The 53945-nt window shown below is 71.9% G+C and carries 63 protein-coding genes, 1 tRNA gene and 2 riboswitches (1 of these 66 only partly in view); of the genes, 39 read left to right on the top strand and 25 right to left on the bottom strand.

The genetic code is table 11. From position 1 onward, the window contains the following. The 4 genes from D0T12_RS29765 to D0T12_RS29750 all read left to right on the top strand — a co-directional run. On the top strand, window positions 1–738 hold the 3' portion of the coding sequence (locus D0T12_RS29765) for a 3-hydroxyacyl-CoA dehydrogenase family protein (RefSeq protein WP_117403760.1). The gene continues 834 nt to the left of window position 1, outside the view; 738 of the gene's 1572 nt are visible here — the last part of the coding sequence; its start codon lies beyond the left edge, outside the window; the stop codon is at window positions 736–738. A gap of 13 nt (window positions 739–751) precedes the next feature. Continuing rightward, complete coding sequence (locus tag D0T12_RS29760; protein ID WP_117403758.1) at window positions 752–1066, top strand: ATP/GTP-binding protein; 315 nt, start codon at window positions 752–754, stop codon at window positions 1064–1066. A gap of 10 nt (window positions 1067–1076) precedes the next feature. Further along, complete coding sequence (locus D0T12_RS29755; RefSeq protein ID WP_117403756.1) at window positions 1077–1799, top strand: alpha/beta hydrolase; 723 nt, start codon at window positions 1077–1079, stop codon at window positions 1797–1799. Window positions 1800–1926: 127 nt separating this feature from the next. After that, on the top strand, window positions 1927–2718 hold the full coding sequence (locus tag D0T12_RS29750; RefSeq protein ID WP_117403754.1) for an alpha/beta fold hydrolase: 792 nt from the start codon (window positions 1927–1929) through the stop codon (window positions 2716–2718). Window positions 2719–2752: 34 nt separating this feature from the next. Here D0T12_RS29750 and D0T12_RS29745 read toward each other — a convergent pair whose 3' ends face one another. The 3 genes from D0T12_RS29745 to mce form a co-directional block, all read right to left on the bottom strand. Next, window positions 2753–4306, bottom strand: coding sequence for an AI-2E family transporter (locus tag D0T12_RS29745; RefSeq protein ID WP_117403752.1), 1554 nt, complete (start codon window positions 4304–4306; stop codon window positions 2753–2755). Between the two features lie 157 nt (window positions 4307–4463). Continuing rightward, window positions 4464–5801: a DivIVA domain-containing protein gene (locus D0T12_RS29740; RefSeq protein WP_117403750.1), complete on the bottom strand. Its 1338-nt coding sequence runs from the start codon at window positions 5799–5801 to the stop codon at window positions 4464–4466. 362 nt (window positions 5802–6163) lie between these two features. Further along, a complete protein-coding gene (mce, locus tag D0T12_RS29735; RefSeq protein ID WP_117403748.1) occupies window positions 6164–6598 on the bottom strand; it encodes a methylmalonyl-CoA epimerase in 435 nt (144 codons plus the stop codon). 108 nt (window positions 6599–6706) lie between these two features. Here mce and D0T12_RS29730 point away from each other — a divergent pair, with 108 nt between their 5' ends. Next, a complete protein-coding gene (locus D0T12_RS29730) occupies window positions 6707–7894 on the top strand; it encodes an acetyl-CoA C-acetyltransferase (protein WP_199487791.1) in 1188 nt (395 codons plus the stop codon). A gap of 44 nt (window positions 7895–7938) precedes the next feature. Here the strand turns inward: D0T12_RS29730 and D0T12_RS29725 are convergent, their stop codons facing one another. Beyond that, window positions 7939–8610 carry a DUF4230 domain-containing protein gene (locus D0T12_RS29725; protein ID WP_117403745.1) on the bottom strand — a complete coding sequence of 224 codons (672 nt, stop codon included), beginning with the start codon at window positions 8608–8610 and terminating at the stop codon, window positions 7939–7941. Window positions 8611–8730: 120 nt separating this feature from the next. On the opposite strand from D0T12_RS29725, the gene D0T12_RS29720 reads away from it, so the two are divergent. After that, the gene (locus tag D0T12_RS29720; RefSeq protein ID WP_117403937.1) at window positions 8731–9027 is read left to right on the top strand and encodes a DUF3817 domain-containing protein; all 297 of its coding nucleotides are present in this window, start codon (window positions 8731–8733) and stop codon (window positions 9025–9027) included. Here the strand turns inward: D0T12_RS29720 and D0T12_RS29715 are convergent. Beyond that, window positions 8988–10277 (bottom strand): hypothetical protein, encoded by a 1290-nt coding sequence (locus D0T12_RS29715; protein WP_117403744.1) that lies wholly within the window; start codon window positions 10275–10277, stop codon window positions 8988–8990. The genes D0T12_RS29720 and D0T12_RS29715 overlap by 40 nt on opposite strands. Beyond that, entirely contained in the window at window positions 10270–11232 is a 963-nt protein-coding gene (locus D0T12_RS29710) for an ATP-binding cassette domain-containing protein (RefSeq protein ID WP_233526357.1), read from the bottom strand. The genes D0T12_RS29715 and D0T12_RS29710 overlap by 8 nt, the downstream gene beginning before the upstream one ends. Window positions 11233–11655: 423 nt before the next feature. Here D0T12_RS29710 and D0T12_RS29705 point away from each other — a divergent pair, with 423 nt between their 5' ends. From D0T12_RS29705 to D0T12_RS29695, 3 genes are all read left to right on the top strand, one after another. Then, window positions 11656–12606 carry a tetratricopeptide repeat protein gene (locus D0T12_RS29705; protein ID WP_117403742.1) on the top strand — a complete coding sequence of 317 codons (951 nt, stop codon included), beginning with the start codon at window positions 11656–11658 and terminating at the stop codon, window positions 12604–12606. A gap of 128 nt (window positions 12607–12734) precedes the next feature. Further along, on the top strand, window positions 12735–12929 hold the full coding sequence (locus D0T12_RS29700; protein ID WP_117403741.1) for a hypothetical protein: 195 nt from the start codon (window positions 12735–12737) through the stop codon (window positions 12927–12929). Window positions 12930–12947: 18 nt separating this feature from the next. Further along, window positions 12948–14375: an NAD-dependent malic enzyme gene (locus D0T12_RS29695; RefSeq protein WP_117403740.1), complete on the top strand. Its 1428-nt coding sequence runs from the start codon at window positions 12948–12950 to the stop codon at window positions 14373–14375. A 60-nt stretch (window positions 14376–14435) separates the two neighbouring features. On the opposite strand, the gene D0T12_RS29690 is transcribed toward D0T12_RS29695, so the two are convergent. After that, window positions 14436–15062: a hypothetical protein gene (locus D0T12_RS29690; RefSeq protein WP_117403739.1), complete on the bottom strand. Its 627-nt coding sequence runs from the start codon at window positions 15060–15062 to the stop codon at window positions 14436–14438. A gap of 173 nt (window positions 15063–15235) precedes the next feature. Here D0T12_RS29690 and D0T12_RS29685 point away from each other — a divergent pair, with 173 nt between their 5' ends. The 5 genes from D0T12_RS29685 (at window position 15236) to D0T12_RS29665 (ending at window position 20397) form a co-directional block, all read left to right on the top strand. After that, a complete protein-coding gene (locus D0T12_RS29685) occupies window positions 15236–15811 on the top strand; it encodes a YqgE/AlgH family protein (protein ID WP_117403936.1) in 576 nt (191 codons plus the stop codon). A gap of 10 nt (window positions 15812–15821) precedes the next feature. Further along, window positions 15822–16085, top strand: coding sequence for a DUF3039 domain-containing protein (locus tag D0T12_RS29680; protein WP_199487775.1), 264 nt, complete (start codon window positions 15822–15824; stop codon window positions 16083–16085). 201 nt (window positions 16086–16286) lie between these two features. Continuing rightward, window positions 16287–17159, top strand: coding sequence for a zinc metalloprotease (locus D0T12_RS29675; RefSeq protein ID WP_233526356.1), 873 nt, complete (start codon window positions 16287–16289; stop codon window positions 17157–17159). Between the two features lie 130 nt (window positions 17160–17289). Beyond that, window positions 17290–19035 (top strand): DEAD/DEAH box helicase, encoded by a 1746-nt coding sequence (locus D0T12_RS29670; protein ID WP_199487789.1) that lies wholly within the window; start codon window positions 17290–17292, stop codon window positions 19033–19035. Window positions 19036–19191: 156 nt separating this feature from the next. Then, a complete protein-coding gene (locus tag D0T12_RS29665) occupies window positions 19192–20397 on the top strand; it encodes a hypothetical protein (protein ID WP_117403734.1) in 1206 nt (401 codons plus the stop codon). Window positions 20398–20400: 3 nt separating this feature from the next. Here the strand turns inward: D0T12_RS29665 and D0T12_RS29660 are convergent, their stop codons facing one another. The 3 genes from D0T12_RS29660 to D0T12_RS29650 are packed head-to-tail and all read right to left on the bottom strand — an operon-like array spanning window position 20401 to window position 22881. After that, complete coding sequence (locus tag D0T12_RS29660) at window positions 20401–20916, bottom strand: gluconokinase (protein ID WP_117403934.1); 516 nt, start codon at window positions 20914–20916, stop codon at window positions 20401–20403. A 13-nt stretch (window positions 20917–20929) separates the two neighbouring features. Further along, entirely contained in the window at window positions 20930–21511 is a 582-nt protein-coding gene (locus D0T12_RS29655) for an isochorismatase family protein (protein ID WP_117403732.1), read from the bottom strand. A gap of 50 nt (window positions 21512–21561) precedes the next feature. Continuing rightward, on the bottom strand, window positions 21562–22881 hold the full coding sequence (locus D0T12_RS29650; protein ID WP_407642126.1) for a nicotinate phosphoribosyltransferase: 1320 nt from the start codon (window positions 22879–22881) through the stop codon (window positions 21562–21564). A gap of 145 nt (window positions 22882–23026) precedes the next feature. Here D0T12_RS29650 and clpS point away from each other — a divergent pair, with 145 nt between their 5' ends. From clpS to rdgB, 11 genes are all read left to right on the top strand, one after another. Then, window positions 23027–23323, top strand: coding sequence for an ATP-dependent Clp protease adapter ClpS (clpS, locus tag D0T12_RS29645; protein WP_117403933.1), 297 nt, complete (start codon window positions 23027–23029; stop codon window positions 23321–23323). Between the two features lie 4 nt (window positions 23324–23327). Beyond that, the gene (locus D0T12_RS29640) at window positions 23328–23855 is read left to right on the top strand and encodes a DUF2017 domain-containing protein (RefSeq protein ID WP_117403730.1); all 528 of its coding nucleotides are present in this window, start codon (window positions 23328–23330) and stop codon (window positions 23853–23855) included. Between the two features lie 122 nt (window positions 23856–23977). Further along, window positions 23978–24406 carry a Mov34/MPN/PAD-1 family protein gene (locus tag D0T12_RS29635; protein WP_117403729.1) on the top strand — a complete coding sequence of 143 codons (429 nt, stop codon included), beginning with the start codon at window positions 23978–23980 and terminating at the stop codon, window positions 24404–24406. A 15-nt stretch (window positions 24407–24421) separates the two neighbouring features. Continuing rightward, on the top strand, window positions 24422–24583 hold the full coding sequence (locus tag D0T12_RS35630) for a hypothetical protein (protein WP_158581677.1): 162 nt from the start codon (window positions 24422–24424) through the stop codon (window positions 24581–24583). 114 nt (window positions 24584–24697) lie between these two features. Next, window positions 24698–24970, top strand: a complete 273-nt coding sequence (locus D0T12_RS29630; protein WP_117403728.1) for a MoaD/ThiS family protein — start codon at window positions 24698–24700, stop codon at window positions 24968–24970. A 21-nt stretch (window positions 24971–24991) separates the two neighbouring features. Beyond that, window positions 24992–25939, top strand: a complete 948-nt coding sequence (locus D0T12_RS29625; RefSeq protein ID WP_117403727.1) for a PLP-dependent cysteine synthase family protein — start codon at window positions 24992–24994, stop codon at window positions 25937–25939. 58 nt (window positions 25940–25997) lie between these two features. Beyond that, a complete protein-coding gene (locus tag D0T12_RS29620) occupies window positions 25998–26792 on the top strand; it encodes a thioesterase family protein (RefSeq protein ID WP_117403726.1) in 795 nt (264 codons plus the stop codon). Between the two features lie 237 nt (window positions 26793–27029). Beyond that, window positions 27030–27179 (top strand): hypothetical protein, encoded by a 150-nt coding sequence (locus D0T12_RS36810; protein WP_233526355.1) that lies wholly within the window; start codon window positions 27030–27032, stop codon window positions 27177–27179. 31 nt (window positions 27180–27210) lie between these two features. Then, the gene (locus tag D0T12_RS29610) at window positions 27211–27960 is read left to right on the top strand and encodes an MBL fold metallo-hydrolase (protein WP_117403725.1); all 750 of its coding nucleotides are present in this window, start codon (window positions 27211–27213) and stop codon (window positions 27958–27960) included. A 20-nt stretch (window positions 27961–27980) separates the two neighbouring features. Next, on the top strand, window positions 27981–28700 hold the full coding sequence (gene rph, locus D0T12_RS29605) for a ribonuclease PH (protein ID WP_117403723.1): 720 nt from the start codon (window positions 27981–27983) through the stop codon (window positions 28698–28700). After that, the gene (gene rdgB / locus D0T12_RS29600; protein ID WP_117403721.1) at window positions 28697–29302 is read left to right on the top strand and encodes an RdgB/HAM1 family non-canonical purine NTP pyrophosphatase; all 606 of its coding nucleotides are present in this window, start codon (window positions 28697–28699) and stop codon (window positions 29300–29302) included. The genes rph and rdgB overlap by 4 nt, the downstream gene beginning before the upstream one ends. 9 nt (window positions 29303–29311) lie before the next feature. Here the strand turns inward: rdgB and D0T12_RS29595 are convergent, their stop codons facing one another. The 3 genes from D0T12_RS29595 to D0T12_RS29585 form a co-directional block, all read right to left on the bottom strand. After that, the gene (locus D0T12_RS29595) at window positions 29312–30235 is read right to left on the bottom strand and encodes a sensor histidine kinase (RefSeq protein ID WP_117403719.1); all 924 of its coding nucleotides are present in this window, start codon (window positions 30233–30235) and stop codon (window positions 29312–29314) included. Continuing rightward, window positions 30235–31152, bottom strand: coding sequence for an MEDS domain-containing protein (locus D0T12_RS29590; protein WP_117403717.1), 918 nt, complete (start codon window positions 31150–31152; stop codon window positions 30235–30237). The genes D0T12_RS29595 and D0T12_RS29590 overlap by 1 nt, the downstream gene beginning before the upstream one ends. A gap of 77 nt (window positions 31153–31229) precedes the next feature. Further along, window positions 31230–32231 (bottom strand): sensor histidine kinase, encoded by a 1002-nt coding sequence (locus D0T12_RS29585; protein ID WP_117403715.1) that lies wholly within the window; start codon window positions 32229–32231, stop codon window positions 31230–31232. Between the two features lie 212 nt (window positions 32232–32443). On the opposite strand from D0T12_RS29585, the gene D0T12_RS29580 reads away from it, so the two are divergent. Continuing rightward, window positions 32444–32528, top strand: a tRNA-Leu gene (locus tag D0T12_RS29580). 14 nt (window positions 32529–32542) lie between these two features. Here D0T12_RS29580 and bcp read toward each other — a convergent pair. Further along, on the bottom strand, window positions 32543–33010 hold the full coding sequence (gene bcp / locus D0T12_RS29575; RefSeq protein WP_117403713.1) for a thioredoxin-dependent thiol peroxidase: 468 nt from the start codon (window positions 33008–33010) through the stop codon (window positions 32543–32545). Window positions 33011–33172: 162 nt separating this feature from the next. Here bcp and D0T12_RS29570 point away from each other — a divergent pair, with 162 nt between their 5' ends. Beyond that, a complete protein-coding gene (locus D0T12_RS29570; RefSeq protein ID WP_117403711.1) occupies window positions 33173–33493 on the top strand; it encodes a DUF3618 domain-containing protein in 321 nt (106 codons plus the stop codon). Here the strand turns inward: D0T12_RS29570 and D0T12_RS29565 are convergent. The 3 genes from D0T12_RS29565 to D0T12_RS29555 form a co-directional block, all read right to left on the bottom strand. Continuing rightward, complete coding sequence (locus D0T12_RS29565; RefSeq protein ID WP_117403708.1) at window positions 33444–33719, bottom strand: anti-sigma factor family protein; 276 nt, start codon at window positions 33717–33719, stop codon at window positions 33444–33446. The two genes, D0T12_RS29570 and D0T12_RS29565, sit on opposite strands and share 50 nt — an antisense overlap. Before the next feature lie 24 nt (window positions 33720–33743). Beyond that, window positions 33744–34415, bottom strand: coding sequence for an SIMPL domain-containing protein (locus D0T12_RS29560; RefSeq protein WP_117403706.1), 672 nt, complete (start codon window positions 34413–34415; stop codon window positions 33744–33746). A 258-nt stretch (window positions 34416–34673) separates the two neighbouring features. Next, window positions 34674–35867 (bottom strand): amino acid deaminase/aldolase, encoded by a 1194-nt coding sequence (locus D0T12_RS29555; protein WP_117403704.1) that lies wholly within the window; start codon window positions 35865–35867, stop codon window positions 34674–34676. 152 nt (window positions 35868–36019) lie between these two features. On the opposite strand from D0T12_RS29555, the gene purU reads away from it, so the two are divergent. From purU to D0T12_RS29510, 10 genes are all read left to right on the top strand, one after another. Next, entirely contained in the window at window positions 36020–36883 is an 864-nt protein-coding gene (purU, locus tag D0T12_RS29550; protein ID WP_117403702.1) for a formyltetrahydrofolate deformylase, read from the top strand. 140 nt (window positions 36884–37023) lie between these two features. After that, window positions 37024–37638, top strand: coding sequence for a DUF6286 domain-containing protein (locus tag D0T12_RS29545; RefSeq protein ID WP_117403700.1), 615 nt, complete (start codon window positions 37024–37026; stop codon window positions 37636–37638). Between the two features lie 2 nt (window positions 37639–37640). Next, entirely contained in the window at window positions 37641–38234 is a 594-nt protein-coding gene (locus D0T12_RS29540) for a hypothetical protein (protein ID WP_117403698.1), read from the top strand. A 476-nt stretch (window positions 38235–38710) separates the two neighbouring features. Then, complete coding sequence (locus D0T12_RS29535; RefSeq protein WP_233526354.1) at window positions 38711–40312, top strand: sensor histidine kinase; 1602 nt, start codon at window positions 38711–38713, stop codon at window positions 40310–40312. Next, window positions 40309–40980, top strand: coding sequence for a response regulator (locus tag D0T12_RS29530; protein WP_117403694.1), 672 nt, complete (start codon window positions 40309–40311; stop codon window positions 40978–40980). The genes D0T12_RS29535 and D0T12_RS29530 overlap by 4 nt, the downstream gene beginning before the upstream one ends. Window positions 40981–41027: 47 nt before the next feature. Continuing rightward, window positions 41028–41165, top strand: coding sequence for a hypothetical protein (locus D0T12_RS35625; RefSeq protein WP_158581676.1), 138 nt, complete (start codon window positions 41028–41030; stop codon window positions 41163–41165). Window positions 41166–41403: 238 nt separating this feature from the next. Continuing rightward, window positions 41404–41661, top strand: coding sequence for an Asp23/Gls24 family envelope stress response protein (locus D0T12_RS35620; RefSeq protein ID WP_158581675.1), 258 nt, complete (start codon window positions 41404–41406; stop codon window positions 41659–41661). Further along, window positions 41658–41966 (top strand): Asp23/Gls24 family envelope stress response protein, encoded by a 309-nt coding sequence (locus D0T12_RS29520; RefSeq protein WP_233526353.1) that lies wholly within the window; start codon window positions 41658–41660, stop codon window positions 41964–41966. The genes D0T12_RS35620 and D0T12_RS29520 overlap by 4 nt, the downstream gene beginning before the upstream one ends. Before the next feature lie 379 nt (window positions 41967–42345). Then, window positions 42346–43587: a thiolase family protein gene (locus D0T12_RS29515; protein WP_117403692.1), complete on the top strand. Its 1242-nt coding sequence runs from the start codon at window positions 42346–42348 to the stop codon at window positions 43585–43587. A 20-nt stretch (window positions 43588–43607) separates the two neighbouring features. Further along, a complete protein-coding gene (locus D0T12_RS29510) occupies window positions 43608–44054 on the top strand; it encodes a winged helix-turn-helix transcriptional regulator (RefSeq protein ID WP_117403691.1) in 447 nt (148 codons plus the stop codon). A 137-nt stretch (window positions 44055–44191) separates the two neighbouring features. Here D0T12_RS29510 and D0T12_RS29500 read toward each other — a convergent pair whose 3' ends face one another. From D0T12_RS29500 to gcvT, 7 genes are all read right to left on the bottom strand, one after another. After that, on the bottom strand, window positions 44192–44818 hold the full coding sequence (locus D0T12_RS29500) for a LysE family translocator (RefSeq protein WP_117403690.1): 627 nt from the start codon (window positions 44816–44818) through the stop codon (window positions 44192–44194). Window positions 44819–45027: 209 nt separating this feature from the next. Then, complete coding sequence (locus tag D0T12_RS29495; RefSeq protein WP_117403689.1) at window positions 45028–45408, bottom strand: type II toxin-antitoxin system death-on-curing family toxin; 381 nt, start codon at window positions 45406–45408, stop codon at window positions 45028–45030. Continuing rightward, complete coding sequence (locus D0T12_RS29490) at window positions 45405–45608, bottom strand: hypothetical protein (protein WP_117403688.1); 204 nt, start codon at window positions 45606–45608, stop codon at window positions 45405–45407. Before D0T12_RS29490 ends, D0T12_RS29495 begins: the two co-directional genes overlap by 4 nt. Window positions 45609–45659: 51 nt before the next feature. Then, the gene (locus tag D0T12_RS29485; protein WP_117403687.1) at window positions 45660–47033 is read right to left on the bottom strand and encodes an L-serine ammonia-lyase; all 1374 of its coding nucleotides are present in this window, start codon (window positions 47031–47033) and stop codon (window positions 45660–45662) included. A 52-nt stretch (window positions 47034–47085) separates the two neighbouring features. Then, window positions 47086–48342 (bottom strand): serine hydroxymethyltransferase, encoded by a 1257-nt coding sequence (locus D0T12_RS29480; RefSeq protein ID WP_117403685.1) that lies wholly within the window; start codon window positions 48340–48342, stop codon window positions 47086–47088. Between the two features lie 3 nt (window positions 48343–48345). Beyond that, complete coding sequence (gene gcvH / locus D0T12_RS29475; RefSeq protein WP_117403931.1) at window positions 48346–48735, bottom strand: glycine cleavage system protein GcvH; 390 nt, start codon at window positions 48733–48735, stop codon at window positions 48346–48348. A gap of 56 nt (window positions 48736–48791) precedes the next feature. Then, window positions 48792–49895 carry a glycine cleavage system aminomethyltransferase GcvT gene (gcvT, locus tag D0T12_RS29470; RefSeq protein WP_117403684.1) on the bottom strand — a complete coding sequence of 368 codons (1104 nt, stop codon included), beginning with the start codon at window positions 49893–49895 and terminating at the stop codon, window positions 48792–48794. A gap of 73 nt (window positions 49896–49968) precedes the next feature. Further along, window positions 49969–50057, bottom strand: a riboswitch (glycine riboswitch). Between the two features lie 4 nt (window positions 50058–50061). Beyond that, window positions 50062–50157, bottom strand: a riboswitch (glycine riboswitch). Between the two features lie 152 nt (window positions 50158–50309). Between gcvT and D0T12_RS29465 the strand changes: the two genes are divergently transcribed. Beyond that, window positions 50310–51608 (top strand): M50 family metallopeptidase, encoded by a 1299-nt coding sequence (locus D0T12_RS29465; protein ID WP_117403683.1) that lies wholly within the window; start codon window positions 50310–50312, stop codon window positions 51606–51608. A 10-nt stretch (window positions 51609–51618) separates the two neighbouring features. Here the strand turns inward: D0T12_RS29465 and cds1 are convergent, their stop codons facing one another. Continuing rightward, window positions 51619–52716, bottom strand: a complete 1098-nt coding sequence (gene cds1 / locus D0T12_RS29460; RefSeq protein ID WP_117403682.1) for an L-cysteine desulfhydrase Cds1 — start codon at window positions 52714–52716, stop codon at window positions 51619–51621. A gap of 102 nt (window positions 52717–52818) precedes the next feature. Here cds1 and D0T12_RS29455 point away from each other — a divergent pair, with 102 nt between their 5' ends. Continuing rightward, a complete protein-coding gene (locus D0T12_RS29455; RefSeq protein WP_199487774.1) occupies window positions 52819–53916 on the top strand; it encodes a hypothetical protein in 1098 nt (365 codons plus the stop codon). Window positions 53917–53945 lie beyond the last annotated feature (29 nt).

Below are 53945 nucleotides of genomic sequence, written 5' to 3'. Positions count from 1 at the left end.
GGGCGCGGCTTCTTCGCCTACGACGGTTCTCCGGCCACCGAGGCGGAACCCGCGGACGGTCCGCCGCCGATCGTCGGTGTCGTCGGCGTCGGCCCGCTCGCCGACGCGGTCGCCGCGCTGTGCGACCGGGCGGGCAGCCCCGTCCGCGACTCCGCCGCCGGGCTCGCCGACTGCGACCTGGTCATCGAGGCCGCCGAGGACGCCGAGGCCGGACGGGCGCTGCTGTCCGCCGCCGTCCAGGCGGTCAAACCGGGCGCGGTCCTCGCCGTCACGTCCGTGGACGGGTCGGTGGTCCGGCAGGCGATGGCGACCGGACGTCCCGCCGACGTCGTCGGGCTGCACCTGCCCGACCCGGCCGGACCGCTCGCCGAGATCGCCGCCACCGTCGCGACGGCCCCGGACATCGCCGACCGGGCCGTGGACGTGATCCGGCGCCTCGGTCTCACCGTCGTCCGCTGCCGTGACCGGGCCGGGTTCATCGTGGACGCGCTGCGCCTCCCGTATCTGAACGACGCCGCCGCCATGCTCGGCGCCGGATACGCCGGCGCCGACGCGATCGACGACGCGATGACGCTCGGCTGCGGCTACCCGATCGGCCCGATCGCCGAACTCGACCGGCTCGGCGTGGACCGCGCGGTCGAGGTGCTGCGCGCCCTGCACGCCGAGACCCGCGACCCCGCGCTCGCCCCCACGCCGCTGCTCGTGGAACACGTCACAGCCGGTGTCCCGCTGCGCTGAATATCCTCGAAGCATGAGCCCCCGCAAGAACCGTCGCGCCGTCTCCGGCCGTGCCGCCGGGAACGGCGGCGGGCCGTGGGTTCAGGAGACCGAGGAGGGGCCGGACGGGGAATGGATCGTCCGGGCGGTGTCCGGGGCCGGGGCGGTGAAGGCGTACCGGTGCCCCGGATGCGACCAGGAGATCCCGCCGGGCGTCGGGCATGTCGTCGCCTGGCGGGCCGACGACCGGGACGGCGAGGACCGGCGGCACTGGCACCGCCCCTGCTGGCAGGCACGGACCCGGCGCGCGCCGCGCGTCCGGCGCTCACGCGACGCACCGCGTTACTGAAGGAGATCACATGGCGGAGATCAGGGCGTCCTCGGTGCTGCCGGCGCGGCGTGACGACATCACGCTGCACACCTCCGACGGCCTGGAACTGGTCGGCGAGCTGGCGTCGCCGCTCGAACGGCCGCCGGTGGCGACACTGGTCTGCCTGCATCCGCTGCCCACGGCCGAGGGCATGATGGACAGCCACGTGCTGCGCAAGGCGTCCTACCGGCTGCCCGCGCTCGCCGACATCGCCGTGCTGCGGTTCAACACGCGCGGGACGACCTCGGCGCGCGGCACGAGCCAGGGCGAGTTCGGCGAGGGGGAGACCGAGCGGTTCGACGTCGCGGCGGCGCTGGAGTACACCGAGTACCACGACCTGCCGCGGCCGTGGCTGCTCGGCTGGTCGTTCGGCACCGAGCTGGCCCTCCGGTGGGGACGTGACCCGCTGGTCGAGGGAGCGATCCTGCTGTCGCCGCCGCTGAAACGGGCGGGCGACGCCGACCTGGACGCCTGGGGCGCCGACGGACGGCCCCTCGTGGCGCTCGTCCCGGAGTTCGACGACTTCCTGCGCCCGGCGGAGGCCCGGGAACGGTTCAAGCGCGTCCCGCAGGCCGAGGTGATCGCGGTCGACAACGCCAAGCATCTGTGGGTCGGGGAGCCGTATGTGCGGATCGTCCTGAACGAGATCGTGAAGCGGGTCGCCCCGAACGCCGCCCCCCTCCCCACCGAATGGGATGAAACGGGCGGATAGCAACGGGGAGCTTCGAGACGGCCGGTCACGGCCACTCCCGTCGGTCCCGACCCGAGAGCGGGTAGACGAAGGGCGAGCCGCCGCGCCACCGGCGGCCCTTCGGTGACACCCTCCGGGAGGACCGCCTATGACCGTGCAGCTGTACGCCAGGGATGTCGGTTCCGGCACGCCGCTCGTTCTGCTGCACGCGTTCCCGCTGTCCTCGGCGATGTGGCTGGCCCAACGGGAGGGCCTGGCCCCGCGCTTCCGCGTCGTCACCCCCGACCTGCGCGGCTTCGGCGGTTCCGTGCTCGGCGACGACGACCCCTCGATCGACGCGATGGCCGACGACGTCGCCCGACTGTTCCGGCGCCTCGGTCTCGGACGGGCCGTCGTGGGCGGCCTGTCCATGGGCGGCTACGTGGCGATGGCGCTGTGCAGGCGCCACCCCGACCTCGTCCTCGGGCTCGTGCTGGCCGCCACCCGCGCCGCCGCCGACAGCGCGACCGTCCGGGAGAACCGGTTACGGCAGGCGAGCCGCCTCGACGGCGACGGCGGCACGCAGGTCCTCGTGGAGGAGGTGCTGCCGAACCTCGTCGGGCCGACCACCTACCGGCAGCGCGCCCTCGTCTACGGGCGCGTCCGCGGTCTCGTCCAGGCGACGCCGCCGCACGCCGCCGCGTGGGCGCAGCGGGCCATGGCGGACCGACCGGAGTCCTTCGACACGCTCCGCGGCCTCGGCGTGCCCGCGCTCGTCATGATCGGGGACGAGGACGCCCTGGCCACCGAGGAGGAGGCCCGCGCCATGTCCGAGGCGATACCGAACGCGGAACTGCTCGTCATCCCGCGCGCCGGGCACCTGTGCGCCGTCGAACAACCCGACCTGTTCAACCAGGCCATCGCCGAGTTCGCCGCCGCGCTGGCCCGCACCAGCCGCTGAGACGCGTCCCGCGGAGCGTACCGGCCGCCGGACGCTACATCGTCTCCTGGCGGGGCATGACGACCTCGCGGATCAGCAGGGAGATCGCCGCGGCCGTCGGGATCGCGAGCAGCGCGCCGACCACGCCGAGCAGCGTCCCGCCGACCAGCGCCGCCACGATCGTCACCGCGGGCTGGACGTCGACGGTCCGCTTCATGACGCGCGGATAGACGACGTAGTTCTCCACCTGCTGGTAGATCAGGTAGAAGACCGCACAGATGATCAGATCGGTGAGGTTCCCGGTCAGGAACGCGAGCAGGCAGACGATCACCGCGCCGATGGTGGCGCCGATCAGCGGGATCAGGTCGGTCACCGCGACGATCAGCGCGAGCGCCAGCGCGTACTTCACCCCGACGATCGACAGGAAGATGTAGGACGTCGTGCCCGCGATGAACGCGATCGTGAACTGCCCGGCGACATAGCCGCCGATCCGGTCGAGGATCTCGTCGCCGAGCAGCGCGACCCTGGCCCGCCGGGACCGCGGCGCCAACTGGTAGAAGAACGTCTTGATCTGCGGCAGCGAGCTCATGAAGTACAGCGTCAGGATCAGGATGGTGATCGTCTGGAAGACGCCGTTGACCGCGACCCTGCCGATTCCGGTGGCGATGTCGGTGAGGCTGTCCTGGAAACCGTCGCTGTTGACGGTCTTCTCGGCGCGTTTCAGCAGCCCGTACCGCTTGTCCCAGTCGGCGAGCGTCTTGTTGTCCTGCAACTGCCCGACGAACTCCGGGATCTTCGTGCGCAGCTCGGTGACCTGCTCGGACACCGGCTGGACGAGTGAGGCGACGAACCCGGCGAAGAACAGGATCACGCCCAGGAACACCGTCGCGACCGCCGCGCCGCGCGGCAGCCCGAACCTGCGGAGCCGCTCCACCGCCGGGTTCAGCCCGACCGCGAGGAACATCGCGACGACGATCATCACGATCACGGACTTGGCGTTGGTGGCGGCCTGCACCAGCATCCACGCGGTGATGACGCCGAGCGCGGCGGTGAAACCGAACACGAACGGGTGGGCGCGGCCGAGCGGCTCGCCGGGCCGTCCGAACGGGAAGCGGTGGTCGACACCCGCCTCGCGCCTGCGCTGCTCGACGTCGTGCGCCGGGTCGGGCGCCTCCGGCTCGGGCGCCATCCGCTCCCGCACCACGCGTTCGCGGACCACCCGCTCGCCCGCCGGGACCTCCGCCGGGAGGTTGACGGGGGTGCCGGTGGCGGGGTCGCGTTCACCGACGGGCTCGTCGGCCTTCTCGGGGATCAGCGCCCCGCTGTCCGCGACGGCCTCCTCGTCCGGCTCATCGGGCCGGGCGGGCTCTGCGGGCCGGTCCGGCTCCGTCCGGCCCCCGGGATCGGTGCTGGCGTCGGTTCCGGCGTCCGTGTCGGCCTCGGTGGCGGCCTCGGCGTTCGTGGCCTCGCTGTCCGGGGTCTCGGGGTCGGCGGGGGTGTCGGTGTCGTCGGCGGGTGGGGCGGGAGCGGGCACCCTGCCGTCGTTCGCCGGGCGTGCGTCACCGGCTCGCGCCTGCGCGCCTTTCTCGTTGGCGGTCTCGTCGGGCACGCCGCTCTCCTCTTCCGTCCAGCCGCAGTCGCTCCCCCGGCCCGGGGGCCGGACCCCTGATCAAGCCACTACGTGGTGAGACGTAGGAAAGCCTAGAGGCGTTCGCGACCTCTAGGCTTCCCTGTTGCTCGTCGACCGTGTCACACGGCCGGCGGGATCACTCCTGCCACCAGTCCTCGTCGTCCTCCTCGGACTTCTTGGCCTGGCTCTGCTTGGCGGGCGCCGCCTTGCCCGCGGGCTGGGCGGCGGGCTGCTGCTTCGGCTGGGCCTGCTGCGGCGGGGCCGGCTTGGGGTCGGCCGCGGGGATGGCGGCCTTCTCCGGGGGCGGGGCCAGCTCGGCGTCGCCGCCGAGGTTCGGCGCGACGCCGCCGATGAGCTGGCGCAGCTGGTTGAGGTGGCTGGTGATGCTGTCGCGCTGGCGGGTGAGCTCGTCGACCTGCCGCTGCGCCGCCGTCCGGACGCGGTCGGCCTCGGCCTTGGTCTCGGCGAGCAGCTGCTCGGCCTGCGACTTGGCCTCGGCGATGACGTTGTCGGAGTTCTTGCGGGCGTTGGCCATGAGCTGCTTGGCGTGCGAGTCGGCCTCGCGCCGGGTCTGCTCGGCCTGCTGGGTCGCCTTCGCGGCCCGCTGCTCGGCGGACGCGGCGCGCTGCTCGGCCTCGGCGACGAGCTTCTGCGTGGCGGCCTGGGCGGCGGAGTGCCGTTCGGCGTCCTGCCGGTCGGCCTCCTCGCGGCGGGCGGCCAGCTGGATCTCGAACTCGGCCTCCGCCTGGGCGCGCTGGGCCTCGCTCTCCTCCAGGATGCGCTGGGCCTGGGCCCGCATCTCGTCGGCCTGCCGCTTGGCGGTCGTGAGGATCTCGTCGCGCTCCCGCTTGGTGGACGCCCGGAGCTGGGCGACCTCCCGCTCGGTGGTGGTGCGCAGCTTGGCGATCTCGCGTTCGGCACCGGCGCGCTTCTCGGCCACCTCGTGGTCGGCGGTGGCGCGCAGCTTGGCGACCTCCCGCTCGGTCGTGGAGGTCAGCTCGTCGGCCTCCCGCCGGGCGGAGGTGCGCACGTCGTCGGCCTCGCGCTCGGCCGCGTTGCGCATCTCGTCGCACTCGCGCTGCGCGTTGGCGCGCAGCTCGGCGGCGTCATTCTCGGCGTTGGCGCGCTGCTCGGCGGCGTCGACCTTGGCCGCCGCCTTGATCTCGTTCGCCTCGGACCGCGCGGCCTGCACGAGCTCGGTGGCCTGCTCCTCGGCGAGGCGGAGCAGCTGCTCGATGCGGGCGCCGAGACCGGAGTAGGTGGGACGCTCCTGTTCCTGGAGCTGACGATGCGCGTCCGACAACTCCCGCTGCAGCGCCTGTGTCTGCTCGCGGGTCTGCCGTACCTCGTTGTCGAGCGATTTGATGTGCTCGTCGACCTGGTGCCGGTCGTAGCCGCGAAGCACCACGTCGAACTCGCGTGGGGGCGTGTCCTCAAAGAAATTGCTGAGCTGGGCGTCGATGTCGGACTGCATGTGGCTCAATCCTGATGTGACGGGGCTACCAGTGGTTCCGGGGACCGGTTGATCGCCTGGCACGACGGCATGACGGGCTCCATGAACGGGCTCAGTGCCCCAGACCTCTTCCGGCAGATGAAGCCTACTCCCGACACTGCCGTGTTGGGGGTTCATCTTGACACGCTGCGTGGTTTGTCAGCGTTTGTGATCGCGCCCACCAGGCGGATGACGGCCCGTGGATGGGCTGTGCAAATGCACCAAATGTGTCCGAACAGTCACAGAGCAGCGGTCCGGGCCGCCCGGTTCGACTCCGTGTATCGAACGCGTCACGATCCGGCCGTACCGGCGCCGGAGCCCCGCCCCCGGGGGCCCGGAGAAGATCATGTCGTTCCCCGGCGCTTCTGCACGAGTTCGGTCAGGACGCCGTGACAGTCCTTCGGGTGCAAAAAGTTGATCAAAGAGCCCATGGATCCGCCGCGCGGCGCGTCGTAGAGCACGCGCACACCCTTGTCCGCGATTCCGGCCGCCTCCTCGACGACGTCCCCGTCCGTTCCGAACGCGATGTGGTGCACGCCCTCACCGTTTTTCGCCAGCCACTTCGCGACCGCCGAGTCCTCCCGAATCGGCTCGATCAGCTGCAAATAGCTCGCCGCCCCGTCCCCGGTGTCGTTGATCTTCAGCATGCACTCCCGGACGCCCTGCTCCTCGTTCACCTCGAAATGTGCATTCGTGAAGCCATAGGTCGACGTGTAGAACTCGACGGTCGCGTCGAGATCGTGACAGGCGATGCCGATGTGGTCGATACGCGTCAACATGGGTCTTCTCCCTACTCGGGCCTACAGAGGGGGCCGGACGGAACCGAACGATGTTCTCCTGGGTATGGTGACAAACGTCGCCGCCCTTCGCTCTGGAGGCCCCACATGATCTCCACGTCCGTGATCGTCGCCGGTGCGCGAACCCCGATCGGCCGCCTGATGGGCGCGCTGAAGGACTTCTCCGCGGTCGACCTCGGCGCGCATGTCGTCAGGGCGGCGCTGGAGCGGGCCGGGGTGTCCGGCGACCAGGTGCAGTACGTGATCCTGGGGCAGGTGCTCCAGGCGGGCGCGGGGCAGATCCCGTCCCGGCAGGCGGCGGTCAAGGCGGGCATCCCGATGTCCGTTCCGTCCCTCACCATCAACAAGGTGTGCCTGTCCGGGCTGGACGCGATCGCGCTCGCCGACCAGCTGATCCGCGCGGGCGAGTTCGACATCGTCGTGGCCGGCGGCATGGAGTCCATGACCCAGGCCCCGCACCTGCTGCCGAAGTCGCGCGGCGGCTACAAGTACGGTTCCGTCGAGCTTCTCGACCACATGGCCCACGACGCCCTCACCGACGCCTACGAAGGCATCTCGATGGGCGAGTCGACCGAGCGCCACAACGCCAAGCTGAACATCTCCCGCGAGGAGCAGGACGAGTTCTCCGCCCGTTCGCACCAGCGCGCCGCCGCCGCCACCAAGAACGGCGTGTTCGACGACGAGATCGCCCCCGTCGAGATCCCGCAGCGGCGCGGTGAGCCGGTCGTGTTCGCCGCCGACGAGGGCGTGCGCGCCGACACCACCGTCGAGTCCCTCGCCCGGCTCCGGCCCGCCTTCGGCGCGGACGGGACGATCACCGCCGGTTCGTCCTCGCAGATCTCCGACGGCGCCGCCGCCGTCGTCGTGATGTCGAAGGCGAAGGCCGAGGAGCTCGGGCTTCCCTGGCTCGCCGAGATCGGCCCGCACGGCAACGTCGCGGGCCCGGACACCTCCCTCCAGTCCCAGCCGTCCAACGCGATCACGCACGCCCTCGGCAAGGCCGGTCTGAGCGTCGACGACCTCGACCTCATCGAGATCAACGAGGCGTTCGCGTCCGTGGGCGTCCAGTCGATGCGCGACCTCGGCGTCGGCCCCGAGAAGGTCAACGTCAACGGCGGCGCCATCGCGCTCGGCCACCCGGTCGGCATGTCCGGCGCCCGCATCGTCCTGCATCTGGCCCACGAGCTGAAGCGCCGCGGCGGCGGCACCGGCGCCGCGGGCCTGTGCGGCGGCGGCGGCCAGGGCGACGCCCTCATCCTCCGGGTGCCCCCCTCCTGACCCGAGCCGCCCTGCGATGAACCGCCCGGCGCTGAGCCGGTCGGTCATCGAGAGCCGACGTTGACGGTCACGGTCGTGAAGCCGAGGGCCTTGAGCATGTTCTCCAGCATCGTCTTGGTGTTGGCGTCGGCGCGTTCCTTGAGGCCGCTCTGCGCGGCGGCCGTCTGGATCTTCTGCGACGCCAGAACGTACATCTGCTGCTGATTGTTGGGGTTGTCGCCGAAGAAGTCGCCGAAGCGGTCGAAGAGGCCGCGTTCGGTGGCGTAGACGTAGCTGTTCTTCGTGTCCAGGTTGGTCTTTTCCAGTTGGGCGTGCGGCAGCGTGAGGGTCGCGGCCGTCCGGTCGGCGTTCACCTTCACGGCGCCGGAGCCCAGCCTGGAGAAGTCGACATAGGCGTCCACGGAGCCGTTCCCGACGAAGAGGGTGCGCTTGCCGCGCAGCGCGCTCGGCAGGAATTTGGCGTCCTTCTCCAGGTCGACGATGACCTGGAAGTTGCCGCTGGCCGCCTCGTAGCGGTGCAGGTCGCGGATCGACTTCAGCAGGACGGGCCCGCTGCGGTCCTTGGTCTCCTCGGCGAACGGGTTGAGCCAGCCGGGGAGGCCGCGCAGGACCTGCTGCGCCACGAGCACGGCCGCGATGGTCGCGACGACGAGCAGCACGGGGACGAGCAGCCCGCGCCGGGGCCGCACGGGCTTCGGAGACGCGTCCTTGTCCATCTACCGGATCTTCCCGGAAGAACCGCTCCGTATCTGGCGGGACGGTTAGGTCGGTGTGAGCGAAGCCATAGCGCGGCCCGAAACCCGGGCGCGAGCAGGCGCGTTCCATCGGGCGTGGACATGGTGCGTGTTTTTCGTTACGTCTCCCTCGCCGAGGCGATCTCCTTCCTGGTGCTGCTGTTGGTCGCGATGCCGCTGAAGTACGGCGCGGACGCGCACGCGGGAGTCCAGGTGATGGGACCGACGCATGGAGTCCTGTTCATGGCCTACATCGGGCTCGTGTTCGTCGTCCGCTCGCGACTCGGATGGGACCTCAGGCGGACGGTCCTCGCCCTGGGGGCGGGCGTGCTGCCGGTCGCGCCGTTCTTCGTGGAGCGCTACTGGGCCAAGCGTCCCGTGTCGGCCTCCGCGTCGTAGAGACGCGGGTGCTCGAACGGCTGGAAGTTCACGGGACCCAGCGTGCAGTCGCGGTAGTCGGCGAAGTGGACGCGTAGCCAGGAGCGGCGCCGGGCCTCGCTCCACGACGCGAAGCGGCGCGCGGTCCGCGCGTCGGGGACGCTCGGCGGATCGTCGCCGAGGAGCCAGGCGTCGACCAGCTCCCGATACCGGTTCGGCGGATCGGTGCAGGTCCGGGCGTCCTTGAGCGTCTCGCTGATCTGCCGGACCGCCCGCGCGGCGTACCCGGGGGCCAGGGTCTCGTCGAGGTGGACGGTGGCGACGCCGTCCGCGACCGTGAGAGGAGCCCACGCCGGACGCTGCTCCACCGTCGTGAAAGCGCCGGGCGTCCCGTTCAGCCGCGCGGCGAGCGGGGTGGCGGCCGCGATCAGTCTGGGCAGCGCGTCACGAAGCGCGGGGTGGACGCAGACGGTCAGCGGCCAGTCGCGGCACACCGGTTCGGCCGACACGGGGGTGACCGTCCCGTCGGAACGGTGGAGGCCGAGCGTGGCGGCGCCGGTCGCGCCGAGGGCCACGACGAGCGGCAGGACGATCAGGAGCCGCCGCGTCGCCCACATCACGTAGCCGAGGATCAGCGCGGTCGTCAGCCCGGCCGCCCAGGTGAGCTGGTCGACGAGGATCTCGGGACGCAGCGTGGTGAACAGGGCGATGTGGTCGAACGCCGCCGGCGGGAGCAGGCTCCACCACGACACGCCGGGGACGCGTGCCGCCGCCCACACCGCCGCCACGGTGAGGACCAGGGCGGCCGTGGCGCGGTGCGGGACGAGACGTCCCGTCAGGTAGCCGACGACGACGTGCAGGACGAGGGAGCCCGCGCCCGCGACCACGCCCAGCGGGTGCGGATGCCCGGCCTCCGACTGGGCGAGGGTGGCGGCGACGACCACGACCGTCACCGCCGCGTAGGAGACCAGCGCGGCGGCGGACAGCAGCAGCAGGTCGAACAGGACGCCCGTGGCGGGCGAGCGCGCCGTGAGGTCGCGCAGATAGTCGAGCGGACGTTCCCGTACCGCCGTCCACGCGGCGAGGGCCGCGGCGACGGGACCGAGGAACCGGACGGCGTTGAGCAGCGCGACGACGGTGTTGTCCCAGTACGCGACCGGGCACAGCGACATCGCGGCGGCCGCCGTTCCGACCACGGTGAGGACCGGCACCGCGACCAGCAGTGCCGTGCGACGGGCGTCCAGCCGGAGCACCCGTCCGAGGTCAGACACCGGAGGCGCTCCGGGCGGGCGGCCGCCGGGGCCGTAGCCTCGCGATCTGCGGCAGCGTCATCTCCGGCAACGTCAGCCGCGCCGGTCGGCGGCGACCGGTGTTCCGCGACGTCGACGCGCCCCGCGGGGCCACCGCCTGGGGCGTCACCGCCTGCGGGGCCGCCGCCTGCGGGGTCATGGCCTGCGGGGCCATGACGCCGGTGTCGCGTCGCCGCGCGGCGCCGGCGCCGCGACGGTCGGCGGCGGTCCGGCCGCGGCGGGCGGCGGCCGAGTGCGTGGGCTGCTCGCTCAGCCGGCCGCGGGCGAGCGTGAAGAGGCGGTCGCACCAGCCGCTGAGCGTTCCCGTGGCGTCGGCGGTGACGACGACCGCCGGGGCGAGGGAGCGCAGGACCGGGATCAGCTCCGCCATGGCGGCGGTGAGCGCGTGGTGGCCGGGACCCGCGGCGCCGGTCGGCCACGGCTCGGCGGCGGCGCACAGCTCGCCGAACGGGTCGTCCAGCAGGACGACGTCGGGTTCGTGGACGCAGGCGGCGGCGAGCCCGGCGCGGAGGCGGACGTCGGGCGGCAGCAGCGCCAGCTCGGTGCCCGCGGCCTCGACGAGGTCGAGCCGCCGCACCATGGACCGCGCGGCGGACGCGCTCGTCCGCTTGTAGTAGGCCGCGTACTCGACGAACTCGCGGGCCGTCATGTGCTCGGCCCGCGCGAACCGCGCGGGCAGGTATCCGATGACGGCCCGTGCGGCGCGCAGGCCCGCGGCGGTCGTGATGTCGTGCCCGAGAATGTGCAGCGCACCGGCATTCGGCCTGCGCAAGGTCGCGAACGTGGCCAGCAGAGTGGATTTCCCGGCACCAGGTGGACCGGCCAGGCCGACCACGCCTTCGGGCACGCCGAAGGTCACCGGGCGCAGGAGCCACCGCCCCCCGCGGCGGACACCCATTCCTCGGGCCACGATCACGGAATGATCCGCGATCACAAGTTTCCCCCCGTTACTCGTCATGCGGTCGCGGCGGCCGGTCGGCGCGTCCCGTGAAACGGGTGCGCCGGTGGCCTGGTCCCCCAACACTGCCACGTGGCGCCCGTCGGACCGGGCCTCCGCCGTTCGGCGGGCCCGGCGTGCCGGTCGCTTTTGCCGTGCCGCGATGCATCGACACGGTGACTATAACCGGGCTTGGTGATGGCTGTCAGCAATCTTTTTGCCTTTACGGCAGCGCGTCTGGATTTTTTGCCTGCCCCACCGAAATCCCAGAATTCTGAATAATACGGACAAATGGTGAATTGGACGTCGGGGGCGGTGGGCCGGACGGTCGCGCCGGCCCGTCCGGTCCGCTGGGAGCGTACGGGCGCACGGCCACCGCCGGTCATGGGGCAGGATGGACCCATGCCTTCTCGGGACTTTTCGTTGCACGGGGCCATCGATTTGGGGGCGCGCCAGGCGGCCGCCCGGAAGCAGCAGGAGCGCCGGGCCCAGGGCGGAGGCACGCCCGCGGGCACGGGCGCGGGCGGGGCCGCCGCCGAATACGTCGTGGACGTCACCGACCAGACCTTCAACGCCGAGGTCGTGGAACGATCGCAATCCGTTCCCGTCCTGGTGGACTTCTGGGCCGAGTGGTGCGGCCCGTGCAAGCAACTCTCGCCGATCCTGGAGAAGCTCGCCGCCGAGGCGGCCGGCAAGTGGATCCTGGCCAAGGTCGACATCGACGCCAACCCGCAGCTCGGCGCGTACATGCAGCAGATGGGCGTGCGCGGCATCCCGTTCGTGGCGGCGGTCGTCGCCGGGCAGCTGCTTCCGTTCCTGAACGGGGCGGCGCCCGAGGCGCAGGTGCGGCAGGCCATCGACCAGCTCTTCGAGGCGCTGGTCAAGGAGGGCCTTCTGCTGGAGGCCCCCGAACCCGGGGAGCCCGGGGACACGCCCGCCGTCGACCCGGTGCGGCAACAGGCCGAGGACGCCCTGCAGCGCGGCGACCTGGACGGCGCCAAGGCCGCGTTCGAGCAGATGCTCGCGAGCGACCCGCGTGACGCCGGGGCCAAGCAGGGGCTCGCGGCGGTCGAGCTGAGCCGGCGGGTGCGGGACCTGGACCCCGAACGCGTGCTCCGGGAGGCCGCGGAGAAGCCGGGCGATGTGCAGACGCAGATCAGCGCGGCCGACGTGGAGATCGCGGCCGGACGCCTGGAGCAGGCGTTCGAGCGGCTGCTGTCGGCGGTGCGGAGCAGCGCGGGCGACGACCGCGACGCGGCGCGCAGGCACCTGCTGTCGCTGTTCGACCTCCTGCCGCCGGACGACCCGCGCGTCACCAAGGCCCGCCGGTCACTCCAGTCGGCCCTGTTCTGACATCCGACCCGCGGTCGGCCGCGGCCGTCGCCGACTCGCCGTCCCGCCTGGCCGGAGCGCCGCCGTCGCGGCGCCGCCGGGCGGGACGACCTGGGGCGATCGGGACACCGGACGGCGAGGTTGAGCGTATGCTCGATGCCAATGACCGCGCCCGTCCCGCCCAGGTGAAGCGCGTCCACGGGGCCGAACCCGCCGATCCGCGGCTCCGCCGCCCTGTGATCGGCGCGACGAGGCAGTCCACGTCCGCGCCCGGCGAGCCCATCGCCGTCGCGGCGCGGACGTTCCGAGCCGCCGAATGGGACCGGGCCGCGGCTCTCGTCTGAGCAGAGGGGACAGTTGTCGTGGCGAGCGTGCCGAGCGTGTCGTACTCCATCACCGTCCGGCTGGAGGTGCCGGCGGGCGGCCGGGCCGTCAGCCAGATCACCCATGTCGTGGAGAACGCCGGCGGGATCGTCACGGCCCTCGACGTCAACACCGCCGGGCACGAGACGCTGCGCATCGACGTCACGATCGCGACCCGCGACACCGAACACGCCGAGGCGATCGCGACGGCGCTGGAGCGGATCGACGCGGTCAAGATCCACAAGGTCAGCGACCGGACGTTCCTGATGCATCTCGGCGGCAAGATCGAGATGCAGTCGAAGGTGCCGCTGCGCAACCGCGACGAGCTGTCGATGGCGTACACGCCCGGCGTCGCCCGCGTCTCCCTCGCCATCGCCCGCAACCCCGAGGACGTCCGCCGCCTGACGATCAAACGCAACAGCGTCGCGGTCGTCACGGACGGGTCGGCGGTGCTCGGGCTCGGCAACATCGGCCCGGAGGCCGCGCTGCCCGTCATGGAGGGCAAGGCGGCGCTGTTCAAGCGGTTCGCCGGCATCGACGCCTGGCCGATCTGCCTCGACACGCAGGACACGGACGAGATCGTCCGGACCGTCCAGATCCTCGCGCCCGCGTTCGGCGGCATCAACCTGGAGGACATCTCCGCGCCCCGCTGCTTCGAGGTCGAGGCCCGGCTGCGCGAGCTGCTCGACATCCCCGTCTTCCACGACGACCAGCACGGCACCGCGATCTGCGTCCTGGCCGCGCTGACGAACGCGCTCCGCGTCGTCGGCAAGGACATCGGCTCCGTCCGCATCACGATGGCGGGCGCGGGCGCGGCGGGCACCGCCATCCTCAAGCTGCTGATGCACGCGGGCGCCCGCGACCTGGTCGTGTGCGACTACCGCGGCGCCGTCCACGCCGGCCGCGACGACCTGGACGAGTCGCTCGGCTGGATCGCGTCCCGCACCAACGCGGCCGGCTATGCGGGCGACCTGCGCGGCGCCGTGAAGGACGCCGACGTGTTCATCGGCGTGTCCGCCCCCGGCATCCTGACCGGCGACGACGTCGCCACGATGAAGGACGACGCGATCGTGTTCGCGCTCGCCAACCCCGAGCCGGAGGTGTCCCCGGACGAGGCGCGCGAGCACGCCGCCGTCGTCGCCACCGGCCGCAGCGACTACCCCAACCAGATCAACAACGTGCTGGCGTTCCCCGGCGTGTTCCGCGGGCTGCTGGACGCGCAGGCGGACGGCGTCACCCTGGACATGCTGGCCGCCGCCGCGAAGGCCCTCGCCGAGGTCGTCACGCCGGACGAGCTGGGCCCGAACTACATCGTGCCGAGCGTCTTCCACCCGGAGGTCAGCACCCGGGTGGCGGGCGCGGTACGCGAGGCTGTCGTCGCTTTGACCCCGGGTCAGGGGCACTCGCCTGGCGGCTCGCACCCCTGACCCGTGATCGTGCGGGCGCCGCGTCGCTTCGCGATCTGGCGCTCGCGTGACGGCCGAGGTCTAGGAGTTCTTCTTCGGGAAGATCTGGTCGCGGCGGCGGGGCCAGATCCCGCCGTACCAGAAGATGATCACGCCGGTGAGGATGACGCCGACGCCGGTCGCGGCGCGGGCCCACAGGACCGCGTCGGGGCCGGTGTTGGGAAGCTCGTCCGGCGGGGTCTTGGTCGGCGCGGGCGCCGCCTCCGCCTTCTCGCAGTTCGCCTTGACGGTCTTGGACGTGAGGCGCTTGCCGGCCCAGGTGACCGTGATACGGGTGCGGCGGTCCTCGCGGACGCGGACGGCCACGGTCCGGGTCGCGTCCGGCCGGATCTGGCCGGGAATCGCGGCGGTGTCGTCGTTCTTCTCGATCCCGAAGTCCTCGGTCTTGGTGCCGGTGTTGCGGATGGTGACCCGTACCGTGCTCGCCGGGCACGACACCGTCCCGATGGTGGCGGTCACCGGACGCGCCGGGGTTCCCCCGCTCGGGGACGCGGACGGATCGGACGTGCCCCCGGACGCGCTGGGCGAGGTGGTGGCCGAGGCCGCGGGCTCGGAGTCCGGCGACATCCAGCTGACCAGCGCCGGGACCGCGATCAGTGCGCCGATCACGATGAACACGGCCGCGATGACGACCCTGGGCAACTGCATTGCTGTCCTCCCCGGCCCAACTGGCGGGCATCGAGCGGGTGGCCGAAACGAACTCTAGATCATTCTTAACCTAGGTCCTTGTGGTGCCGATATCCCCATCGATAGGAATGCGTAACAGGCTAACGAGACGGCGGACGTGCCGCCGGAGGTCCGCGCAACGCATCATGGAACGCATGGAAGACGGCATCAGGGTGGGGCTCCTGCTGGTGGCGACGCCTCAGCTGGAGGATCCGAATTTCCGGCGGAGCGTCGTCCTGCTGGTCGAGCACGACATGGAGGGCGGCACGCTCGGCGTCGTCCTCAACCGGCCGACCGAGGTACCGGTCGACCGGGTGCTGCCGCCGTGGGCGGAGCTCGTCACCGGACCGGCGGTGGTGTTCCAGGGCGGCCCGGTCGCGCTGGAGAACGCGCTCGCTCTGGCCCGCCTTCCCGGGGAGGAGGAGCCGCTCGGGTGGCGCGCCCTGGACGGCGGCGCCGAGGTCTCCCGGGTGGGGCTCGTCGACCTGGAGGCACCGCCCGGCCTGCTCGCGGCCGAGCTGCTGCAACTGCGGGTGTTCGCGGGCTACGCGGGCTGGTCGGCGGGGCAGCTGCGCGCGGAGATCGAGGAGGGCTCGTGGTACCTGGTGCCCGCGGAGGCGGGGGACGTGTTCGCGGGCGACCCGGACGGGCTCTGGCGACACGTTCTGCGCAGGCAGGGCGGCGACCTGGCGTTCGTCTCCACGTTCCCCGAGGACCCGACGCTGAACTAAGGTGAACGATGTGAGTACGAAGATCCTGCCCGACGGCGACACCCAGACCGATGTCCGGCCGGACCTCTCGCACGGTGACGGCGACCATGAGCGGTTCGCGCACTATGTGAAGAAGGCGAAGATCACCGAGAGCGCGGTGACCGGCACGCCGGTGATCGCGCTGTGCGGCAAGGTCTGGGTGCCGAACCGGGACCCGAAGAAGTACCCGGTCTGCCCGGAGTGCAAGAAGATCTATGAGTCGATGAAGTCGGGCGGCGGCGAGGGCGACGAGTGACCGGCCGCCGACCGGCGGCCGTCGACGCGCGTGCGTGAGTAGGGTCCCGCGATCAGGGGGCTGATCGCGGGGCCTTGGTGTTGACACCTTTACGGGGGATGAATGCGGCGGATGGCCGGGGTTTCGCTATGCGCACTGTTGGTTACATTCTGTGTCGTTTCGGGCTCGGTGGGTGACCGGCCCCGGGTCAGGGCGGCACCGGTGGCGGCACGGGTGGCGGCACACGGCGACGACTGCTTTTCAGGCGCCCTGTCGGACGGCGGGGCCCGGGTGACGCACCCGGCCGATCGGGCCGACCTCGACCGCGGCCAGGTCGTCGCCATGCTCGCCGATCTTCGCCGGACGCTCCTCGACCGGTTCGGCACGTCCGACGAACGGGATCTCGACACGGCGCTGCGCCGGGCGCGGTCCGTCGTCGTCCCGGTGCGGTTCCACGTCGTTCATAGCGGAAGCCTGGGCAGGGTGTCCGAGGCGTCCGCGCGGCGGCAGATCTCCACGCTGAACGCCGCCTACGGAGGAAGGACGGGGGGTGTCGACACGCGCCTCCGGTTCCGGTTGGTGAGCTATGACAGCTTCGACCAGCCGGCGTGGTTCGACAACCCGCACCGGTACGAAGCGCCGATGAAACGGCGGCTGCGCAAGGGGGGACGCGGCACGCTCAACATCTTCACCGCAGCGGTGGGCACGGACGTGCTGGGCTACTCCACGTTCCCGCAGCAGTTTCGGAAGAACCCGCGCATGGACGGCGTCGTCATCGACTACCGGAGCGTGCCGCGCGGGCAGTACAAGTCGTTCAACCGCGGGTACACGGCCGTCCACGAGATCGGGCACTGGCTCGGCCTCCTGCACACGTTCGAGGGCGGATGCGTGCCGCCGGGCGACGGGGTGGCCGACACCCCGTACGAGGCCGCACCGGCGGAAGGATGTCCTCACTTCCGGGACACATGCCCGGGGCGGGGCGCCGACCCGGTGCACAACTTCATGGACTACGCGCACGACGCGTGCATGCGGGAGTTCACCGCAGGCCAGGGCCGCCGGATCCGCGCGTCCTGGGCCGCCTACCGGTCCCGCTGAACCGCGCCCGGCCGTGCCCACGCCGTGCCCCGGAGTTGTGGATCTCGGCACATGTGCGGCGCGGGCGGCGCGATCTGTCGGTGCGGCTCGATAGCCTTCGATGACCGTGAGCACCTTCGCCGCATCGAGCATGCCTCCCGCCTTCCCCGAGCGGGCCGCCTGGGGGACGGCGTCGTCCCTGCGCGCCTGGCAGCAGCAGGCGTTGGAGGCCTACTTCGGGCCGGACGGCACCGCGCCCGGTCCGCGCGACTTCCTCACCGTCGCGACGCCCGGCGCCGGAAAGACGACGTTCGCGCTCCGGCTCGCCCGGGAGCTGCTGGAACGCCGCATCGTCTCGGCGATCACGATCGTGTGCCCCACCGAGCATCTCAAGCGGCAGTGGGCCGAGTCCGCCGCCCGGGTCGGCATCAAGATCAACCCCGAGTACCAGAACGGCGACGGGCCCGTCGGCAAGGACTTCCACGGCGTCGCCGTCACGTACGCGACCATCGCCGCGCGGCCCGCGCTGCACCGCAACCGCACCGAGTCCCGCAAGTCCCTGGTCATCTTCGACGAGGTGCACCACGCGGGCGACGGGCTGTCCTGGGGCGACGCCGTCCGGGAGGCGTTCGAGCCCGCGACACGCCGCCTCGGCCTGTCGGGCACGCCGTTCCGCACCGACATCAACCCGATCCCGTTCGTCCAGTACGACGAGGGCCCCGACGGCGTCCGCCGCAGCCGCGCCGACTACACCTACGGCTACGGCCCGGCGCTCGCCGACGGTGTCGTCCGCCCGGTGATCTTCCTGGCGTACGCGGGGGAGATGCGTTGGCGCACCCGTGCGGGCGACGAGATCACCGCGACCCTCGGCGAGCCGCTCACCCAGGACCAGACCGCCCAGGCGTGGCGCGCCGCGCTCGACCCGAAGGGCGACTGGATCAGGCAGGTCCTCGCCGCCGCCGACCGGCGGCTCACCGAGCTGCGCCGCGCCATTCCGGACGCGGGCGGCCTGGTGATCGCCACCGACCATGAGACGGCCCGCGCCTACGCCGGAATGCTGCGCGCCGTCACCGGCCAGGGCGCCACGGTCGTGCTGTCGGACGACCCGTCCGCGTCCAAGAAGATCAAGCGGTTCACCGAGTCGGAAGACCGCTGGATGGTCGCGGTGCGGATGGTGTCCGAGGGCGTCGACATCCCGCGCCTGTGCGTGGGCGTGTACGCGACGTCCACCAGCACGCCGCTGTTCTTCGCGCAGGCCATCGGCCGTTTCGTCCGGGCCCGCCGCCGGGGCGAGACCGCCTCGGTCTTCCTGCCCTCGGTGCCGACGCTGATGGGCCACGCCGCCGAGATGGAGACCGAGCGCGACCACGTCCTCGACCGTCCCGTCCGCGAGGACGGCCTGGACGACGACCTGCTCGCCGAGGCCAACCGGCAGAAGGACACCCCCGACGCGGTCGGGGAGGAGTTGCCGTTCGAGACGGTCGAGGCGTCCGCGACGTTCGACCGCGTCCTGTACGACGGCGGCGAGTTCGGCATGCACGCCGAGCCGGGCTCGGCCGAGGAGGAGGAGTATCTCGGCATCCCCGGCCTCCTCGAACCCGAGCAGGTGTCGGCGCTGCTGCGCAAGCGGCAGGCCGACCAGCTCGCCACCGAACGCAAGCGCAAGACCGGCGACCCGCGCGCCGACCGCACCGCCGCCGAAGACCTGGCGTCCCTGCGCCGTGAGCTGAACGGGCTCGTCGGAGCCTGGAACCACCGCACGGGCCAGCCGCACGGCGTCATCCACACCGAGCTGCGCCGCTCCTGCGGCGGCCCGCCCATCGCCCAGGCCAGCGCCGACGACATCCGCAAGCGCATCGCCAAGATCCGCGACTGGGCCGCCAAACGCCGCCACTGACGCCCGGCGCGCGTTTCGTCCGGCCGGTGCCGGACCCGTCCGCGCTCACGTTCGCACCGTGGTGACCGGAGTGGGTCAGGGGGGCCGCCCGGAGCTTGTGTGCGGCGGCGCGTCCCAGGATGATCAATAACTACGCGCCATTTCGGGAGGTACGGAGTGTACCTGGCAGGGTTCGAGGAGATCCTGGAGGCGGTGCTCGCGCGGCTCGGGCGGTTCGTCGAGGCGCGCGATCGTGCGGACCTGCTCGCGCCCGCAGGGGTTCGGGACGCGCAGGCCTTGATGACCGCCGTGTTACGGGCGGCACCGGACGCGGACCCACCGGAGGAATCCCTGGCGCGGGCGGCGTCCGCGGCGGGGCTCCTGTACTACGGCCGCCAGCTGGTACAGGACGACGTGGACGACAGGGACGAGGCCACGCGGCTGCTGGAGCTGGCCCGGTCGCGGGGTGGCGGCGACCTGGCCGCCGAGCGGGCCGACCTGCGGGAGGCGGTGTCCGCGGAGCCCGTCCCCGGCCCGGCCGACCAGCTCGACGGGCTGAACCTGCGGGCCGCGATGACCCCGGCGGAGACCCCGCTGGCCCAGCTCGACGAGTGCGCCGCGCTGATGCGGCGGGCGCTGGCGGCGGCGGACGAGGACCTCGACCCGCGCATGTACGAGAGCAACCTGATCGGCCTGGTCGAGCGCCGGTACGGCCGCACCGGACACGAGGACGACCTGCGCGAGGCGACCGCGCTGTCGGAGTCCCTCGTCGAGCGGACGGAGGACGACCATCCGGCCTACGCGGGTCGCATCTCCCAGCTCGCCCTGCTCCAGCAGATGGTGTTCGCGCAGACCGGGGACGCCGCCACGCTCGACGCCGCCGTCGACCGGCTGCGCGAGGCGACGCGTCGCACGCCGCCCGGTCACGAGGACCACGCGATGCGCCTGTCGAACCTCGGCCGCGCCCGGAAGCTGCGATACCAGACGACGCGTCCCGTGCCGGAGGAGATCGCCGCGGCGGTGGCCCTGCTGGAACAGGCGGTCGCCGCCACTCCCCGCGACGATCCCCCCGCCGCCCAGGCGACCCGCCGGGGCGAGCTCGCCGCCGCCCTGGCGCTGCACTACCGCGAGACCGACGACGTGACGCATCTGGAGGCCGCGATCCGGTGCGCGCACGAGGCGTGGCGGCTGACCCCGCGGGGCGACCACAACGTCCCCGAACGCCTCCAGGACCTCGCCGTGGTGCACATGCTGCGGTACCGGGTCACCGGCGACCGCGCCGACAAGAGGACGGCGATCAAGGCGGCACGCGGCCTCCGGCGGGCCGTCCCCAAGGGCCACCCGCTCCATGACGCGGCCGAGATGCTGCTCAACGAACTCTGAACGCTATGGGGACGCCAACGCCCCAAGGATTCGGGTGACGGTCTCCGCCGGGGTGCCCGTGACGGGCACGACCGGGACGTTCTCGTCCGGGCCCGGGACCTCCAGGTCGGCGAACTGGGAGTCGAGGAGTTCGGCGCCGAAGAAGTGGCCCTCGCGGTCCCTCATCCGGGCCGCGATCGTGTCGCGGTCGCCGTCCAGAAGCACCACCCGGACGGCGGGACGGCCGCCCGCGAGCAGATCGCGGTAGCGGCGTTTGAGGGCGGAGCAGGTCACGACGCCCGGTCGGCCCGTGGTGAGCCGGTCGTCGATCCACATGGCGATGGCGCGGAGCCAGGGGAGCCGGTCGGCGTCGTCCAGGGGACGGCCCGCGCGCATCTTCGCGATGTTGGCCGCCGGGTGGAACGCGTCGGCCTCCGCGTAGTCCCAGCCGAGACGTTCGGCGAGGAGGGCGCCGACGGTGGTCTTGCCACTGCCGGACACACCGGCGACCACGATCACCGTGGGGGGTGGCGGTGACATCAGCACGCGGGGGTCAGGCGGCCACCACCGGTGCGCCGGTCAGCGCGATACCCTCCCGCGCGAGCTCGTCGAGGGCGCGGTCGACGGTCGCCTTGCTGACCCCGGCGGTGAGGTCGAGCAGGACGGTGGTGCGCAGTCCCGCGCGGGCCGCGTCCACGGCCGTGGCGCGGACGCAGTGGTCGGTGGCGATGCCCACGATGTCCACGGCGTCGACGCCGCGGGCGGCGAGCCAGTCGGCGAGGGGCTGCTCGTCGTCGGAGACGCCCTCGAAACCGCTGTAGGCGGCGCTCTCGCGGCCCTTGCTGAACACCGCCTCGATCGGCGCGAGGGCCAGGTTGGGATGGAAGTCGGCGCCCGGCGTGCCGATCACACAGTGCGGCGGCCAGGTGTCGGCGAAGTCGGGCTCCGCGGAGAAGTGGTCGCCCGGATCGAGGTGGAAGTCGCGGGTCGCCACGATGTGCGCGTACTCGGCCCGGCGCGCGGCGACGTACCCGGAGATGGCCGTGGCCACGTCCGCGCCGCCCGCCACCGCGAGCGAGCCGCCCTCGCAGAAGTCGACCTGCACATCGATGATGATCAGAGCCTTCTTGCCCATGACCGCTCCCTGTACCCGTTTCACTCCGACCGTACCCCAGGTGGGCGCGGTCAGCGGGGCGGATCGCCGTCGACGAACTCGGTGGGCAGCGCGGGTTCACCCCTGGAGAGCTGGGTCGCCGTCGTCGGGAGCTCCGCGACGCAACGCGCGTGCCGCTCGCGGGCGGCGGCGAGCGACTCGCGTCCGACGATCTCGCCGTTCCGCACCAGCGGGACCTGGAGGAGGCGGTCGCGGGGCCCCGGGGTCGGCTCCCCGGTCGAGACGGCCTCGGCGTAGGCGGTGCCGTGGCCGTCGACGCGGCGGACCGCGATCTTCCGCCCGCCGCGGCTCGGCTTCCCGGGGGAGCGCTTGGCGACCGGACGCAGGGGCACGTCGTCGCCGGGCGCGTCCGCCCGCGCGACGAGCTTGTAGACGAGGCCCGCCGTGGGCGCGCCCGACCCGGTGACGAGGGACGTCCCGACGCCGTAGCCGTCCACCGGCGCGGCGGCCAGCGCGGCGATGCCGAACTCGTCGAGGTCACCGGTGACCACGATCCGCGTGTCGCGGGCGCCTAGGGAGTCGAGCTGGTCGCGGACGAGGCGGGCCATGACACCGAGGTCGCCGCTGTCGATCCGCACGGCCCCGAGGGACGGCCCGGCGAGTTCGACGGCCGTCCGGACGGCCCGTTCCACGTCGTAGGTGTCGACCAGGAGCGTGGTGCCCTCGCCCAGCGCCGCCAGCTGGGACGCGAAGGCGTGCCGTTCGCTGTCGTGCAGGAGGGTGAACGAGTGCGCGCTCGTCCCGGCGGTCGGCACGCCGTGGCGGCGGCCCGCCTCAAGGTTGGACGTGGTGGCGAACCCCGCGATGTAGGCGGCGCGTGCGGACGCCACGGCGGCGCGCTCGTGCGCCCGCCGCGACCCCATCTCGATGATCGGCCGGCCCTGCGCCGCCGCCACCATCCGGGACGCCGCCGACGCGATCGCGCAGTCGTGGTTGAGGATCGACAGCGCGAGGGTCTCCAGCAGGACGGCCTCCGCGAACGTCCCCTCCACCACCAGGATCGGCGATTCGGGGAAGAAACAGTCGCCCTCGGCGTAACCCCAGACGTTCCCGGTGAAGCGATACTTCTCCAGCCATCGCGCGGTGGGTTCGTCCACGATGCCGTTCGACGTGAGGAAGTCCAGCTCCGCCGCGTCGAAACGGAAGCGCTCGATCGCGTCGAGGAGGCGTCCCGTCCCGGCGACGACGCCGTAGCGGCGCCCGGCGGGCAGGCTCCGCGCGAACACCTCGAACGCGGCGCGACGGTCGGCGGTCCCGCTGCGCAGCGCCGCCTGGAGCATGGTCAGCTCGTACTGGTCGGTCAGCAGCGCGGTGCCGTCGGCTAGGTCCACAAGTGGAACCTTAGGGCCGGGTGTGGGCACGATGGTCGTGCGGGTCATCACATCCGGCGAGCGGGCGCATAGCATCGGGTGCGGTGGGCCGCGTCTCGCACCGGGGACGACCGCACGGAGAGAGGGGGCACGCGGAATGACCGCCATGAGCACGGCGCCCGCGCCCGTCGAGCTGGAGCGGCCGGACGTCGATGAGGACGTCAGCGCCGACCGGCCGTGGCTGGCCATCGTCTGGAATGATCCGATCAACCTGATGTCGTATGTCACGTACGTTTTCCAGGCCGTGTTCGGCTACGCCAAGCCGAAGGCCGAGAAGCTGATGCTCGACGTCCACCACAAGGGGCGCGCCGTGGTCGCCAACGGCACCCGCGAGGAGATGGAGCGGGACGTGGAGATCCTGCATTCGTACGGGCTGTGGGCCACCGTGAAACGGGACGACTGACCCGGTGAGCCATGTGACGAAGACCCGCCACGGCATCAAGGTCCGCTTGGAGACCGAGGAGGTCGCGCTGCTGCGCGCCCTCATGGAGCAGATGCTGGCGTTGATCGGTGAGGCTCCCGGCGCGGACGACGAGCTGGCCTCTCTGGGCATCGCCGAGAACGCCACCACGCCCGACGATCCCGTCCTGGCCCGGCTGTTCCCCGACGCGTACCGCGACGACGGCGAGGCCGCGGAGGAGTTCCGCCGCTACACCGAGATGGGGCTGCGCGACGGCAAGCGGGAGGCAGCCGCGGCGGTGCTCGGCGCGCTGGGCGACCGGGGGGCCGACATCGTCCTGGACGAGAAGCAGGCGCAGGCGTGGCTGCGTGCGCTGAACGACGTCCGGCTGGCGCTCGGCACCCGGCTCGACATCACCGAGGAGTGGTACGAGGAGGCGGAGACCCTGGACGCGGGCGACCCCCGCGCGCCCATGTTCGCGGCCTACGACTGGCTCACGATGCTCCAGGAGAGCCTGGTCCGCGTCCTCTGGTGACACGGCTCGCGGCACGGGGGCGACACCTCCGCGTCCGGTGACACCCGCGTATCCGGACGGCCGTATCGAACGGGCCGAGCCCGGAGGCCGTTCGGAAACGCCCCCCGGGTAACCTTCGGGGCATGCTGACGATCGAACGTGCTCTGGTCGAAAAGATCATCGCGCATGCGCGCGCCGACCATCCCGACGAGGCATGCGGAATCGTGGCCGGACCGGTGGGATCGGACCGGCCCACCCGATTCATCGCGATGACCAACGCCGAGCGGTCGCCCACCTACCACAACTTCGACACGCAGGAGCTGCTGCGGGTCGACCGGGAGATGGACGCCAACGGCGAGGAGCAGATCGTCCACTACCACTCCCACACCTCCACCGAGGCGTACCCGTCCCGCACCGACATCGACTACCTGCGCAACCCGCTGGCCGATCCGCGCATCCACCGGGTGCTCGTGTCCACCCGCGACCCGGAGGAGGTCGAGTTCCGCTCCTACCTCATGGTGGACGGCGAGGTCGTCGAGGAAGAAGTCAAGATCGTCGAGTCGTACGACTGAAACGGTGGCGCGGCGGTGCGCGGACGCACCCCGGGGACGGCCGGTAGACTGGCCGTCATGGGGACGAGCGGGCACAAGGCGGGCGCACGGCGCCGTATTCGCGCCTTCGCCGTGCCGCCCGTGCAGAGCTTCCTGTTCGGCCATTCGCGCGCCGAGGTCGTCTACGACTGTCGCTGACGCGTCGATCCGGCCGAGATATCCGGTCGTAACCCACCCCGGAATTCCCCCGTGCCCCGCCCGGTTGTGACGCTGGGGGCGGGAAGCCCCGTACGAACTAAGGAGATCATCGCGATGGCGATCGAGGTCCGGATCCCCACGATCCTGCGCAACCTCACCGACGGCGCCAAGGCCGTCGAGGGCAAGGGCGACACGCTCGACGAACTCTTCTCCGACCTGGACACCCGGCACGCGGGCCTGCGCGACCGGCTGGTGGACGACAAGGGCCTGCGCAAGTTCGTCAACGTCTACCTCAACGACGAGGACGTGCGCTTCCTCGCCGGTCTCGGGACCGAGGTCTCCGACGGCGACAGCGTCACGATCCTGCCGGCCGTGGCCGGCGGCTGACGCGGGTCGGCGGGCAGGGACATGCGTTTCGACTCGCTGCTGGACTCGCTCGGCCGCACGCCGCTGGTCGGGCTGCCCCGGCTCTCGCCGTCCGCCGACGTGCGGATCTGGGCGAAGCTGGAGGACCGCAACCCGACCGGGTCGGTGAAGGACCGTCCCGCCTTCTGGATGATCGAGAAGGCGGAGAAGGAAGGGCTGCTGACGCCCGGCCGCACGATCCTGGAGCCGACGTCCGGCAACACCGGCATCTCTCTCGCGATGGTCGCGAAGCTGCGCGGCTACGACATGATCTGCGTGATGCCGGAGAACACCTCCGCCGAGCGGCGCCAGCTCCTGGAGATGTGGGGGGCGCGGATCATCTCCTCGCCCGCGGCGGGCGGCTCGAACGAGGCCGTCCGGGTCGCGAAGGGCCTGGCGGAGGAGAACCCCGACTGGGTGATGCTCTACCAGTACGGCAACGAGGCCAACGCGCTCGCGCACTACGAGACCACCGGCCCGGAGATTCTGGAGGATCTGCCGACGGTGACGCACTTCGTCGCGGGGCTCGGCACCACGGGCACGCTGATGGGCGTCGGCCGGTTCCTGCGCGAGCGGGTGCCGGACGTCAAGATCGTCGCGGCGGAGCCCCGGTACGGCGACCTGGTGTACGGGCTGCGCAACATCGACGAGGGCTTCATCCCGGAGCTGTACGACGACTCGGTGCTGACCACCCGGTTCTCCGTCACGTCGGGGGACGCGCTGCGCCGCACCCGCGAACTGCTGGAGCAGGAGGGGATCTTCGCGGGGATCTCCACGGGCGGCGCGCTGCACGCGGCGATCGGCATGGCGAACAAGGCCGTCAAGGCGGGGGAGCGGGCCGACATCGCGTTCGTGGTCGCGGACGGCGGCTGGAAGTACCTGTCCACCGGCGCGTACGGCGGCACCCTGGAGGAGGCCGAGGCCCGGCTCGAAGGCCAGCTCTGGGCCTGATCGTCCGGCAGGGTACAGTTCGTTCCCGAACGCTGTTCTAGACGGTCGGAGGGCACGGATGGTCGGGTTCGGGGCGGCGACCGAGGTCCGGCGGGTCGGCGAGGGCCGGTTCGAGACCGTCCTGGACGGCGGCTACGCCATCGCCGGGGCACTCAACGGCGGCTATCTCCTGGCCGTGCTGGCCCGCGCCGCCGTCGCCGCCTCCCCGCACACGCATCCCGTCTCGACCGCGGCGACGTTCCTGCGCGTCGCCGCGGCCGGGCCCGCTGAGGTGATCGTCGAGCCCCGCAAGGAGGGACGCACGACCGCCACGTCCCTGGTCACGCTCGTCCAGGACGGTCGGCCCACCGTGGACGCGCTGATCACCACCGGCACGCTCGACGCCGGTGACGAGCCCGCCTGGTCCGGTGCGGAGCCGCCCGGGATGCCGCCGCTGGAGCGGTGCGCGCCGTTCCGGCCGGTTCCGGGCGCCCGCGACTTCACCGACCGGCTCGACCTGCGCTTCGACCCCGCCCTGATGGGTTGGGTGGACGGTCGGCCCAGCGGACGTCCCGAGGTCCGCGCCTGGCTCCGGCTCCGCGACGGCTACGCGCCCGACCCGTACTCCCTCGCGCTCGCGGTGGACGCGCTGCCGCCGGTGACGCTGAACCTCGGCCGGAACGGCTGGGCCCCGACCGTGGAGCTCACCTGGCACATGCGGGCCGTCCCCGCGCCCGGCTGGCTCGCCGTGCACGGCACCGGTCGCCTCCTCGCCGGCGGCTGGTTCGACGAGGACGTCGAGGTGTGGGACTCCACGGGCTGCCTCGTCGCGCAGAGCCGCCAACTCGCCCGCGCCCCCCGCACCCCGGAGTGACGTCCCCGGCGTGACGTCCGGAGTGTGACATTCCCGGGTGTGATGTCCAACGCATGAGCCGCCCGCGCCGCGCGGAGTCGCTTAGCCTTGTGCACCATGCCGAAACATCCCGTGGGGACGGCCTCCCGGACGCCGCCACCGGGCCGTCCGCGCGGACACGGCCGTGCCGCCCCGGGAGCCGCGCCGGGAGCCGGCCGTACACATTACTCCGGGCTGACCAGTGTCATCTCGTATGTCATGGGAGACGGGGTCACACTGGTGTCGAGCGCCGACGAGTCCGTCGAAGACGTGTACCGAGTGCCGTACGACCGCGGACCGGCCCGCGCCGAGGCGACGGCACGGGCGCGGGACGCGTTGGGCGACGTGTTGGGCAAGGCCCTGACCTGAATTCCTCGGGGGACACGAAGGAGGAGTGAGCGTGCGGGTCACTGTGATCGGCTGCTCCGGCAGTTTCCCGGGGCCGGACAGCCCCGCGTCCAGCTACCTGGTCGAGGCGGACGGGTACGCGCTGGTGCTCGACCTCGGCAACGGCGCGCTCGGGTCGCTCCAGCGTTTCCGCTCGCTGTACGAGATCGACGCCGTCTGCATCTCGCACCTGCACGCCGACCACTGTCTCGACCTGTGCGGGTACTGGGTGGCGCGCAAGTACCGTCCGGGTGGCCCGCCGCCGCGGATCCCCGTGTACGGCCCGTCGGACACCGCGGCCCGCATGGCCAAGGCCTACGACCTCGCGCCCGACCCCGGCATGTCGGAGGCGTTCGACTTCCGGCCCCTGCCGCGCGGCCCCTACGAGATCGGGCCGTTCCGGGTGACGACCGCGCTGATGCCGCACCCGGTCGAGGCGTACGCGTTCCGTGTCGAGCACGGCGGCCGGACCCTCGCCTACTCCGGCGACACCGGCCCGTCCGACCTGCTGGTCGACCTGGCGAGGGACGCGGACCTGTTCCTCTGCGAGGCGTCGTTCCTCGACCGGCCCGGCCTGCCCGAGGGGCTGCACCTGACCGCCCGCGAGGCCGGTGAGCACGCCGCCCGCGCCGGGGTGGGGCGGCTCGTCCTCACCCATCTGGTGCCGTGGAACGACAGCGACGTCTCGCTCAAGGAGGCCAGGGGGAGCGATTACGAAGGGGCCATCGACCTGGCCCGGGTGGGCGCCCAGTACACCCTCTGAACCCCGCTAGGGTAAGGCGCATGGCTCGCCCCGACGATCGCGCACCCGACCAGCTCCGTCCCGTCCGCCTCCAGCGCGGATGGCTCGACCACGCGGAGGGGTCGGTGCTCATCGAGTTCGGCGCGACCCGGGTGCTGTGCGCCGCGTCCGTCCAGGAGTCGGTGCCCCGCTGGCGCCGCGACAGCGGGCTCGGCTGGGTCACCGCCGAGTACGCGATGCTGCCGCGCGCCACCAACACCCGCAACGACCGCGAGGCCGTCAAGGGCCGGATCGGCGGCCGCACCCACGAGATCTCCCGGCTGATCGGACGGTCCGTCCGGGCGTGCGTCGACTTCAAGGCGCTCGGCGAGAACACCGTCCAGCTCGACTGCGACGTCCTGCAGGCCGACGGCGGCACCCGCACCGCCGCGATCACCGGCGCGTACGTGGCGTTGGCCGACGCCGTCGCGTGGATGCGGGAACGCAAGCTGCTCAGGGGCGACCCGCTCGTCACGTCCGTGTCGGCGGTCAGCGTCGGCGTCGTCGACGGCGAGCCCCGCCTCGACCTGTGCTACGAGGAGGACAACGTCGCGGGCACCGACATGAACGTCGTGTGCACGGGCGACGGCCGGTTCGCCGAGGTGCAGGGCACCGCGGAGGGCACCCCCTTCGACCGTTCCGAACTGGACGCGCTCCTCGACCTCGCCGCCGCGGGCTGCGCCGAACTGACCCGTGTCCAGGCCGAGGCCCTCGCCCGATGACGAGGATCGTGCTCGCGACCCACAACAAGGGCAAGGTCGCGGAACTGCGGCGCATCCTCGGCGACTTCGACGTCGTCGGCCTCGACGAGTTCCCCGGCGCCCCCGACGTTCCCGAGACCGAGCTGACGTTCGAGGGGAACGCGTTGTTGAAGGCCCGGGCGGTCGCCGCGTTCACCGGGCTGCCCGCCGTCGCCGACGACTCCGGCCTGTGCGTGGACGCGCTGAACGGCATGCCGGGAGTCCTGTCCGCCCGCTGGTCGGGGGGCCTCGGCGCCGCCACCGGCGACCGTGACGCCGCGAACCTCCGGCTCGTCCTCGACCAGATCGGCGATGTGCCGGACGAGCAGCGCGGCGGGTCGTTCGTGTGCTCGGCGGTCCTGGTCGTCCCGGACGGCGTCGAACACTGCGTCGAGGGCCGACTGCGCGGTGCCCTCATCCGCGAGCCGCGCGGCACGGGCGGTTTCGGCTACGACCCGGTCTTCGTCCCGGACGGCGAGACCCGCACGACCGCCGAGATGTCCCCCGAGGAGAAGGACGCGATCAGCCACCGGGGCAAGGCCTTCCGCGCCCTGGCCGCCCTCATCCCCGAAGCGGTGGCCTGACCCCGAGCGTCACAGACGGCTGTAGAGCGTGACGAAGGTGCCGTTCCGGTCGGTGCGCAGTTCCATCAGGTCGACCAGGAGCCGGACGGTCCACAGGCCGAAGCCGCGTTGGAGGGCGGAGTCGGGCGGGATGTAGCCGGTGAGCGGGCTCGGGCCGGGCCGCCAGCGGCCGCCGTCGCCGATCTCGCAGATCAGGTCGTCGCCGGTCTGCCACATCCAGAGGCCGACCGGCGGCGTCCCGTGCCGGAGCGCGTTCGCCGCCACCTCGTCAGCGGCCGTGACGAGGTTCTGCGTCTGCTGCCCGGTGAGGCCGTGTTTGTGGGCGCGTTCGCTGACGAACGTCCGCAACGGGTGCAGGTCGTCGCCGTCGACGGGGAGGTACTCCGCGGTGTCGGGACGTTCGGGGCGCCGGCCGCGGTCGAAGCCCGACCCGAACGTGACCGGGTCGACGTAGTGATCGCTGGAACGGGTGAGCCCGCCGTCCAGGAGCAGGGGATGGGTGCGCCGGGCCTCGGTGAGGATGCGCGGCGGCAGCGTTCGGGTGTCGTAGGAGCACAGCGCGCGGGCGCCCGAGTTCTCGAACACCGCGTTGATGAGGGACTCGTAGCGGATCCACTCTCGTGTCCGCCGTTCGTCCCACCCCTGCCAGACCGGTTCGGCGACCGCGCACACTTTGCGGGGGGCGCTGGCCGTCACGACGGTCTGGTAGTCCCGCAGGGTGTGGACGGGATGCCGGTAGAACCCCGCCGCGTCGATGAACTGGATCGGCGGGTCGGCGGAGGGGAACACGTCCCGCAGAGCGGACAGGTTCGGTTCGCGGACCACGGCGAGGACGGCCTCGTCACGCTCCAGCCCGGACGTGAGGAACGGGACGGTGGCGGACAGGAAGTCGTCGGTACCGCGGTACAGGAACGCCCTGTGCTCCAAGGCCATCAGCCGACGCCCCCCGAACCGGGCCGTGGCCCCTCGTCGCCGCCGCGGACGAGGCCCGGCAGCCGGTGCCACCCGACCATCTCGATGACGTTCTCCACGTGCGGCGACAGATGGTCGAGCACCAGCGGCTCGCCCCCGGGCCGCAGGGTGGCGTGCTTCGCCAGCAGGTGCAGGCCGCCGAGGTCGATGAACGCCAGGCGCGAGAAGTCGAGATGGACGCGGCCACGGCCGGTGTTCACCTGCGACAGCTGCTCGGCGAACACGGCGTGGCGGGCGGCGTCCAGTTCCCCTTCGACGCGCAGCCCGTCGGGTTCGAAGGTGCGCACGATCTTCAGGATCCCGTCATCGAATTCGGGGTTCACTTCCACGAGGACCTCGTGTGTGTCGCGGAGGGCGATGAGCTCGGCGGGCGAGCACGCGCGCCGGTCGATCTGGCAGATGGCCATCGCCATCGTGCTCGGCGACACCGTGTCGCCGACGCGGTGCTCGCAGCCCAGCACCTGGCCGAGGTCGGAGCGCCGGGGCCCGTTCACCAGCCAGCTGTGGTCGGTGGTGATGCGCACGGCGCGGAAACCCTGGTCGAACGCCTCGCCGACCTCGCGGCCGAGCGTGTCCACCATCCTGGCGGGTTCGAAGTCGCCGTGCCGGTCGAGGCAGGCGTCCCGCAGGGAGATCACCCGCAGCGCGCCGGTCCGGCGGTGGGCGTCCACGTCGATCCGGTGCCCGGAGCCGAGGCCGGGGAGACGGTCCGGTGGCGCGTCGGTGACGTACACGACCTTCTCGGTGGTCTCCAGGCCTTCCCGGACGAAGGGGCCGATGACCCGGTCGCGTTCCTCCAGACCGCTGTAGGCCAGCCAGCCGTGGTCGCCCGGCCGGAGGGCGCTCACGGGACGCTTGGCCAACCAGGGTGTCTCCATGGCCTGCCGATCCATTTCGGTGGTTCGCTCAGGGTACGCCGGGCCGGGGACTTCGCGTGCCCAATGCATGGAGTTCCTCACGCTCCGTTCGTGTCGGCGGATGGGGGCAGTGCGAACCTCAGCCGGACGACGCTGCCGCCGTCGCCCAGCCTGATCTGCACGGTCGAACACAGCAGCCGGACGGCCCACAGCCCGAACCGGCCGACGGACGCGGCGTCACCGGGCCGCGGCGGTACCAGCCCGTACCCGGTGCCGGGCGGCCAGCGGCCCGCGTCGCCCACCTCGCAGACGAAGGCGGGCACGCCGCCGGACGCGTCCGTCCACATCCGCAGCACGATGGGCGGTTCACCGTGCCGCAGCGCGTTGGTGACGATCTCGGTGACGGCGACGAGGAGCCGTTGCAGGTCCTCCTCCGGCAGCGGCGTCCGCCGGGCGTACTCGCCGACATAGGCGCGCAGCCAGTACAGGTCCGGCAGGTCGATCTTGAACGTGTCGGCGTCCGGTGGCGGCTCCGGCAGGGGCTCGCCGTCGTGTCGCTCGCAGTAGGCCCACGGGTCCATGAACCCGGGGTTGGTGACGGCCCGCGCGCCGTGCACCGTCTCCGGATGCGTCCGGCGGGCCGCCGCGACGACGCCCGCGGGCAGCGCCGCCGCGTACGGGCACATGATCGAGGCGCCGGTGCCGCGCAACGCGAGGTTCGTGACGGCCTCGGTCCGCTGCCATTCGGCGACCTCGATCGGCGACCGCGTCGCCCACACGGGCTCGCCGAGGACCCGGAGCCGGTACCCGCTCCGGGCCGCGTCGGCGGCGTCGTGGAGGCAGTCGGCGAGGGTCCGTGGCGGATGCGCGTACCAGGTGGCGGGGTCGGGGAACTCGACATTCGGCGCGGCGGGGCCGAGCGCGTCCCGCAGCAGCGTCTCCCGCCCGGTCCCGCAGACGGCGACGACGCGGTCGCCCGCGTCCACCCCGTCCAGCAGGAACGGCAGGACGCCGTCGAGATACTGGTCCATGCCGTCGTAGGGCAGCACACGGTGTGTGAAGGAGTCGCTCTGCGCGGACCCCGCCGGACGTGTGATCATGATGTCACCGACTGTGCTGGCGGACGGCCCCTCAAGCCTAGGCCGTCCCCGCCCGCCCTGCCGAGACCGTCCCGCAAATGATGCGGGAAATTCTCACCGTTCCTGTCCGCAATTTCGCGAAGGGCGCGCCCCTTATCCCGGGGACGGAGGAAACTCGTTGCCGCGGCCTCGGATCGAACCGCTAAGCTGAACGCGTTCCGGACGGAGCACCGGCGGGCGTGGCGAAACCAGGTATACGCGGCAGGTTTAGGTCCTGTTGGTGGCGACACCGTGGGGGTTCGAATCCCCCCGCCCGTACCTCTTGTTCGACGTCAGACGCCGAGGTCGCGGCGGAGGCGTTCGACGTGGCCGGTGGCCTTCACGTTGTAGTACGCCTTCTCGACCTTGCCGTCGGCGTCGATGATGAACGTGGAGCGGATGACGCCGACGACGACCCGGCCGTACAGCTTCTTCTCCCCGTAGGCGCCGTAGGCCTGGAGCACTTCGGTGTCCGGGTCGGACAGCAGCGGGAACGACAGGCCCTCCTTCTCCCGGAACTTGGCGAGCTTGGCCGGCTTGTCGGGGGAGATGCCGATGACCGTGACGCCCGCCGCCTCCAGGTCGCCGAGGCTGCCCTGGAAGTCGACGGCCTCCTTGGTGCAGCCGGGGGTGAGCGCCGCCGGGTAGAAGTAGAGGATCACGCGCTTCCCGCGCAACGAGGCCAGCGACACCGTGGCGTCGTCGGCGTCGGAAAGCTCGAAATCGGGGGCGACGTCGCCCGGCTGCAGCCGCTCGGACACCCTGTCCCGCCTTTCGCTCGAATGATGAACCCAACGGTACCGGCTGGGGTACCTCGGGCGTTCGCCGGGAGAACCTGCCAGACTGTTCGGATCACCTTTCGTCGGCACGGTCTCGTCCGTACGGACCCGCGCCCACTTCGCTCGACACGAGAAGGACACGGCATGGCTGACAGCGCCCGCAGCCCCGACGAACTGGAACAGGAGATCGAGATCCGCCGCCAGCGGCTGGTGCGCACGGTCGACGAGCTCGCCGCCCGGGCCAACCCGCGGAGCATCGCGCAGCGGGGCGCCGAGCGGCTGAAGGAGGAGGCCGGTCAGGTCGCGCGGGCCGTCGGTGCGATCGTGCGCTCCGACGACGCCGTCGTCGAGGCCGGGGACGCGCCGGGCGGCGGCTCGGACAAGCGCCTGGTGCTGGTCGGCGTCGGAGCCGCCGTCACCGTGACCGCCCTGATCCTCTGGGGCCGTAGGCGCAGGCGCCGCTGAGTCCCCTCCCCGAGGCGCCGGTCCGCGGTCCGCGGCCGGCGCCCGTCCGTGCCGGGACGGTGCGGCGGAGGATCTGGGTGACGTCCCGCAGCTCGGCGAGTTCGGCGCGGCACGGCGGGCAGCCGCGCAGATGCGCCGACAGTTCGTCGGCCTCGGCGCCGGGCAGCCGTCCGAGGGCGTAGACGCCGAGGCCGACGCGGAACTCCCCGCAGTCCGTTCCTCCCACGTCCTGGTGTACGGGCCGCGGGCCCTACCCGTTCAGCTCGGGGGGCGTCACGGTGAAGCGGGCCTCGACGGCGGCGCGAACGACCTGCGTCACGGGCTCCAGGTCGATCGGCTCGGGCTCCTCGGCCGCCCCCCGGCTCCGCTCCCGCCCGTAGGCGGCGGCGAGCGTGACGGGGCCGCCGGTGTCCCGGCCGAGGCCCTCGTCCGACAGTTCGACCAGGCCGGTGAGCCGCGACCCGAGCGCCTCGGCGTAGCCGCGGGCGCGTTCGACGGCCTCGTGCGCGGCCTGCCGCGCCGCCCGCCGGTACACCTCGCTCTCGCGGCGCAGCGCCCACTCGGGCCCGTCGACATAGGCGCGCTCCATGTCACCGAGCCGGGTGACCAGCTCGCCGAGCACCCCGAAGTCCACGACCGTGATCTTGATCCAGACCGTGCCCCGGTACGCGCGCACATCCCCCTCGCGCCGCTTGTACTTCAGCAGCGGCGCGATGGACAGCCCGCCCGTCTCAACCTTCTCCACGGCCTCGCCGTAGGAGGCGACCAGGTCGAGGCAGCGCTGGTTGCGTTCGGTGAGCCGGTCGAGGGCCCGGCGGCGGTCGGTCTCCTGTGACTGGACGTGCACCGACAGCCGCGCGATCTCCGGCTCGGCCTCCACCACGGCCTCCCCACGCACACTGATCACCGGAGCATCACTCATCCCCCCAACCTAACCCCAACCCGCCCCACGGCCTCAAACCCCGAGCGGGGCACGGGTGCGAACCCAATCCGCGCCACCGGCCCGAACCCCAACCCGGGGTACGGGTCGTACGGCTGGAGGCGTCCTGCGCCGGAAGCCGTACGACCCGACGACGCGGGCGACCGGAGCGGTGCATCACTGACCGCAAGGGGCACGGGGACCGTGACTGCGCCGTGAGGATCGCCCGCGTCGCGCGGGGGTCGAAGGGGGTCGCCCCCTTCATAGAAACGTGTGGCCCTCGCCTCTGTAGGTCGGGACCGTTCGGACCGTTCGGTCGCCGTCGATCAGGTGCAGAGTGTCGAAGCGTTCGCACATCTCGCCGGCCTTGCCGTGGCGAAACCAGACGCGGTCGCCGACGGACAGCAGGTCGGCGGACCGTCCGAGCAGGGGCGTCTGCACCTCGCCCGCGCCCTCGTACGGGTCGTAGGAGAGGCCGGTCGGCAGGTACGGGCGGGGGAGGCGGTCGGCGCCCGGGGGGCCGGACGCGTGGTAGCCGCCGCCGAGGCAGGTCGCGACGCCGGGGGCGGGGCGGCGCACGACGGGCAGCGCGAACAGCGCGGCGGGACGTCCGGTGAAGGTGGAGTACTGGTCGAACAGGTGCGGCTGGTAGAGGCCGGATCCCGCCGCGACCTCGGTGACGGCGCGTTCGGCGGCGGTCGTCTCGACGCTGCCGGTGCCGCCGCCGTTGACGAAGTCCAGGTTCGTCAGGTCCCGGACGGCCCGGACGACCGCGGCCCGGCGGCGGGCCAACTCGATCCGGGACCGCCGTTGCACGGCGCGGACGGTCCGGCTGCGCACGGGACGTCCCGGCGGGGTGTCCCCGACGCCCGCGATCTGCGCCTCGTAGGCCATCAGTCCGGCGAGGTCGAGCGTCGGGCGCCGCAGGATCGACGCGGCGAACGCGGCGACCTCGGCGGGGGTGCGCAGGGGGGAGCGCAGCGCGCCGATCCGGACCCGGCCGCCGAGGGGCCGGTAGGAGGCGTCGACGTCGACGCACACGCGGATCCGGCGGCCGCCCGCGGACTTCTCGATCAGGTCGAGGTGCTCGGGCGCGTCGGTCATGAGCGTGACGGCGCGCGTGGCGTCGGGGTCGGCGGCCAGCGCGGCGACGGCCGCCCGGTCGGTGGTGGGGTAGGCGACGAGGATGTCGTCGCTGACGCCCTCCCGGGCCAGCCAGAGGGCCTCGGGCAGCGTGAACGCCATGATCCCGGCGAAGCCGTCCATGGCGAGGACCTCCGTGAGGAGCGCCCGGCAGCGCACCGACTTGCTCGCGACCCGGATGGGCTTGCCCGCGGCGCGGCGGACGAGCCCGGCGGCGTTGGCGCGGAAGGCGGCCAGGTCGACGACGGCGAACGGCGCTTCGATGCCGGCCGTGGCGGTGTCGTAGCGGTCCCGGAGGCTCTTGCTCGTCACGGCGTCATGCTACCCAGCGAATATGAAGATCTCTCACTTATGTTCGAGGTGAGGGTTCGGTCAAGGCGCGTCCGCGCGGCCCCGGCCACGGGCGGGCGCCGCGTAAGCTCGAAGGCACTTTCCGAGCCGCCGTTCCCCGCGAGAGTGAGACCGTGAACGAGTACGTGCTGACCCTGTCATGTCCCGACCGGCCGGGCATCGTCGCCGCGGTGTCGGGGCAGCTGGCCGAGCGCGGATGCAACATCGTCGAGAGCCAGCAGTTCGGGGACGCCGAGTCCGGCACGTTCTTCATGCGGGTGCAGTTCGCGGCCCCGGACGGCACCGACCCGGACGGGCTGCGCGGCGCCTTCGCCTCCCTCGTGCCCGAGCTCGGGCTCCAGTGGCGGCTGCACGCGCTCGCCGAACGGCCACGAGTCCTGATCATGGTGTCGAAGGGCGGGCACTGCCTCAACGACCTGCTCTACCGGACCCGGTCGGGGCTGCTCGACATCGACATCGTCGCGGTCGCGTCCAACCATCCCGACCTGCGGCCCCTCACCCAGTCGTACGGGATCGACTACCACCATCTGCCGGTCGGGCCGGGCGGCAGGGCCGGGGGCGGCAGAGCGGCGCAGGAGGCCGAGATCCTCACGCTCGTCGAGCACTACCGCGCCGACCTCGTCGTCCTCGCCCGCTACATGCAGATCCTGTCGGACGACTTCTGCGCCAAGCTCCCCGGCGCGATCATCAACATCCACCACTCCTTCCTGCCGAGCTTCAAGGGCGCCCGTCCCTACCACCAGGCGCACGCCCGCGGCGTGAAGCTGATCGGCGCCACCGCCCACTACGTCACCGCCGACCTGGACGAGGGGCCGATCATCGAGCAGGAGGTCGCCCGGGTCGACCACACCCACAGCCCGGAGGAGCTCGTGGCCGTGGGACGCGACGTCGAATGCCTCGCCCTGGCCCGTGCCGTCCGGTGGCACACCGAGCACCGCGTCCTGCTCAATGGCGACCGCACCGTCGTCTTCCGCTGACCCGGCCGTCCGATTTCGGACTCTGACCTGCGCTTTCGTCCAGCCGAAGGCGTGAGATGTCGGCATGGCGAGTTTCGCTCCACGTGACGATGGATCACCATGAGTGAGGAAGCACGTGCCGAGGCTCACGGGGGTCGAGCATGGCCGAGACGCTGGTCAAGGACCTGATCGAGGAGGCGCGGAACGAGCGGCGGGCGCGGCGGCTCGCCGTCCGGGAGTTCCGGCCCCGCCGCGCGTTCGCCGGATTCGCCGCCGCGCTGCTGGTGACCGTGGTCGGCGGGGTCGCCGCGGTCGAACTGCTGGCCGCGGCGCTCGGATCCGCCGTCCATCCGGTGCCGGGGGTCGCGGCGGCGGCGGACGCGCTGCGCCGCCGCGCCTGGCACGACCCCGAGGTCCTGGCCGGCGCGGGCGCCGTCGCCGTCCTCGGGCTCGCGTTCCTCCTGGCGTCGCTGCCGGGACGCCCGCGCGGCGTTCCGCTGGCCGGCTCCGACCCGCGCCTGGCGGGCGTCATCGGCCGGGCGGCGCTCCGCCGCGCGCTGGAGGACGCCGCGCTGGCCGTCCCCGGCATCGAACGCGCCCGCGTCCGGGGGCCGGGCCCGGTCCGCCGGAACGTCGTCGTCTGGGCGACCACGCACTACCGCAACCCGGCGAACCTCGCCGACCTGGTACGCGACGCGGTCGACGAGCGCCTCGACCATATCGAGCCGATGCGCCGTCCGGACGTCGACGTCCGGCTCGGCTGGCGGAAGGACTGACGATGAGGATCGCGATCGCGCTGACCGGAGCGGCGCTGTTCCTGTGCGGCGGGGCGGCGCTCGCCGCGGGGCTCGGCGCGTTCGACGCGCTCGCCGCCCTCTCCGCCGGGGCGTCCGGCGGCCCGCTGTCGGCCCGGCCTCTCATCGACGTCGCGGTGCTGCGGTTCGTCGAGGACAACACCTGGTTCCTCGTCACGGCCGCGGTCGTCGCGGAGGTCGCGGCGCTCGCCGGGCAGCTGTGGCTCGTCCTACAGTGCCGGGCGCTGATCCACCGGCGGTGGCCGGACGTCGACGCGCGGACCCGTGTCCTCGCCCGGTCGGCGGCCGAGGATCTGAACCGGGACGCGCGGGACCTTCCCGGTGTCGAGGACTCCCGCGTCCGACTCACCGGCACGGTCGTCCGGCCCCGGCTGCGGATGCGGATCGTCTGCGCGGGCGACGCCCATCTCAGCGAGATCTACGGGGAGTTGGGCGCGGGCCCGGTCGAACGCTACCGATACATGATCGGAATGCCTGACCTTCCGGTGGTGATCCGGTTCCGGTCCGCGTCCGTGCGTTTCGGGCGGCGCCGGCGTCCGAAACCGGACATCCACTGAATCGGACCGTTCTAAGGATGGCCGCCCGGCGTCAGGAGCGGGGGAATGCTGACGCCGGACGGCCAGGTCTTTCGATCAGAGGGAGAACCCGGTCGCGATGGGAGCGGGCGGTTGCGCGAACACGGGATCTCCCTCTGATCGTCCTCGCCGGGCTGGTGCCCGGTCATACCCTCTACTGCGGTGATGCAAGGTGCGGCGCCCGTCCGGGGCCACAGAACCCGGACGGGCGCCCGCGCCTTGGCAGGCACCCATGCGCCGGTGGAGCGGGCGCATGCACACGGCGGGTACCTGCGCTGGGGATGAAAGTCAACGCGGGTGGTTGTCGTCGGAATTCGCCGGAATTCGTCTGATAGTTATCGGTAGGTCGGTCGCCGAGGTTGCGTTCTGCGTACTGGTGACTATGCGCGATCCTGTGGCGAGGGGTCATGCTTGTGTACATTTCGTTCACGGCGTGGAGCAGACGATGGGGTGCGAGAGTGCGTCTTCCCGCGTGGCTGAGGCCGGGCCGCTGGAGCCTGGCAGGGCAGTTGTTGGTATTGCAGGCCGCGATCGTCGGACTGCTGGTCGCGGCGGGTGTCACCGTCGCGTACCTGGACGCCGAGCGGGCCGCCAACGACGCCGCCGCGCAGACCGTCACGGCGGTCGCCGCGACCATCGCCAACTCCCAGAACGTCCGTGCCGCGCTCGCGACCCCCGATCCCAGCCGGCTCCTCCAGCCGTACGCCGAACGCGTCCGCCGCGAGGCCGGCGTGGACTTCATCACGATCATGGACCCGGCGGGGGTCCGCTACACGCATCCGAACCCGTCCCGGATCGGCGGGAACTTCGTCGGCAACACCGGGCCCGCCGTCGCCGGGCGGACCTTCACCGAGACCTACACCGGCACGCTCGGCCCGTCCGTGCGCACGGTCACGCCCGTCTTCGACGACGACCGCCGTGTCGTCGCGCTCGTCGCCGTCGGCATCACGGTACGGGTGATCTCCGGAGAGCTGCGGCAGCGGCTGCTGTACCTGCTCGGCGTCGCCGCCGCCGTCCTCGCGATCGGCATCGGCGGCAGCTACCTGGTGTCCGCGCGGCTGCGCCGCCAGACCCGCGGCGCCGGGCCCCGCGAGCTGCGCGGAATGTTCGACTACTACCACGCCATCCTGCACTCGGTGCGCGAGGGCCTGCTGCTCCTCGACCGGGCGGGCCGCGTCGTCCTGTGCAACGACGCGGCCCGCGACCTGCTGAACCTGCCCGACTCGTCGCGGGGACGGCGGGTCAGCGACCTCGGGCTCCCCGGCGAACTGGCCGCCACCCTCACCTCCCGGGAGCAGCGATCGGACGAGATCCACGTCGGCGACACCCGCGTCCTCGTCGTGAACACCTCGCCCGTCAAGTCCCGGGGCCGCGCGATGGGCAACGTCGTCACGCTGCGCGACCACACCGAGCTGCTGGCGCTGACCGGTGAGCTCGACACCGTCCGCGGCTTCGCCGAGTCGCTGCGCTCCCAGGCGCACGAGGCCGCCAACCGCCTGCACACCGTGGTGTCGCTGGTGGAGCTCGGCCGTCCCGACCAGGCCGTCGAGTTCGCCACCGCCGAGCTGGCGACGGCGCAGCGGCTCACCGACCGGGTCGTCGGCTCGGCGACGGAACCGGTGCTGGCCGCGCTGCTGCTCGGCAAGTCCGCGGAGGCGGGGGAGCGCGGCGTCGACCTCGTCGTCACCGAGGACAGCGCCATCGAGGGCGTGGTGGAGCCTCGCGACCTCGTCACCATTCTCGGTAACCTGATCGACAACGCCATCGACGCCGCCCTCGCCAACACCGGTGCCCGGCCGCCGCGCGTGGTCGTCAGCGCCCGCAAGGACGGCGGCGAGTTCGTCCTCCAGGTCGCCGACAGCGGGCCCGGCGTCGACCCGGCGACCGTGCCCGACATGTTCCGGCGCGGCTGGACGACCAAGACCTCCGGCGGGCCCGTCGGCCACGGTCTCGGCCTCGCGCTCGTCGGGCAGGCCGTCCGGCGGCACGGCGGCGACGTCCATGTCGGCCATGACGGCGGAGCCATCTTCACCGTCCGACTTCCCCTGGGGTCTCGATGATCAAAGTGCTCGTCGTCGAGGACGATCTCGTCGCCGCCGAGGCGCACCGCGCCTACGTCGAACGTGTCGCCGGGTTCACCGTCTCCGGCGTCGTCCACTCCGGCGCGGACGCCCTGCGCTTCTACGAGCGGACGCCCGTCGACGTCGTCCTGCTCGACTTCGGCCTGCCCGACACGCACGGCCTGCGGGTGTGCCGGGCGCTCCGGGCGGGCGGCAGCGACGTGGACGTCATCGCCGTCACCTCCGCCCGGGACCTCGCCGTGATCCGCTCCGCCGTGTCGGTCGGCGTCGTCCAGTACCTGCTCAAACCGTTCACGTTCGCGTCGCTGCGGGACAAGCTCGTCAGCTACAGGAGGTTCCGGGAGCAGGCCGTCGGCACCGGCGAGGTCAGCGGCCAGGCCGACGTGGACGGGATGCTCGCCGCCCTGCGCACCCCCGACCACCGCTCGCTGCCGAAGGGCATGAGCCACGAGACGCTCCAGGCCGTCACCGAGGTGCTGGCCGGGGCCGCCGACGGCCTGTCCGCCGCCGCGGCCGCCGACCTCACCGGCGTCTCCCGGGTCACCGCCCGCCGCTACCTCGAGTACCTCGCCGAGAACGGCCTGGCGCGCCGCCGTCCCCACTACGGTCAGGTCGGTCGTCCCGAGGTGCGCTTCTACCCGGGGTAAGCGGGGTACGAATGTGACGACGGTGAAGCGAGATCGGGGGAGTCGTCGTGACCGAGAAACCGGAGAAGAAGGCCGACACGACCGGGAAGGACCGGGAGGGGCGCCCGCCCGCCGAGCCGAAGAAACCTCAGAAGAAAAAGCCCGGCGACGCCGCCAGGAAGATGCGCGAGATGTTCAAGGGGTAGAGGTAAACCGGCGTTGACCTGGTCTTTCTCCGATATGGCGATTTCGGTGTGACGTTTGCGAGCATCAATGGCATGTCAGCCGGATCGTGGGGGCGCAATGAGCCAGGATGACGCGCCGGGCCCTTTTTGGGGCGGTGTCGGTAAACCGCGATGGAAAGGCGTCGGCAGAAGAGGTAGATTCCTTCCGCCCGGCGGCCAGACCAGGATTTCCGGAGCCGTCGTCGCCAAGGTCGCGGCGATGGCCGCCGGGCATGTCGACGGGTCGGGCACCGCCGTGCGGGGCGCCCACGTCCGGGGTCGCGGGCCCAGGACCGCCGTCGACATCGACCTCCTCGTCAGGTCCGGGCCGCCCGGCCCGGACCTCGCCGGGGCCGTCCGGGACACCGTCGTCACCGAGGTCGCGCACATGTGCGGCCTGGAGGCGGCGGAGGTGACCATCACCGTGGACGACGTCAGCGTTCGCACCGGCTACCCCGAGGAGCCCCACGTCCGATGATCGCCTGGACGGACGCACCGCACGCGCCCATGGCCACGAGCCTGGCCGACCGGATCGCCGAAGCGGCCCTGGCGTGCCCGGACGTGACGGAGTTGACCGCCGGTCCGCGGGGCCGCGTCATGACCCGCCGCGCGGGCCCGCCGCTGACGGGCGTCACGGTCGGCGACGGCGAGATCGAGGTGGGCGTGGTAGTCCGCTACGGACGTCCCCTGCCCGAGATCGCCGAGGACGTCCGTCGTCTGATCCGGCCCCTGACCGGCGACCGCGTGATCCACATACTCATCGCCGACCTGGCCGACCGCTGACGCGTGCCCGGCGCACCCCGGGAGACCTTCACAAGGATTAAGAGCGTTTTAGCAACTGTTGACGGACTTGTCTGCTTATCAGGGCTAATGTCCGAAGGGAACCTGACGTCGAGGGCCAGAGGAGGCACGCTTGTCCAACCTTGTTCTGGGCGGCTCCGCCGAGGGGCGCTTCGACGTACGGAGGGATCAGACGGACCACAGCATGGGCCCCTCCCGCTGAGCGGCCCGACGGCCCGGGGTCGCGGTCACCACGCCGCGGCCCCGGGTTTCGTTCGTCCCCCCGCGCCTGTGAGCCATGCCACACCATCACTGGGTTGTGTTCTCCAACTAACCCCCCAGACACTCGACGAGTAAGTTGGAAAATCCAACGGAGGTGGTCATGCGGGACGCGGTGATCGTCGAAGCGGTGCGCACACCGCTGGGCAGGGGCAAGACGACCGGGACGCTGCACGACCACCACCCCGCCGACCTACTCGCACGGACACTGCGGACCCTCGTCGAACGCGCCGGCATCGATTCCGGGGAGGTCGACGACGTCATCGGCGGGGTCGTGACCCAGGTGGGCGAGCAGGCTCTCAACATCACCCGCACCGCCGTCCTCGCCGCAGGGTTCCCCGAGAGCGTTCCCGCCATGACGGTCGACCGGCAGTGCGGCTCGTCCCAGCAGGCCCTGCACATCGCGGCGCAGGGCGTGCAGAGCGGCGCGTACGACATCGCGATCGCCTGCGGGGTCGAGTCGATGTCCCGGGTGCCGATGGGGACGAACGTGCCGCCCGGCGGCGACCCGTTCGGGCCGATGCTCGCCGAACGGTATCCCGGCGGCCTCGTCGGGCAGGGCATCAGCGCCGAGCTGATCGCCGCCCGCTGGAACCTGTCGCGCGAGGAACTCGACGCCTACGCCCACGAGTCGCACCGGCGCGCCGCCGAGGCATGGCGCGACGGGGAGTTCGCCCGCGAGGTCGCCTGGCCCGGCCAGTGGGACGAGACCGTCCGCCCCGTCACCGGACCCACCACACCGACGAACCGGCGACCACGAACAGCCGGTGTCGACGAAGGCGCCCACAGCGGCCCTCCGGGTACATCCCTGGAGGTGCTCGCGGGGCTCAAGCCCGCCTACTACGACCCGCGCATGGCCGAGAGGTTCCCCGAGATCGGCTGGAAGGTCACCGCCGGAAACGCTTCCCCGATCAACGACGGCGCCGCCGCGGTGCTCGTGATGGGCGCGGACGTCGCCGACCGGCTCGGCCTGCGCCCCCGGGCCCGTTTCCACGCGTTCGCCGTGACCGGCGACGACCCCCTGCTGATGCTCACCGCGATCATCCCCGCGACGCGGAAGGTCCTCGCCCGCGGCGGGCTCACCCTGGACGCCGTCGACCTGTTCGAGGTGAACGAGGCGTTCGCCCCGGTCGTCCTCGCCTGGCAGCGCGAGATCGGCGCCGATCCGGCGCGGGTCAACGTCCGCGGCGGCGCGATCGCGATCGGCCATCCGCTCGGCGCCAGCGGCGCCCGCATCATGACGACGCTGCTGCACGCGCTCGAAGATCGCGGCGGCCGGTTCGGGCTCCAGACCATGTGCGAGGCGGGAGGCCAGGCCAACGCCACCGTGATCGAGAGACTGTGAGCGGAGGTTACCCTTCCGGTATGCCGAAGGACGCCGTCCCGCGCGAGTGCTCCATCGCCGACACCCTGGAACTCGTCGGCGAACGCTGGAGCCTGCTCGCCGTCCGCGAGCTCAGCCACGGCGTGCGGCGCTTCGACCAGATCGTCCGCAACACGGGCGCGCCCCGCGACATCCTCACGTCCCGTCTCCGCAAGCTGGAGGCGAACCGCATCGTGCGCCGGGAACGTTACAGCGACCACCCGGCCCGCTACGAGTACCACCTGACGCCCGCGGGCGTGGAACTCTGCGACGTCCTTCTCGTGCTGATGCGATGGGGCGACCGGCACCTGCACCCCGATGACCCGCCCGTCCGGTGGCGGCACTCCTGCGGCCACACGCTCAGCCCGCTGGTCGTCTGCCGCCACTGCGGCAACGAGGCCCGCCTCGGCGCGCATTCGCCCACCGGACGCGGCGCCCGCGCCTTCTGAACGTCGTTCACCTTCGAGGGCGGCACTCCTGCGGGACACGCTGTGTTTGTTGGTCGTCTGCCGTCACTGCGGCACTGAGGCCCGCGTTGGCGCGCATTCGCCGACCGGACGCGGCGCCCGCACCTTCTGACCGCCGTTCACCGTTCGGCGGCGAGTCTGATTCCCAGACCGATGAACAGGCCGCCCACGGCGACGTTGAGCCGCCGCCGCGCGGTGTGGCGGCGGCGCAGCCAGTCACCGATCCGGCCCGCCAGGACGCCGACCGTTCCGTCGACGAGGAACTCCAGCGCGATCAGGACGATCCCGAGCACCGCGAACTGCATCCAGACATGACCTCGCGCCGGATCGATGAACTGTGGGAGGAACGCGATCGTGAACGTGACCATCTTCGGGTTCAGCAGATTGGTCACCAGACCGTTGACGTACGCGCGGCGCCCGGAGATCCCTCCTCCGGACATCATGTCGTCCTGGTCTCCACGATGCCGAATGGCCTGCACACCGAGGTACACGAGGTAGACCGCGCCCACGACCCGGACCACGGTGAACGCGGTCGGCACCGCCGCGAACAGGGCCGCCAACCCGGCGGCCGCGACGGCGATGTGAATGCCCTCGCTCGTCGCCACCCCCGCCGTCGCGAGCAGCCCGGCCCGCGCCCCGCCCCGCATTCCGGACCCGAGGACGAACAACATGTCCGGGCCCGGAATGAGCAGGGCCACAAGCGTGGTCCCGATGAACATGGCGAGCAGATGCGAATCGACCGGCATACCGCGATGCTCCCACACCCACCCTCCGAAACCCGTACGGCCGTTTATCGGACCTGCGAATCTCCCGGACGCCGCGAGCGAACGTTCGTCGACCGGCCCGCCGGAGCCGGTGGCTCGATGCTCGCTGCACCGCCGTTCCGAGCACGTCGGCTTCGCGAGGCATCACCTGTTGGTCTGATCGCCGGATCGACGTCCCGGAAGGGATCCGTCTAGCAGGTGGTCGGTCGGGGCCCGACCCGCAACGCCTTGGCGACCTCTTGGACGTCGGTTCGGGAGCCGGCGGCCGCGACTTGCACGACCAGGTCGAACGCCTCGTCCTCGGACAGGCCGGGGCGCTTGCCGTGGAGGGCGAGGAGGACGCGGGCGGCCGTCCAGCCGACGCGTTTGTTGCCGTCGACGAACGGGTGGTTGCCGAGGACGGAGTGCAGCAGCGCGGCCGCCTTCTCCTCGACCGTCGGGAACGCCTCGGCGCCGAAGGTGACGGCCTGCGGACGCGCGGCGGCGGAGGCGACGAGGCCGGGGTCCCGTACCTGGGCCGTCCCGCCGTGCAGAGCCGCGTTGATCGCGATGAGGTCGGCGGGGGTGATCATGCGTCCCCCAGTCGGGCGAGCAGTGTCGCGTCCTCGTCCATGATCTCCTGGATCAGGGTGTGGACGCGTGCCCGGTGCTCCCTGCGTCGCCGAACCCAGTCGGTGACCGCCCGGGTGAGCGCTTCTTCCAGCGGAAGGCCCTCGTCCGCGGCGATGGCGGTCAGGTCGTCCTGAAGCGTTCGTGGCAGTTCGACGTTCATTTTCGTCAGGCTAGTGAGGGGCTTCGCGATCCTTCCAGCGGTTATCCGTGGTCAGCATTCGATGACGTTGACGGCGAGGCCGCCGCGGGAGGTCTCCTTGTATTTGTCGAGCATGTCGCGGCCGGTGTCCCTCATGGTTCTGATGGCCTTGTCGAGGGAGACGAAGTGGCGGCCGTCGCCGCGGAGGGAGATGCGGGCGGCGCTGATGGCCTTGATGGCGCCGACGGCGTTGCGTTCGATGCAGGGGACCTGGACGAGGCCGCCGACCGGGTCGCAGGTGAGGCCGAGGTTGTGCTCGATGCCGATCTCGGCGGCGTTCTCGACCTGTTCGGGGGTGCCGCCGAGGACCTCGGTGAGCCCGGCGGCGGCCATGGAGCAGGCCGAGCCGACCTCGCCCTGGCAGCCGACCTCGGCGCCGGAGATGGAGGCGTTCTGTTTGAACAGGACGCCGATCGCGCCCGCGGCGAGGAGGAACCGGACGACGCCCTCGTCGTCGCGGCCGGGGACGAAACGGTCGTAGTAGTGCAGGACGGCCGGGATGATCCCGGCGGCGCCGTTGGTGGGCGCGGTGACGATACGGCCACCGGCGGCGTTCTCCTCGTTGACGGCGAGGGCGAACAGGGTGACCCAGTCCATGGCGTGCAGGGGATCGGCGGGCTTCTCGGCCGTGAGCTGGCGGTGGAGCTGGGGGGCGCGGCGGCGGACCTTCAGGCCGCCGGGAAGGAGGCCCTCGCGGGTGCAGCCGCGGGTGACGCAGGCGCGCATCACGTCCCAGAGGTTGAGGAGATCCCGGCGGATCTCCTCGGGGGAGCGGCCGAACGCGTGCTCGTTCTCCAGCATGAGCGCCGAGACGGAGAGGCCCGTCTCGCGGCAGCGGTCGAGGAGTTCGGTGGCCGTGTCGAACGGGTGGGGCAGGACGGTGTCGTCGGGTTTGATGCGGTCGGCGCCGGTGGCGTTCTCGTCCACGACGAAGCCGCCGCCGACGGAGTAGTACACCCGGGCGCGCAGTTCTTGGCCCGCGGCGTCGAAGGCGGTGAAGCGCATCCCGTTGGGGTGGCCCGGGAGTGATTCCTTGCGCTCGAAGACGAGGTGCTCGTTGACGACGAAGGGAATGTCGTGGTCGTCGAACAGGCGCAGGGCGCCGCGTGCGCGGATCGCCTCCAGGCGTTCGTCCACCCGGTCGACGTCGACGAGTTCCGGCTTGTCGCCTTCGAGGCCGAGGATGACGGCCTTGTCGCTGCCGTGGCCCTTACCGGTGAGGCCGAGGGAACCGTAGAGGACCGCCTGGACGGTCGCGGTCTTCTCCAGCAGGCCGTCGCGGTGCAGGCCGCGGGCGAAGCGGTGCGCGGCGGCCATCGGACCACCGGTGTGGGAGGACGACGGGCCGATGCCGATCTTGAACAGGTCGAAAACGCTGATGGCCATGCGCTACCTCGTCGTAGCGCGCCCCCTCCCGGCGGGGAGGGGGCGCGGGGCGTCACAGATCCGGGTACAGGGGATGCTTGTCCGCCAGGTCCTTCGCGCGGGCCGCCAGCGCGTCCCGGTCGTAGGACGGCTGGAGGGCCAGGGCGATGATGTCGGCGACCTCCGCGAAGTCCTCGGACGTGAAGCCGCGGGTGGCGAGGGCGGGGGTGCCGATCCGCAGCCCGGACGTCACCATCGGCGGCCTCGGGTCGCCGGGGACGGCGTTGCGGTTGACGGTGATGCCGATGCCGTGCAGACGGTCCTCGGCGTCCCGCCCGGTGAGCTCGGAGTCCACCAGGTCGACCAGGACGAGATGGACGTCCGTCCCGCCGGTCAGGACCTTCACCCCGGCCTTGGCGGAGTCCTCGGCGAGGAGCCGGTCGGCGAGCAGCCGCGCCCCCTCGACGGTGCGTTCCTGCCGTTCGCGGAACTCCTGCGAGGCGGCGACCTTGAGCGCCACGGCCTTGGCGGCGATCACGTGCTCCAGCGGGCCGCCCTGCATGCCGGGGAACACCGCGGAGTTGATCTTCTTGCCGTACTCCTCACGGGCGAGGATCAGCCCGCCGCGGGGGCCGCCGAGCGTCTTGTGCGTCGTGGTCGTCACGACGTCGGCGTACGGGACGGGCGAGGGGTGCAGGCCCGCCGCGACCAGGCCCGCGAAGTGCGCCATGTCGACCATGAGCAGCGCTCCGACCGAGTCGGCGACCGTCCGGAAGGCCGCGAAGTCGAGCTGCCGCGGATACGCGGACCAGCCCGCCACGATCATCTTCGGACGGTGCTCGGCCGCGAGCGTCGCGACCTCGTCCATGTCGACCAGGCCGTCCTCGGCGCGCACGTGGTAGGGCACCACGTTCAGCGTCTTGCCGGAGTAGTTCAGCCGCATCCCGTGCGTGAGGTGCCCGCCGTGCGCGAGGTCGAGGCCGAGGATCGTGTCACCGTGCTGGAGCAGCGCGAAGTACACGGCCGTGTTGGCCTGCGCGCCGCTGTGCGGCTGGACGTTCGCGTGCTCCGCGCCGAACAGCGCCTTGGCCCGGTCGATCGCGAGCTGCTCGGCGACGTCGACGTACTCGCAGCCGCCGTAGTAGCGCCTGCCGGGGTAGCCCTCCGCGTACTTGTTGGTCAGCACGGAGCCCTGCGCCTCCAGCACCGACACCGGCGCGAAGTTCTCCGACGCGATCATTTCGAGGGTGGACTGCTGCCGCCGCAGCTCCGCGGCGACGGCCTCGGCGATCTCGGGGTCGATCGCGGCGAGCGGGTCGTGCAGGCTCACCGGTCAGGCCTCCTCGATCAGCTTCTCGTAGGCGGCGGAGTCCAGCAGGTCGCCCGGCTCCTCCGAGACGCGGACCTTGAAGATCCAGCCCTCGCCGTACGGGTCGTCGTTGATGACCTTCGGCTCGTCCACCACCGCCGCGTTGATCGCGGTGATCTCGCCGCTGACGGGGGAGTAGATGTCGCTGACCGACTTGGTCGACTCCACCTCGCCGCAGGGCTCGCCCGCCTCGACGGTGTCGCCCTCCGACGGCTGGACCTCGATGTAGACGATCTCTCCGAGGGCGTCGGCGGCGTGGGCGGTGATGCCGACGGTGACGATGCCGTCCTCACCGCCGAGGCCGGACACCCACTCGTGCTCCTCGCTGTAGCGGAGCTGCTCCGGAACGCTCACGATCACTTCTCTCTCTTCCTTGCGGGGTTCGCCGCAGACACCTGGGCGGGTTCTGTTCAGGATCGCTTGTAGAACGGCAGGGCCACCACGTCCACCGGCTCGGGCCGGCCGCGGACGTCCACGGCGAGGCCCGTCTCCTCGACACCGCTGTCGAGGTACGCCATGGCGATCGGCCTGCCCAGTGTGGGGGACGGGGCGCCGCTCGTCACGACCCCGCACGGCGTGCCGCCGGACGTGACGACCTGGTATCCCTTGCGCGGCGCCCGGCGTCCGTGCGCCACCAGTCCCACGAGCCTACGACCAGGCGGGGTCTGCGCCACCGCCTCCAGGGCCGACTTCCCGACGAAGTCGCCGGGCTTGTCCAGCTTCACGACCCGTCCGAGGCCCGCCTCGAACGGCGTGACGTCCGGTGTCAGCTCGTTGCCGTACAGCGGCATGCCCGCTTCGAGACGCAGCGTGTCGCGGGCCGACAGCCCGGCGGGCACCACGTCGTCGACCCTTTCGAGCGCCTTCCACAGCGGGACGGCGTCGGCCACGTCCACGAACAGTTCGAACCCGTCCTCGCCCGTGTACCCGGTCCGGGCGACGAGCGCGTCGACGCCGGCGACCCGTCCCGCGAGGATCGCGTAGTACCTGAGGTCGGCCAGCGGCGCGTCGGTGAACGCGCCGAGGATCTTCTGCGAGCGCGGCCCCTGCAACGCGATCAGTGCGTACGACGCGGAACGGTCCTCCACGGCCGCGTCGAAGCGCGCCACCCGCTCCGTCAACGCGTCCCGGACGACGGCGACGTTGGCGGCGTTCGCGACGACCATCCACGTCTCGTCCCCGAGCCGGTACACGATCAGGTCGTCGAGGACGCCGCCGTCCGGCGCGCAGAGCATCGTGTAGCGGGCCTTGCCGACGGCCATCGACGCCAGCTTCCCGACCACCGCGTGGTCGAGGGCGGCGCCCGCGTCCGGCCCGGAGAGAAAGATCTCCCCCATATGGGACAGGTCGAACAGCCCGGCCCCGGTGCGCACGGCCTGGTGCTCGGCGGTCTCGCCGGCGTAGCGCAGCGGCATCAGATGACCGGCGAAGTCCACGAGGTTCGCGCCGAGATCCAGGTGGACGTCGTGCAACGGCGTCTTCACCGGAGTATTCGGGTTCGGATCGGCGGACATGGGTTCGGCTCCTTCGTCACGGGCGCATGTGGTCCATCGTCCCACTCGCGCACCGGGCGTGTCGGTGCCTCCCCCTCTGTCATCGGCGCCTGAGAGTTTCACCCGTCCGTCCGGCGGGCTTTCACCTTCGGCGGGGGACGTCGCGTCCCCGCTTTCCAGAGGTCGCCTCGCCCTCGCGGTCCGTTGGCCTGAGAGGTTCCGGGGAGGAGTTGCTCCTTCGGCGTCCCTCACCGGCTGCGAGGGACTCTCCCGCACGGGGTCGTCGGCCCGGCCAGGCTAGCAGCGGCCCCGTTCCGCGACCAGCCACGGGGTCCGGTGGGATTTCAACCGAACGCGGGCGGTTGACGTACCCTGTTGTGATTGTTGGAGATCACCTCGCGGGCGGGGTGGCGCGCGAGCGGAGGGACGTGGCGGATGGCCTACCTGGCTGGGGCTCTGATCCTGTTCTTCGGCCTGCTGGTGTCCATCGCGCTCCACGAGCTCGGGCACTTCTCGTTCGCCAAACTCTTCAAGGTCCGCACGACCCAGTTCATGGTGGGTTTCGGGCCGACGATGAAGTCCTGGCGGCGCGGTGAGACCGAGTACGGCATCAAGTGGATCCCGCTCGGCGGCTACATCCGCATGATCGGGATGCTGCCGCCCCGCAAGGGCGACGCCCCCGGGCAGATCCGGCGGGCCAGCACCGGCCCCTGGCAGGGCCTCATCGAGTCGGCGCGCGGCGCCGCGCTGGAGGAGGTCAGGCCCGGCGACGAGGACCGTGTCTTCTACGCCAAGAAGTGGTGGCAGAAGATGCTGATCATGATCGGCGGGCCCGCGATGAACCTGCTCCTCGCGGTGCTGTTCTTCGCGATCCTGCTGATGGGCATCGGCACCAACCAGCCGCAGCCGGTGATCCAGAAGGTCGCGCAGTGCATCGTCCCGGCGAGCCAGGCGAACCTGCGGGAATGCCCGGCGAACGCGCCGCCGACCCCCGCCAAGCAGGTCGGCCTCCAGCCGGGCGACCAGATCACGGCGTTCGGCGGCACGAGGATCGACGACTACCGGGATCTCCAGAACCTGATCCGCGACTCCGGCGGGCGGAGCGTGCCGATGACCGTCCGGCGGGACGGCAAGGACCTGACGCTGACCGTCCCGATCACCCGTAACCAGCTGCGCGACCTGGAGAACGAGGACAAGATCGTCAACGTCGGGTTCCTCGGCATCACCCCCGCCAGCGCGGTCGAGCGGCAGGGGCCGGGCGCGGTCGCGAGCACGATGGGCGATCTGACGGCCCGCACCGCCGGGGCCCTGGTGCGGATGCCGCAGAAGATGGTCGGGGTGTGGAACGCGGCGTTCGGCGGCGAGGAACGCGACCCGAACGGCCCGATCGGCGTCGTCGGCGTCAGCCGGATCGGCGGCGAGGTCGCCGCCGACGCGGACTACACCGCGACCCAGAAGGTGTCCTACTTCGTGATGCTGCTCGGGTCGCTGAACCTCGCGGTCGGGCTGTTCAACCTGGTGCCGCTGCTGCCGCTGGACGGCGGTCACATCGCCGGCGCCATCCTGGAGGCGATCAAGAAGCTGTTCGCCAAGATCTTCCGCAGGCCGGATCCGGGATATGTGGACGTCGCCAAGGCCCTTCCGGTGACGTATGTGATGGCGGCCGTCCTCATCGTCATGGGCGGGCTGCTGATCTACGCCGACCTGTTCAACCCGGTCCGCGTCACGGGATAGCCGCGCCGGGTCAGGGGAAGGCGGGCAGCTCGCCGGTCTTCAGGAAGCCGTCCAGCGCGGCCCGGTACGGCGCGATGTCGAGGCCCTGCTCCGCCAGCCAGGCGTCCGACCCGTACGTCCCGGTGTACCGGTCGCCGCCGTCGCAGATCAGCGTGACGACGCTGCCGCGTTCCCCGCGCGCCAGCATCTCGGCGATCAGCTCCGCCGCGCCCCACATGTTCGTGCCGGTCGAGCCGCCGACGTCGCGCCCACTGACCTCGGCCGTCCAGCGCATCGCCGCGACGGACGCCGCGTCCGGCACCCGGACCATCCGGTCGATCACCGTGGGCAGGAACGACGGCTCGACCCGGGGCCGCCCGATGCCCTCGATCCGGGAGCCCGCCGCCGTCCGCTCCGGGTCGCCGTCGGCGAAGGAGCCGTGGAACGCCGAGCCCTCGGGGTCGACGACCGCCAGCCGCGTCTGGAACCGCCGGTACCGCACGTACCGGCCGATCGTCGCGGACGTCCCGCCGGTGCCGGCGCCGACCACGACCCACGACGGCTCGGGGAACCGCTCCAGCCGCAGCTGCTCGAAGATCGACTCGGCGATGTTGTTGTTGCCGCGCCAGTCCGTGGCCCGCTCGGCGTAGGTGAACTGGTCCATGAAGTGGCCGCCGCACTCGGCCGCGAGCCGCCGCGACTCGTCGTAGATCGAGGACGGGTCGCGCACCAGATGGCAGCGGCCGCCGTAGAACTCGATCAGCTGGATCTTCTCCGGGCTGGTGGACGCGGGCATCACCGCGACGAACGGCAGCCCGAGCAGCCGCGCGAAGTACGCCTCCGACACCGCGGTCGACCCGCTGGACGCCTCGATGATCGTCGTGTCGTGGCGGATCCAGCCGTTCGCGAGCCCGTACAGGAACAGCGACCGCGCCAGCCGGTGCTTCAACGACCCTGTCGGGTGGACGGACTCGTCCTTCAGGTACAGGTCGATGCCCCAGTCGGGCGGCAGCGGGAACACGTGCAGGTGCGTGTCGGCACTACGGTTGGCGTCGGCGTCGACACGCCGGATCGCCTCCGACACCCAGGCGCGATACGCCGGGTCGGTGCGATCCACGGTACGGCTCACAGCGGCCTTCCCCCTGAAATGTCACAGTTCCGCGGTGTCCGGTGTTGGAGTCCCACGATATCCGTGCATGTCGCCGGGCATGATGGAGGTTGCGGGGGGCAGATGATCGAGATGTTCGACGAACGCATCGTGGCGACCGGGCGGCTGCCGCTGTTCGGTTTCTTCGTCGCGTTCATCGTCACGTTCGTGTTGACGCGGGTGAACGTGCGGTTGATCCGCTCCGACGTGCGCTGGATCCGGAACGTGACCGCGGGTGACGTCCACATCCACCATGTCGTGTTCGGCGTCGTGCTGATGCTGGCGGGCGGCGTCGCGAGCCTCGCCGTACCGGACGGCCACGTCCGCCTGGATCTGGTCGCGGCCGTCGTGTTCGGCATGGGCTCCGCGCTGGTGCTGGACGAGTTCGCGCTGATCCTGCATCTCAGCGACGTCTACTGGACGGAGAAGGGCCGCGCGTCCGTCGACGCCGTCTTCGTCGCCATCGCCGTGACCGGGCTTTTGCTGCTCGGCGTCCGCCCGTTCGGCTACGAGGGCGTCGGCATCGACCCGGGCGGCGGCGACCTCAGCGGCCTCTACGTCGCGTTCCTCATCGTCAACCTGATCTTCGCCGTGCTCACGCTGCTGAAGGGCAAGATCTGGACCGGGCTCATCGGGCTGTTCCTGCCCGCGCTGCTGATCGTCGGCGCCGTCCGGGTCGCGCGGCCCGCCTCGCCCTGGTCGCGGTGGCGCTACGACCAGGAGTCCCGCCGGTACCTGCGGGCCGTCCGGCGGGAGGAGCAGTACCGGCGGCCCCTCATCCGCGGCAAGATCTGGGTGCAGGAGTTCATCGCGGGACGCCACGACCTGATCCCGCCGGAGCTGTTGCAGCGCCGCAACGAGGCCGCCGAACGCGCCCGCCGCCGACTGCGCGGCGCCCGGGCGACCGGACGCGCCGAACGCCGAGCCGCCGCCCGCGCCGAACGCAGGGCGGCCGCCCGAGCGGCCCGCGCCGCCCGAGCCGCCGGCGCCCGCGGAGCCGGACGCAGGGCGGGCGTGTGGGCGGAACGTCGGGCCGAGGCGCACGATCGTCGCGGCGGCACGTCCCGCGGCCGTGCCAGGGCCGAGTCCCGCCTGCGGACACGCGCGGCCTCCCGGCGCCGGGCCCGCGCCGCCCCGTCGGAGGAGGAGCCGCCGCCGAACAGACACGACCGGGTGCGCTAGTCCCTGCTGCTTGTCCGGGGCCCCGCGAC

This window comes from Actinomadura spongiicola (assembly GCF_003432485.1).
GTDB classification, from domain to species: domain Bacteria; phylum Actinomycetota; class Actinomycetes; order Streptosporangiales; family Streptosporangiaceae; genus Spirillospora; species Spirillospora spongiicola.
The sequence above is the reverse complement of the archived record's forward strand: the minus strand, read 5'-3'. Positions and strand labels throughout refer to the sequence as shown.

Bases quoted from the DNA above. Each gene is read 5' to 3' on its own strand.
- D0T12_RS29530 (WP_117403694.1), top strand. From the start codon at position 40,309: ATGATCAAAGTGCTCGTCGTCGAGGACGATCTCGTCGCCGCCGAGGCG.
- D0T12_RS29625 (WP_117403727.1), top strand. From the start codon at position 24,992: ATGCGTTTCGACTCGCTGCTGGACTCGCTCGGCCGCACGCCGCTGGTC.
- D0T12_RS29545 (WP_117403700.1), top strand. From the start codon at position 37,024: ATGGCCGAGACGCTGGTCAAGGACCTGATCGAGGAGGCGCGGAACGAG.
- D0T12_RS29585 (WP_117403715.1), bottom strand. From the start codon at position 32,231: ATGATCACACGTCCGGCGGGGTCCGCGCAGAGCGACTCCTTCACACAC.
- D0T12_RS29685 (WP_117403936.1), top strand. From the start codon at position 15,236: ATGGAAGACGGCATCAGGGTGGGGCTCCTGCTGGTGGCGACGCCTCAG.
- D0T12_RS29500 (WP_117403690.1), bottom strand. From the start codon at position 44,818: ATGCCGGTCGATTCGCATCTGCTCGCCATGTTCATCGGGACCACGCTT.
- D0T12_RS29570 (WP_117403711.1), top strand. From the start codon at position 33,173: ATGGCTGACAGCGCCCGCAGCCCCGACGAACTGGAACAGGAGATCGAG.
- D0T12_RS29635 (WP_117403729.1), top strand. From the start codon at position 23,978: ATGCTGACGATCGAACGTGCTCTGGTCGAAAAGATCATCGCGCATGCG.
- D0T12_RS29690 (WP_117403739.1), bottom strand. From the start codon at position 15,062: ATGCAGTTGCCCAGGGTCGTCATCGCGGCCGTGTTCATCGTGATCGGC.
- mce (WP_117403748.1), bottom strand. From the start codon at position 6,598: ATGTTGACGCGTATCGACCACATCGGCATCGCCTGTCACGATCTCGAC.
- D0T12_RS29465 (WP_117403683.1), top strand. From the start codon at position 50,310: ATGGCCTACCTGGCTGGGGCTCTGATCCTGTTCTTCGGCCTGCTGGTG.
- D0T12_RS29490 (WP_117403688.1), bottom strand. From the start codon at position 45,608: ATGAACGTCGAACTGCCACGAACGCTTCAGGACGACCTGACCGCCATC.
- rph (WP_117403723.1), top strand. From the start codon at position 27,981: ATGGCTCGCCCCGACGATCGCGCACCCGACCAGCTCCGTCCCGTCCGC.
- D0T12_RS29455 (WP_199487774.1), top strand. From the start codon at position 52,819: ATGATCGAGATGTTCGACGAACGCATCGTGGCGACCGGGCGGCTGCCG.
- D0T12_RS29630 (WP_117403728.1), top strand. From the start codon at position 24,698: ATGGCGATCGAGGTCCGGATCCCCACGATCCTGCGCAACCTCACCGAC.
- D0T12_RS29750 (WP_117403754.1), top strand. From the start codon at position 1,927: ATGACCGTGCAGCTGTACGCCAGGGATGTCGGTTCCGGCACGCCGCTC.
- D0T12_RS29495 (WP_117403689.1), bottom strand. From the start codon at position 45,408: ATGATCACCCCCGCCGACCTCATCGCGATCAACGCGGCTCTGCACGGC.
- D0T12_RS29590 (WP_117403717.1), bottom strand. From the start codon at position 31,152: ATGGAGACACCCTGGTTGGCCAAGCGTCCCGTGAGCGCCCTCCGGCCG.
- D0T12_RS29720 (WP_117403937.1), top strand. From the start codon at position 8,731: ATGGTGCGTGTTTTTCGTTACGTCTCCCTCGCCGAGGCGATCTCCTTC.
- D0T12_RS29705 (WP_117403742.1), top strand. From the start codon at position 11,656: ATGCCTTCTCGGGACTTTTCGTTGCACGGGGCCATCGATTTGGGGGCG.
- D0T12_RS29700 (WP_117403741.1), top strand. From the start codon at position 12,735: ATGCTCGATGCCAATGACCGCGCCCGTCCCGCCCAGGTGAAGCGCGTC.
- D0T12_RS29560 (WP_117403706.1), bottom strand. From the start codon at position 34,415: ATGAGTGATGCTCCGGTGATCAGTGTGCGTGGGGAGGCCGTGGTGGAG.
- D0T12_RS36810 (WP_233526355.1), top strand. From the start codon at position 27,030: ATGGGAGACGGGGTCACACTGGTGTCGAGCGCCGACGAGTCCGTCGAA.
- D0T12_RS29740 (WP_117403750.1), bottom strand. From the start codon at position 5,801: ATGCAGTCCGACATCGACGCCCAGCTCAGCAATTTCTTTGAGGACACG.
- D0T12_RS29655 (WP_117403732.1), bottom strand. From the start codon at position 21,511: ATGGGCAAGAAGGCTCTGATCATCATCGATGTGCAGGTCGACTTCTGC.
- D0T12_RS29620 (WP_117403726.1), top strand. From the start codon at position 25,998: ATGGTCGGGTTCGGGGCGGCGACCGAGGTCCGGCGGGTCGGCGAGGGC.
- D0T12_RS29485 (WP_117403687.1), bottom strand. From the start codon at position 47,033: ATGGCCATCAGCGTTTTCGACCTGTTCAAGATCGGCATCGGCCCGTCG.
- D0T12_RS29670 (WP_199487789.1), top strand. From the start codon at position 17,290: ATGCCTCCCGCCTTCCCCGAGCGGGCCGCCTGGGGGACGGCGTCGTCC.
- D0T12_RS29510 (WP_117403691.1), top strand. From the start codon at position 43,608: ATGCCGAAGGACGCCGTCCCGCGCGAGTGCTCCATCGCCGACACCCTG.
- D0T12_RS35620 (WP_158581675.1), top strand. From the start codon at position 41,404: ATGGCCGCCGGGCATGTCGACGGGTCGGGCACCGCCGTGCGGGGCGCC.
- D0T12_RS29520 (WP_233526353.1), top strand. From the start codon at position 41,658: ATGATCGCCTGGACGGACGCACCGCACGCGCCCATGGCCACGAGCCTG.
- rdgB (WP_117403721.1), top strand. From the start codon at position 28,697: ATGACGAGGATCGTGCTCGCGACCCACAACAAGGGCAAGGTCGCGGAA.
- D0T12_RS29595 (WP_117403719.1), bottom strand. From the start codon at position 30,235: ATGGCCTTGGAGCACAGGGCGTTCCTGTACCGCGGTACCGACGACTTC.
- D0T12_RS29515 (WP_117403692.1), top strand. From the start codon at position 42,346: ATGCGGGACGCGGTGATCGTCGAAGCGGTGCGCACACCGCTGGGCAGG.
- D0T12_RS29755 (WP_117403756.1), top strand. From the start codon at position 1,077: ATGGCGGAGATCAGGGCGTCCTCGGTGCTGCCGGCGCGGCGTGACGAC.
- D0T12_RS29540 (WP_117403698.1), top strand. From the start codon at position 37,641: ATGAGGATCGCGATCGCGCTGACCGGAGCGGCGCTGTTCCTGTGCGGC.
- gcvT (WP_117403684.1), bottom strand. From the start codon at position 49,895: ATGTCCGCCGATCCGAACCCGAATACTCCGGTGAAGACGCCGTTGCAC.
- clpS (WP_117403933.1), top strand. From the start codon at position 23,027: ATGAGCACGGCGCCCGCGCCCGTCGAGCTGGAGCGGCCGGACGTCGAT.
- D0T12_RS29660 (WP_117403934.1), bottom strand. From the start codon at position 20,916: ATGTCACCGCCACCCCCCACGGTGATCGTGGTCGCCGGTGTGTCCGGC.
- D0T12_RS29760 (WP_117403758.1), top strand. From the start codon at position 752: ATGAGCCCCCGCAAGAACCGTCGCGCCGTCTCCGGCCGTGCCGCCGGG.
- D0T12_RS29725 (WP_117403745.1), bottom strand. From the start codon at position 8,610: ATGGACAAGGACGCGTCTCCGAAGCCCGTGCGGCCCCGGCGCGGGCTG.